This is a genomic window from Stenotrophomonas terrae (genome assembly GCF_001431465.1).
GTDB lineage: Bacteria > Pseudomonadota > Gammaproteobacteria > Xanthomonadales > Xanthomonadaceae > Stenotrophomonas > Stenotrophomonas terrae.
In genome coordinates, this window is sequence record NZ_LDJJ01000023.1 from 1 (window position 1) to 49,388 (window position 49,388).

Sequence of the window (49,388 nt, forward strand, 5' to 3'; positions counted from 1 at the left end):
CCAGAGCAACAGCCAGAGCCTTGGGGTACTGCCGGCGCTACGTGAAAAGCTCCTGCCGAGCGTGGCTCGGCACTACGGGTTCGCGGGGGTCTCTTGGTGAATCGTCACGAAAACAACCGATAACTCAAAGGTCGGCTGTCACCGTCGATGCACAGCGGCCATTGGCATCGGCTTGGTCGAGCCATGCATTCACTGCACCTGATAGACGATCCAAGCGCATCGGCAGGCTTAGATGGTCTTCTGCTGGAACCTCCAGATAGCGTGCGCGTGGCGCTGCAGCAGCTAGTGCTCGGCCCTGTGCTACCGGAATGTGTTCGTCGTCGCGGCCGTGTATCAACAGCACGCAGGCAGGGACTTGTGCCAAGGCCTGACCGACGTCGATCCTGTCCAGATCTATGCCCAGTTTGCGGTCGGTGGTGGCGATGGCTTCATCGAGTCCGCGGCCACCGTATTGCCAGCGCGCCAGCGGCAAGGCGACATAGTCGCTCCAACGTTCCGGTGGTTTGGCCAACATATGCGGCACCATCGTGCGAATCGCCTGGCCGGCATTGTCGAACGATTCCATCGCCACCACGCTGCGCAACTGCGGGCCCAGTTCACGCGCAGCAAATATGGCCGTCGCGGCACCGTAGGAAACACCGAGCAGATGTACTGGCCCGCTGATCTGGCCTTCGGCCTTCAAGGCCTTCAATGCTGCGACTACATCCTCGCCTTCGCGCGTGCCGTAACCGGAAAGGCCATGGCCGGAACGGCCGTGGTTGCGCAGGTCCAGGGCGATTGTGCGATAGCCCTGCTGCGCAAGCTCGAGCGACCACGGCAGCAAGGAGCCGCCATCCATCATCCAGCCATGCAGCAGGATCACCGTGCCGCGTGGCGGCTGTACATCTGCGGCCTTCGGCGCCGAGGCGTCCAGCGAGAACTCCGGGAAGCGCTCGCCCTTGCCCAGGTATCGGTAGTCGAGCCGGTAGTCACCCGGTTCGAAGGCCAGCCAATGCAGGGCGACGCCATCGCTGCCGGCCACACTGCCCTGCTGATGCGGCAGGCGTGTGAGCAGGGCGTCGATACGCTCGGTAGGGACCAGCGGTGATGCGCCGCCAGGTGCGGCCAATCGCTCACTGAGCGACAGCGGCGGAACGGGAGAGGAGAGGGCAAAGCCAGCCAGCATCACGCAGACGCCAGCCAGCGCCAGCGAACGAAGCATGGCGGGAACCGGTTTTGGGGAATCGTCACGTTAGCTGCAAGGGCGCCGCGCATCTACCGCAGAGCGATGACAGTTGAATGACCGTTGTGTGGTGTTTGGGTTGCGGCGCGTGATGCCGCTGGTCATGGCACGGACTGGCCGTGCAGCGCGGCTGCTTGTGGGAGTGGCGTGAGCCGCGAAGCAGACGACTTTGTGGGTGACGGAATGTCGTGCAATTGCAGCGTCTCAAGCTTCCAACAGATCGTTGTTCGCGTCCGATTGCATCATCGCTTCACTGCATAGAAGCGCGAGGAGCCTCCCTCACCCCAACCCCTCTCCCGGGCGGGAGAGGGGCTTCAAGCGCAGCGCTGCGGATCGGGGCTTGTGCCACCGGCATTCGGCGCTGTTGTTGCAACGATCAGACACGCTGCCGTTACTTCATGTACATGAAACGGCAGATGTCGAAGCCAGCGTAGTAGGTGATATTGCTGCTCGACTGACTGTAGATGAGCGGCCTTCATGCTCGAACACGTTGTTGATGCCGAGCGACATGGTGCTGTCCCATGGAAGGACATGGCGCAGCTGCATGTCGCGGAAGGTGTTGGAGCCCCGCTTGTGGCTCGGCCGCATGTAGGTAGACTTTCCGCCAACCCATCTGCACGCCTGCAGATGGGTTGCTGCTGCCCCCGAGCTGATGGCGGATCAGGTTTCGCGCAATGCCGTGGTGATGGGCAGCCGCGCCGCCCGCAGTGCCGGGAACAAGCCACCCACCAGGCCAATACCCAACGCCCATTTCAGGCCGCTCCACAGCAGCGGTGGCGATACCTTGAACTGGAATACCACCTGGCTGAAGTTGTTGCCCAAGGTGGAGACGGTGAAGTTGTTGAACGCCAACCAGGCGACCACGCCGCCCAGCAATCCGCCCAGCAAGGCCAGCAGCATGGTCTCCAGCATCACCGCGGTCACCACCGGCACGCCGCGAAAGCCGATTGCACGCAGTGTGGCGATCTCCCGCGCGCGCGTAGCCACCGCGGCATACATGGTGTTGAGTGCGCCAAACACCGCGCCGACAGCCATGATTGCGCCGATCACCGTGCCCAGCACCTTGAGCAGTTTGTTCAAGCCGCCGCCTTGTTTGCGGTAATAGTCGGCGGTGCTTTCTACGTCCAGCTTCAGTCGCTGGTCGTTGTCCACGGCCGCCTTGAACGCCTCAAAACCCTGCTTGCCATCGGTACGTACGCTGATCGACTGCCACGCACTACGGTTGTATGTGGTTGCCAGAGTCTGCGCATCGGTCCATAACTCCGAATCATGCGCGTCACCGGATTCGAAGATACCGACCACGGTCCACGCCTGGTTGCCCAGCGTCAGCGTCTTGCCGACTTCCAGACCCTGGAACTGTTTCTGCGCGCCACGCCCGGCGACGATCTCGCGCAGGCCCGCACCGAACTTGCGGCCTTCGACCAGACGGACCTTGTCATGCACGGCCCAGGCCTGTTCGCCAACACCGCGGAACTGCGCGTTGACATCGGTGCCGTCGCTACGTGAGGTGAGGTTGACCACCTGCGAGACTTCGGCCGACACCAGCGGACGCCCGTCTGCACCGCGCTTCACGCCCGGCAGGGTTTCCAGCAAGGGCACCTGATCGCGGGTGATCACCGAGTTGGTCTCGGCCTGCGAACCGCCGCGCAGAACAATGGCGGTGCTGTCATCGCCGGTACTTTCCAGCGTTGCCTGGAAGCCCTGGCCCATGGCCAGCATCGCCACCAGTACGCCGACCACACCGGCAATACCAATCACGATCACCGATGAGGAGCCCCAGCGCTGCGGCAGGCTGGCCAGGCCGATGCGGGTGGCAGCCAGTGCCAGCCGCCCACTGCGGGTGAGCAGCAGCCACAGTGCGATTGCCACCACCACCACGAGGACGCCAAACCACGGCAGTGCGATCCACACGCCCAAGCCGATCGCCAGCAACAGGATCACCAACGCATTCGAAAGAAAATTCTTCATGTCGTTCTCCTCAGCGCCCGGCCAATGCGTCGACGATCTTCAGGCGTTTGGCACGCAGTGCCGGCAGCACGCCCACCACCAGGCCGATCACCACGATCAACAGCGCGCCGACGATCCAGGTCTGCGTTGGTACGTGCGGCGGCAGCAGGCCCATGGTCTGTGGCGCCATCACCGGTAGCACCAGCGCGGCCAAGCCAAGGCCGATGGCGCCACCCAGGCCGACCAGCACGATCGATTCCACCATCACCAGCATCAGCATCGTGCCGTCCTTGAAGCCCAGCGTTTTCAGCGTGGCGAGCTCCGGCACGCGCTCACGCACGGCCTGGGCCATGGTGTTGCCGGTGAGCAGCAGCAGGGTGAAGAACACCGCGCCCATGATCGAGGTGACGATCATGCCGATGTCGGCGAATTGCTTGATGAAGGCCTGCTGGAACGCCGATTCGGTCTGGCTCTTGGTCTCGTGGTCGGAGTTGGCCGAGATCGCATCGATGGCCTGGGCCACGCGCGAGGCATGGTCGGGGTTGTCCAGGCGCACGGTGTACCAGCTGACCTGGTTCTTGATGTAGTCGTTGGATTCGTCGAAGTATTTCCAGTTCATCATCAACTGGCGTTCCTCGTTGGCAGCGGTGGCGGTGTTCTTCGACTTGAAGATGCCGACCAGCTGCAATGGCCAATCATTGCTGCCGCCACGCGGGAAGATGGTGGCCTGCAGCGGAATGGTGTCGCCGATCTTCCAGCCGAACTGCTTGGCAAGCGACTCACCGACGACGGCACCGGTGCGCGTGTTGCGGAATGCATCGACCTGTTCTTTGGGGATTTCGAATTCGGTCATCAGGTCGAAGTAGTTCGGCGCTACCGAGAAATTCGGGAAGAAATTCTTCTGGTCCTGGTAGATGCCACCGAACCACATCGCATAGGTGACATCGTCGACGCCTTCCACCTGGCGGATCTGCGATTCCAGGCGGATCGGCAAGGAGTCGGTGATGGACAAGCGTGATGCAACCACCAGGCGGTTGGCGCCGGCCACGCTGTTGCCGCCGCTGGCAAAGGCCACGCGCACCGAGTCGAGCATGCCGAACAGCAGGAAGGCGGTGATGATGGACAGCAGGGTGAATAAAGTACGTGTGCGGCTGCGGAACAGCTGCGCCCAGATCAATGAGAAGTACTTCATGGCCGTGCTCCTCAGTGCACCGGGGCGTCGACCAGCTCGCCCTTGTCCAGATGCACGGTATGGGTGGCGTATTCGGCCGCCTTGGGATCATGGGTGACCATGATGATGGTCTTGCCGTGTTCGCGGTTGAGCAGCTGCAGCAGGCCCAGCACTTCTTCGGCGCTTTGCCGATCCAGATCACCGGTGGGCTCGTCGCAGATCAGGAAGGTGGGGTCGGAGACGATCGCGCGGGCAATGGCCACGCGCTGCTGCTGGCCGCCGGACAGCTCATTGGGGCGGTGGTCGCGGCGATCAGCCAAACCGACCAGGGTCAGGGCGATCTGTGCACGGCGTTTGCGCTCGCTGGCATTGAGGTTGGTGAGCAGCAGCGGCAGTTCCACGTTCTTCTGCGCGGTAAGCATCGGCATCAGGTTGTAGAACTGGAACACGAAGCCGACGTGGTGGCTGCGCCAGGTGGACAGCTGGCCGGCGCTGAGCTGGTCGATGCGCTGGTCTTCGATATTGATCTCACCGCCGCTGGGTGTGTCCAGGCCGCCGATCAGGTTGAGCAGGGTGGTCTTGCCGGAACCGGATGGGCCCATCAGCGCGACGAAGTCACCGCGTTCGATATCCAGGTTGATGCCGTGCAGGACCTGCACTTTTTCCGGGCCACGCTGGTAGGTCTTGGTGATGTTGCGCAGGGAGACGAGGGTACTCATGGATGATCCTCAGCAGTGACGCGGTGATGTTTGGTGTTCGGTGTTGAAAATCTGATGCTGGACGTCGAAATGCTTTTGCTTTGCTTCTCGTTCCCTCCCTTTGCCGAAGGCAAGGGGAGGGCTAGGGAGGGGTGCTTTGGCTTTGGCTTCCGCTTCTGCTCTTTGCTTGTGCAAAGAAGTAACCAAAAGAAACAAACCCTGCCTCCGCACCCACGATGCTCCGCATCGCGGGTCCACTGCGGAAGGGGTCAGGTAAGGCAAGGGCTAAAGCCAAAGCCAAAGCTGCCCTCATCCCAACCCTTCTCCCGCATGCGGGAGAAGGGCTAAAGCAACAGCAACCGCCAAAGCAGCAGCTAAAGCAACAGCTAAAGCAACAGCTAGAGCAACAGCAACAGCGCTACTTCAGTACATCAGGTGATACGCGCCAGAACAACGAAGATCACAATCCAGTGCTTACTTCTTCGCGCCTTCCAGCGTCACCTTGTCACCATCCTTCAATTCAGCTGCAGGGCTCAGCACCACCGTCTGACCGGCGCTCAATCCCGACAGCACCTGCTTGTCCTTGGCCAATACCTGGCCTACTTCCAGTGGCCGTTGCTTCACCTTGTCGTCGGCCTGCAGCACGAAGGCAACCTGCTTGCCGTCGCGTTCGACAATCGCGGCAGCCGGTACGCGGACGCCCTTCGGCGCTTCGGCGCCGGTTGCTGCGGCCTTCTCCAGGAAGCTGACGCGCACGCCCATCTCCGGCACGATGCGTGGGTCTTTCGCTTCCAATGCCACGCGTACCTTCACCGTGGCCTTGCCGCGGTCGGCGGTGGGGATGATGGCGATAACGTGGCCGGGAATCTTCCAGTCCGGATAGGCGTTGAGCACGATCTCAACCGGCATCTGCGGTTGCACGCGACCAATGAAGGCTTCGCCTACTTCCACTTCCACTTCCAGCGATTCCATGTCGACGATGGTGCCGATGCCGGTACGGGTGAAGCCGCCGCCGGCCGACAAGGGCGACACGATTTCACCTGGCTGCGCGGCCTTGGCCGTCACCACGCCAGAGAACGGTGCGCGCACCACATTGTTGTCCACCCCCAGGTCGGCGATGGCCAGTGCGTCCTGCGCGACCTTGGCGTTGTGGCGTGCGGTGGTGAGCTGCGCGCGCAGGCTGTCGCGGGCGGCGACGGCCTGGTCGTACTGCGAGCGCGAGACCAGTTGCTGGCCTACCAGCGACTGCAGACGGCCTGCTTCAGCCTCTGCCTGGCGCAGCTGCGCCTGCAGGCCTACGGTCTGGCTGCGGGCGGCGTCCAACTGGGCGGCGTTGAGGCTGCGCTGGGCGTTGGCGTCGATGGGATCGAGCGTGGCCATCACCTGGCCTTCCTCCACCCGCATGCCTTCTTCGATCATCACCTCGCGGACCTTGCCGGTGATCTTGGCCGATACGGTCGCCATGCGCCGCGCCACCACATAGCCGCTGGCATCCAGCACCGAGCTGCTGTCCGCGCCCGCCTGCGCCATTGCCACCACCGGTGCGGTCTGCACCGTCACCGGCGGTTTGCCGCCGAGCAGGGCGCCAATGCCCAGCGCCAGCAGCAGGGCGAGCACCAGCCCGATCACAATCCACAACCAGCGCCGCGAGGGCGATGGCCCGCCCGGTGCCGGGGCAGTGCGGTCGATGCGGAGTTCCTTCAGCAGTTCAGCAGATGCATTCATGGGGAGCAGGACGGCGTGGGATGGGAAATGTGACCGCAACTTACCGCAATCCGCCGCGGACGGCAGCGGTGGGCCAGGATGGGGGATCATAAGGGGCTGGCTCCCAGCCCGCAGGTGACGGCTGTCATGTGCTTTGGCTGATCGCCGCCACTGCGGAAAACGACAGGGGCCACCTATGGTTCAGCCATTCCCTGAAGAAGGCAGTGGCAATGGACCGGCGTGTTGAGGTGTTGGCGAGCCTGCAAGGCGTGCACAAGCGCTATGGCGCAGTGCTGGCGCTGGACGGTATCGATCTTGAACTGCGGGCCGGGCAAGTGCTGGCGTTGCTTGGCCCCAATGGTGCCGGCAAGACCACCGCCATTGGCCTGTTGATGGGCCTGCTGCGCGCCGATACCGGCCGCGTGCTGCTGTTCGGGCAGGACCCGCAGCAGGTGCGTGCACGTCGCGGCATCGGGGTGATGCTGCAGAGCGCCGCACTGCCGGATACCTTGCGTGTTGCAGAGTTGATCCGGCTGTCGGCCAGCTACTATCCGGCGCCACGCAGCCTGGCTGAAACCGCAGCGTTGGCCGGTGTCGAGGACCTGCTGAAGCGTCGCTATGGCCAGCTGTCGGGAGGCCAGCAGCGGCGCGTGCAGTTCGCCCTGGCGGTGTGTGGGCGGCCGGCACTGCTGTTTCTGGATGAACCCAGCGTCGGCCTGGATCTGGCGGCCCGGCAGCAGCTGTGGGCCACGGTGCGGGCACTGGTCGCCGAAGGGACCTCGGTGGTGTTGACCACGCATTATCTGGAGGAGGCCGAGTGCCTGGCCGACCGCGTCTGCGTGATGCTGCGCGGCCGCATCATCAGTGACGGCAGCGTCGATGCGCTGCGCGCACGCGTTGGCCATCGCAGCATCCGCTGTGTCAGTGCGCTGGATGTGGCGACGGTAGCCGCTTGGCCCGGCGTGGTGCAGGCAAGCCGGGACGGCGCATGGCTGCAACTGCGCAGCGACCGTGTGGAAGCGGTGGTGCGGCAGCTGTTGCAGGCCGACGCGGCGCTGTGTGGGCTGGAGGTGCAGCCACCGGGCCTGGGCGAGGCCTTCACCGATCTCACCGCCGATGCTGCGCACAGCCAACGTGAGGCCGCCTGATGAACACTCCTTACGAGTACACGCCGGTGACGATGTCGCGCCGGCGCGTGGCAGGCGCTTACCTGCAGGAAATCCGTGCCGAATGCCTGCGCTACCTGCGCAGCCCCGGCTTCGTGTTGCCGACGCTGCTGTTTCCGGCCACGTTCTATCTGTTGTTCGCGGTGCTGCTGGGCCACGCGCAACCGGCCGACGCCGCGCGCTTCCTGCTGGGCAGCTATGTCAGCTTCGGGGTGATGGCACCGGGTCTGTTCGGCTTTGGCATGTCCTTGGCGCTGGAGCGCGACAATGGACTGCTCACCCTGAAACGCGCCATGCCGATGCCGCCGTTGGCCTATCTGCTCGGCAAGATGGTGATGGCGATGATGATGGCGTTGGCCATCGTGATGATCCTGCAGCTGTTGGCTACTGCCGTGGCCGGCGTGACGTTGAGCGTGCAGCAGTTGCTGCGGCTGACGTTGGTGGCCAGCTTCGGCACCTTGCCGTTCTGCGCGCTCGGTCTATTGCTGGGTACCTTGAGCAAGGGCAATGGGGCGGCCGCCGTCATCAACCTGATCTACCTGCCGATGGCAGTGCTGTCGGGGTTGTGGTTTCCGCTGAAGGTATTGCCGCCGCTGTTGCAGGATATGGCAGTCATCTGGCCCAGCTACCATCTGAACGCGCTGGCACAGGATGCGCTTGGCTTTGCGGTGGGCAGCGCCTGGCCGCATGTGTTGTGGTTGGCCGCATTCAGCCTGGTCTTCATCACCTGGGCGGGCTGGCGTCTGCGCCGGCATGGCTGATGGCATCATTGCCGCATTGGCGTACTGGCGTACTGGAACGGGACCTTGGTCGATGGCATTGCAGCGCCCTGAATGGTTGAAGCCGGCACCGGATTCGGTGGTGGCCGACAACATCAAGCTCGGCAAATGGCCGTGGATAGATGCCGTGCACCTGTTGTGGACGGTCTGGGTGTTCATCACGCCGATGTTCGGCGGCGGTTACAGCCTGCGTTGGGGCTTGATCACGCTGTGGTCGTTCCCGCTGTTCATCCTGTTCTACGTGTTGGCGCTGACAAGCGCGCGGCGGCATGCGCCGATCTTCGCGCTGGCGATGATCGTGCTGTCGATGGCGCTGCTGCCGATCTATCCCTCGGGCATGAACTACTTCGTGTTTGGCTGCGTGATGCTGCGGACCCACCGCTGCATCAGCATGCGGCGCTATCTGCTGGAGGTGGCGCTGTTGAACATCGGCTTCGTGTCGATGGCATCGTGGATAGGCTATCCGTGGCAGGTGATGGCATGGATACCGGCACTGACGGTGATCATTGGCCTGATCGTCAACGTGGAGCGTTCCAGCAGCGAAAAGGACGCAGCGCTGCGGCTTTCGCACGAGGAAGTAAGGCGGCTGGCCGCTACCGCCGAGCGCGAGCGCATCGGCCGTGATCTGCATGATCTGTTGGGGCATACCTTGTCGTTGATCACCTTGAAGATGGAGTTGTCGCGCAAATTGTTCGAGCGCGATCCGCAGCGTTCGCAGCGCGAGCTGGCCGAAGCCGAACAGATTGCCCGTGATGCGCTGGCCCAGGTACGCAGTGCGGTTACAGGCTTTCGCGCCGCGGACCTGGCGGCTGAACTGGCATCGGCGCATCTATTGCTGGAGTCTTCGCGGGTGCATCTGCGCCATTCGCCGCCACCGGCGATGCCGGCGTGGATCGAGGCGGGTCTGTCGATGGTATTGCGTGAGGCGGCCACCAATATCGCCCGCCATGCGCAGGCCAATGAAGCTTGGATCCGGATCGATAGCGGGCCGGAGGCGGTGGTGATGGAAGTAGTTGATGATGGGCGCGGTGGTGTGGCGGCCAATGGCAACGGTTTGGCGGGCATGCGCGAGCGTGTGCTGGCTATGGGCGGCGAGCTGCAGATCGAGTCACCGAAAGGGCAGGGCACCCGTTTGAAGATCCGCATCCCGGTACAGGCGCAGGCGCTAGCACCGTCACAACCTTCAGCTGCCGAGCGGATGGAAGCTGCAGCCGCCACGCTGCAAGGTGCGCGGCTATGATCCGCATCCTGTTGGCCGAAGACCAGGCAATGGTGCGCGGCGCCTTGTCGGCGCTGCTCAATCTTGAGACCGATATCGAAGTGATCGGCACCGCCGCCGATGGCGAGATCGCCTGGCGTGAGTTGCAGCGGCTTGAACCGGATGTGCTGGTAACCGATATCGAGATGCCGGGGCTTACCGGGCTGGAATTGGCCCAGCGTGTGCAGCGTCATGGGCTGCCGATCAAGGTGGTGATCGTCACCACCTTTGCCCGCGGCGGTTTCCTGCGGCGCGCGCTGGAAGCGGGCGTGCAGGGCTATCTATTGAAGGATTCCCCGGCCGAAAAGCTGGCCGATGCTTTGCGCCAGGTGCATCGCGGCGGCCGCGCCATCGATCCGCTGCTGGCGGTGGAAGCCTGGTCGGAGGCCGATCCTTTGAATGATCGAGAACGCCAGGTATTGCGCCTGGCCGGCGATGGCCGCTCCGCCAACGAAATCGCCGAGCAGCTGGGCTTGTCGCATGGCACTGTGCGTAACTATCTTTCCGAATGCATCGGCAAGCTGGGCGTGGCCAATCGCATCGAGGCCTATCGGGTGGCGCGACAGAAGGGCTGGTTGTAGGTTTTGAGTTCTCTCCCTTTCGCGTAGCGAAGCGGGGAGGTTGTGGTCTGTTGCTATCCTTGGTGAGGCCCTTGCCGAGCATGGCTCGGCACTACCAAGGCCACTGCCGAGCATGGCTCGGCACTACCAAGGCCCTTGCCGAGCATGGCTCGGCACTACCAAGGCCACTGCCGAGCATGGCTCGGCACCACCGGGTCAGTGGCGTTCGCCGCGTGCCATTGCCTGGAACACGCCATCGCGGCGTACCCAGGCATGGAACAGGGCCGCGCCGACATGCATCAACACCGTGGCGAACAGCAGGTAGGCCAGCAGGCTGTGCGCGCCACGCAGCAGCGCGTACAGCGATGGCGTATGCGGCACGATGGCCGGCAGCTGTACACCGCCCCACAACACGATGGGATAGCCACCGGCCGACAACATCGCCCAGCCGATCAGCGGCATCGCCAGCATCAATGCGTACAGCAGCCAATGCGAGGCGGTGGCGGCCCAGGCCTGCCATGCCGGAAGATCGGCAGGCAGCGGCGGTGGCCGGTGTCGCAGGCGGTTGTACAGGCGTAGCAGGGCCAGTACCAAGATCAGGATGCCGAGCGGCCGATGCAGGTTGATCAGGCCCGGGCGCAGATGCACCGAGGCGACCATGGTGACGCCGATGAACAGCATCGCCAGGATCAGCAGCGCCATGCTCCAGTGCAGCACACGTGCCAGCAGATTGAAGTGTCCATTGCTGCTCATGGCTGCTCCTGCGCGTTGTCACGTGCAGCCGCGCCGGTGGCGCGCTCGCGTTCGCGGCGGTTGAAGGACTGTGAGTACACCGCCGAGCGTGCCGCCAGGATCGGGTCGTCACTGCCTGCTATACCCTCGGGCAGGATCAGCGGATCGAAGTTGAGGTCATTGCAGCTGCCTTGTTCCTGCGGCTGCATCTGATCGATGTTGAGCACCCCGGCCGCGATCTGTTCGCGTTCGGCTGGCCACGGCACGGAGGAGTCGTTGATCGCATCCTGAGGCCCGGCCAGGGTCACCAGCAGATTCCAGCGCACGGGGCCCTGCGCCAGGCGCTGCTGCAGGTCCTGGCTGAGGAAGTCCACGCCGGCCTGCTCGCGGCTGGCGGCATCCAGTTCGTGGACGGCCGCTTGTGGCTGCCAACGCCAGCGCACCGCGCGGCGTTGGCCCTGCGCATTGGTGAACCAGAAGCTGTTGACGCTGTTGAACTCGGTGCTGGCCCAGCTGTCGGTCCACGGCGCGGTCTTGGCCCATTGCTGGAAGGCGCGGACGCTGGGATATTTTTCCTGGATCGCGGCGAGTTTGGCGGGATCAGGCTTGCCGGTGGCCGGGTCGGGAATCTGTGCGCGGGTTTGTTCGTAGAAGGCTTCGGGCGTAGCGACGGCGAGGAACGGGAAGCTATTCATCGCCATGCGCCACTGCTGACCGTCATCGCTGCTCAGCTGCAAGGCGATGCTGCGTACGCGCGCGCTGTTGTCGGCGCCATGCGGGTTGCCGCCGCCTATCGACAGCCGTCCCAGCACCGGCACACGCGATTGTGCGAATACGTGCGCCCGTGAGAGCTGCGTTGCCTGCGCGCTGGGCTCGAACCAACCGCTGACGCAGACGCCCTTGCTGTGCGCACGACGGAAGCCGGGGTGGTTTGCGCCGGTGGCCTCGATGGCATCGGTGAAATCCTGTGCGGTGAGTCGGTCACGGCCTATCCAACCTGCCAGCCAGGCAAAGCCGAGTGCAACCGCACCGAGAATCAGGGCGATCAGCGCGATCCAGGGCAGCGGAGAGTGCGGCTGTCCGCCGCGTGCTTGCCCGCCGTGGCGGGTGAATTTGAATAGTGGCATTGCGGTACCAGTCGTGACTGACGGGAGCGTGGTGCCGCTATACGGTGGCAGAAGTGGCAGCGCAGGGCCAGCTTTGTGCTTTTCCCCCTCCCTTGTGCTTAGCACAGGGGTTTTCAGCTCCCTCCCTTGCGCGTAGCGCAGGGGAGGGTTGGGGAGGGGTAGGATTTTGCAGTGTTGCTGATGGTTCTGCTGTTGCCTTGTTTCGCGTGAATTGCAGCGCGCGAGCAAAGCCAAAGCCAAAGCCAAAGCTTCCCCTCATCCCAACCCTTCTCCCGCAGGCGGGAGAAGGGCTAAAGCAACGGCTAGAGCCAGAGCAACAGCCAAAGCCAAAGCCGAAGCCGAAGCCGAAGCCAGAGCCAGAGCCAGAGCCAGAGCCGAAGCCAGAGCCGAAGCCAGAGCCGAAGCCAGAGCCGAAGCCAGAGCCCCCAACCCGTCCGGCCCGAAGGCCTAGCCTTCGGTCGTTCATCAGGTCGCGCGGCAGTGCCGCGCAAGCAGACCTTCTTCACCCCCTGCGCTGCGCGCAAGGGAGGGCTGGATTACGCGCGTGCCAGCTTGCGCAGGCGTTTACGCTCCTTGCTGCGGGCGCGCCAGTTGCGCCAGTGCTGCTGCAGGCAGGAGAAGATCACGTACAACGCCGGGGTGCTGAGCAGGGTCAGGCTCTGCGAGATCAGCAGGCCGCCGATCATTGCGATGCCAAGCGGCCGGCGCAGCTCCGAACCTTCGCCAAGGCCAATCGCCAACGGCAGTGCCGCCAGGATGGCAACCATCGTCGTCATCATGATCGGGCGGAAGCGCACGATGCTGGCTTCGCGCACCGCTTCGGTCGGTGACTTGCCATGCACGCGCTGCGCGACCAGGGCGAAGTCGATCATCATGATCGCGTTCTTCTTGACGATGCCGATCAGCAATACCAAGGCGATCATCGAGATGATCGACAAATCGGTATTGGTGATCCACAAGGCCAGCAGTGCGCCCATGCCTGCAGCGGGCAGGGTGGACAGGATGGTCACCGGATGCACCAGGCTCTCGTAGAGCATGCCCAGCACGATGTAGACCGTGGCAATGGCGGCGATGATCAGCATCAGCATCGCAGTCGGGTCCATCGCCTGGCGGAAACCGCCGGGTGCAGCCTGGCGGATGTCGCCCGGCATGCGCAGGCCGTCGATCACCGATTTGACGATGGCATCACCCTCGCCACTGCTGACGCCCGGTGCGAGGTTGTAGCTCAGGTCCATCACCGTGTACTGGTTCTGGTGGGTCACCTGCGACGGTGCCAGCCCCGGTTCCTGATGGGCCAGCGCGGTCAGCGGAATCATCTGGCCGCTCTTGGATGGCACATACAGGTCTTCGATCGCGGCCGGGCTGCCGGTCTGGCTGGGCAGCGCATTGACCACCACGCCGTACTGATTGAGATCGGCATAGATGGTGGAAATCTGGCGTTGGCCGAAGGCACCGTACAGCGCGCCGTCGATGGCGCCGATGGTCACGCCCAGACGCGAGGCCTTCTCGCGGTCGATGACGATCTTCTGCATCAGCCCGCCCTTGTCCACGTCCGAGCCGACATCGCGCAGCTGCGGATGCTGCTTCAGCGCGGCAACCACCTTGGGCAGCCATTCGGCCAGCTGCTCGGCATCATTGCCCTGCAGGGTCACGCGGTTCTGTGCGCCCTGCGAGCCGCCACCACCGCCGTCGGACGGCAGGTCCTGGATGGCCCGCAGGCGAACGTCCAGGTCCGGGAACTGCGCCGCTTTGGCGCTGAGCCGGGTCACCACCACGTTGGTGGGTTCGCGGCGGCCTTCCTTCTCGGTCAGCAGTTCGATGTTGAACTGGGCACTGCTGCCCTGGCGGCTGGAACCCAGTCGCGAGCCCACCATCTTCACTGCTGGGTCGGCCAGGAACATGTCGCTGAGCCGGCGTTGGCGTTCGCTCATTTCCTGGAACGAGACCGTCGCGCTGGAACTGGCGCGGCCCCAGATCAGGCCGGTGTCCTGCTCGGGGAACTGGCCCTTGCTGACCGAACCGGCCAGGTAGAAGGTGGCCACGATCAACAGCAATGGCGTCAACGACAACAGCAGGGCGTGGCGCAGCGAGAAATCCAGTGCGACGGTGTAGATCTTGAGCATGCCCTCATGCATGCGGTCGAGCATGCGGTTGAGGCGGGTGTCGCGTGCACCTTCGGCATGCGGATGCAGGAAGCGCGCGCACAGCGCCGGGGTCAGGGTCAGCGAGACCACGGCCGAGACCAGGATCGCCGCCACCAGGGTGAGGGTGAACTCACGGAAGAACGCGCCGATCATGCCCTGCGCGAAGATGATCGGCAGGAATACTGCAATCAGCGAGGCGGTGATCGAGATGATGGTGAAGCCGATCTCGCGTGCGCCGGCCATTGCCGCTTCACGCCGTGGCATGCCCTCATCGAGATGGCGCATGACGTTCTCGATCACCACGATGGCATCGTCGACGACGAAACCAATGGCGATCACCAGTGCGAGCAGGGTCAGGTTGTTGAGGGTGAAGCCCAACGTGTACATGACCAGCGCGGCACCGGCCAGCGACAGCGGTACCGTCACTGCGGCAATCAAGGTTGGCGCCAACCGGCGCAGGAACAGCGCCATGGTCAGGACCACCATCAGCAGGCTGATCATCAAGGTGATCTGCACTTCGGCCAGCGAGGCGCGGATGGTCGGGGTGCGGTCGAAGTACGGGGTCAGCGTGGTGCCGGCATCCAGGTAGCCGGTGAGTGAGGGGATGGCGGCCTTGACCCGGTCGACGGTGGCGACCAGGTTGTCGCCGCTGCGCAGGTAGACATACATCAGCACGCCGCGCTTGCCGTTGAACCAGGCCGCCTGGTAGGCGTCCTGCTGGCCGTCGTAGACGGTGGCCACATCCTTGAGCCGCACCACCGCACCGTCGTGGGTGGAAATGGCGACGTTGGCGAAGTCCGAGGCCTTGCGGATCTGGTCGTTGAGGATGATCGCGGTCTGGCTGGTGCCATCGCTCAGGAAGCCCAGCGGCGAGGCCACGTTGGCCGCGCGCATGGCGTTGCGCAGGTCATCCGGGCTCAGGCCCAGCGCTGTCATCGCACGCAGGTTGAGGTCCACCCGCACGGCCGGGGTGGAGGCACCGGCGATATCCACCTGCGAGACGCCGGGCAACTGCCGCAGCCGCTGCGCCAGCAGCGAGTCGGCGGTGTTGTAGAGCTCGGCCACCGACTGCGTGTCCGAGGTCAGCGCCAACGCGATCACCGGATCATCGTTGGGGTTGGCCTTCTGGTAGGTGGGCGTGTTGATGCCCGCCGGCAGGTCGGCCATGGCCGCATTGATCGCGGCCTGCACGTCCTGCGCGGCCGAGTCGATGTTGCGGCTGGTGTTGAACATCAGGAACACCATGCTGCGGCCGTCGCTGCTGCTCGAACGCATGGTGTCGATGCCCGGCACCTGGCCCAGGTGACGCTCCAATGGTGCGGTTACCGTAGCCGCCATGGTGTTGGCGTCGGCACCGGTATTGGAGGCCTGTACGAAGATCACCGGGATGGCGAGGTTGGGCAGGGCCGCAACGCCCAGTCGCAGGTAGCAGACCATGCCGGCGAAGAACAGGCCGATGGCCAGCAGGGTGATGCCGATCGGGCGGCTGATGAAAGGCGCGGAGATATTCATCCGCGCTTACCGTGCCGCCTGCAGGCGCGCCGCGGCGCGTTGCTCACGACGCTTGGCGGCCCACTCGGACAGGCGTTCGAAGTACAGATAGATCACCGGCGTGGTGTACAGCGTGACCAGCTGCGACAGCAGCAGGCCGCCGACGATGGCCACACCCAGCGGACGCCGCAGTTCCGAGCCGATGCCGGTGCCCAAGGCCAGCGGCAGCGCGCCGAGCATGGCCGCGGCGGTGGTCATCATGATCGGCCGGAAACGCAGCAGGCAGGCACGGCGGATGGCGTCATGCGCATTGGCACCGGCGCGCTGCGCGTCCAGCGCGAAGTCGATCATCATGATCGCGTTCTTCTTGACGATGCCGATCAGCAGCACGATGCCGACGATGCCGTCCACCGACAGGCTCATGCCGCACAGGTACAGCGCCAGCAGCGCACCCACGCCGGCCGGCGGCAGGGTGGAGATGATGGTCAGCGGATGGATCCAGCTTTCGTACAGCACGCCGAGCACGATGTAGATCACCGCGATGGCCGCCAACAGCAGCAGGATCACATCGGTCTGGCTGCTGGAGAACTCGGCAGCGGTGCCGACGAACTGCGCCTGCATCTGCTGTGGCAGTTCCAGCTCGGCCACCGCCTTGTTGATCGCATCCACGCCTTCGGACAGGGAATAACCCGGTGCCAGGTTGAACGAGATGGTCGCCGATGGCAGCTGTTGCTGATGGCTGACGATCAGCGGCGCGGTGCCGGGCGTGGCGCTGGCAATGGCCGACAGCGGAATGCTGCCGCCCGCGCCCAGGGCGATGCCGGTGTTGGCGCTGCCGATGCCGGTAGCGGTGGACGAGTTGCTCGATGTCACCTGGCCCAGGGTGGTCGCATTGCTGCCACTGAGCGTGCCGCTGCCATTGCTGCCGATCGCCAGCTGGTTCATCAGCGCATCGCTGTTGCGGAACTCCGGCGCCACTTCCAGCACCACGCGGTACTGGTTGAGCTGGGTGAAGATGGTCGAGATCTGGCGCTGGCCGTAGGCGTCGTAGATCGTGTCGTCGATGGTCTGCATCGGCACGCCGTAGCGGCTGGCCTTGTCGCGGTCCACTTCCACATGCAATGCGCGGCCGTGGTTGGCCAGGTTGTTGTCGACGTCGGCCAGCTCCGGCAGGCGCCGCAGTGCATCGGTGACGCGCTCGGTCTGCGTGGCCAGCTCGGTGCTGTCCATGTCCGACAGCGAGAACTGGTAGGCAGTGGCGGCCACGCGCGTATCCAGGGTCACGTCCTGCACCGGCTTCAGGTACAGGGCGACACCGGGCACATGCGCGGCGGCGGCCTGCAGCCGCGGCAGGATCACATCCAGCCCGTCACGATCGCCGCGGTCCTTGAGCACGATGCTCAGCTGGCCCTGGTTGAGCGTGGGGTTCATGCTGCCGGCGCCGATATAGGCGGCCACGCCGGTGACCGCTTCATCGCTCTGCAATGCGGCGGCAACGGCCTGGGTGCGCTGCTGCATCTGCTCGAAGGCGACGTTCTGGTCGGCGATCACCACGCCGGTGATCATGCCGGTGTCCTGGTCGGGCAGCAGGCCCTTGGGGATCACCATGTACAGCAGCACGGTCAGCGCAACCGAGGCCAGGGCAATGGTCAGGGTCAGCGGCTGGTGGCGCAGCACCCAGTCCAGGGTGCGCTCGTAGACACCGACCAGGCGCGACCATGCGGTGACCTTGCCGTGTGCGGCTGCCCGCTCATGCGCGTCGTCGCCTTCGGGCAGCGCGTCCGGCTTGAGCAGGTAGGCGCACATCATCGGCGTCAGCGTCAGCGAGATCAGCATCGAGATCGACACGGCGATGGTCAGCACCCAGGCGAACTCGTGGAACAGGCGGCCGGTGACGCCGGGCATCAGGATCAGCGGCAGGAATACCGCGATCAACGACACCGTCAGCGACAGCACGGTGAAGCCGATTTCGCGCGAACCGATCTCGGCCGCCTCCGGGCCATCCTTGCCCTTCTCGATATAGCGCACGATGTTCTCGATCATCACGATCGCATCGTCGACCACGAAGCCGGTGGCCACGGTCAGCGCCATCAGCGACAGGTTGTCCAGCGACATGCCGGCAAAGGCCATCACCCCGAACGTACCCAGCAGTGACAGCGGTACCGCCACCGACGGGATCACCGTCGCCCACAGCCGGCGCAGGAACACGAAGATCACCGCCACCACCAGGCAGATGGTGAGGATCAGGGTGAACTGCACGTCGTGCACCGAGGCGCGGATGGTGACGGTGCGGTCGGAGAACACATCCAGCGTCACGTCGGCCGGCAGCATGCCCTGCAGGTTGGGCAGGATCTGGCGGATGTTCTCCACCGTCTTGACGATGTTGGCACCGGGCTGGCGGCGCACTTCCAGCAGCACCGCCGGCTTGCCATCGGCCCAGGCGGCGAGCTGGTCGTTCTCGACCCCGTCGACCACCTTGGCGACGTCGCGCAGCCGCACCGGCGCACCGTTCTGGTAGCGGACGATGATGTCGTTGTAGTCGGCCGCGTCGCTGAGCTGGTCGTTGGTGGACAGCGTATAGCTCTGGGTCTTGCCGTTGAGCGAACCCTTGGGCGCATTGACGTTGGCCTGGGTCAGCGCGCTGCGCAGGTCTTCCAGGGTCATGCCCATGTTGGCCAGCTGCGCCGGATTGACCTGGATGCGCACCGCCGGCCGCACGTTGCCGGCAATCGACACCAGGCCGACACCATCGGTCTGCGACAGGCGCTGGGCCAGGATCGAATCGGCCAGATCGTTGACCTCACGCAGCGGGCGCGTGTCCGAGGCCAGTTTCAGGGTCAGGATCGGCGCATCGGCCGGGTTCACCCGGTTGTAGACCGGCTGGTAGGGCAGCGAGCTGGGCAGGGTGGCCTGGCGGATCGCCGCCTGCACGTCCTGCGCGGCGGTATCCAGATCGCGTTCCATCGAGAACTGCAGCACGATGCTGGACAGACCGGCCGAGGAATCGGAGGTCATCATGTCCAGCCCGGAAATCTGCCCCAGCTGCCGCTCCAGCGGCGTGGTCACCAGCGAGGCCATGGTCTGCGCGCTGGCACCCGGGTACTGGGTGGTCACCACCAGGCTGGGCGCTTCGATCTCGGGCAGGGCCGCAACCGGCAGGCGCTGGTAACCGAGGATGCCCAGCAGCATCAGCCCGATCATCAGCAGGGAGGTGGCGATCGGGCGCCGGATGAAAATAGTCGAAAAGCCCACGGTCGATTCCTGGTGCGGGGGAGGGGAGGCGGGTGCCGGCCAGCGCCTCAGCGCGGCGGGCCACCCCGTCCACCACGGCTGCCCTTCTGGCTGGCCGCCTTGAGCTGTTCTTCAGTCGGTGCCGGCGGTGCCTGGCCCGGTGCCAGTGCATTGACCTTGCTGCCTTCCTTCAAACGGAACTGACCTTCGGTGACCACCTTGTCGCCGGCCTGCAGGCCCTTGCTGATCACCACGTGGCTGTCGTCGACCTGGCCGCCCTGCACCACATCACGCAGGGTGACGGTGTTGTCGGGCTTGATCAGATAGACGAAATCGCTGGTGCTGCTGCGCTGCACGGCTTCGGCCGGCACCACCACTGCGCCGGGCAGCTCGTTGAGCTTCATCTGCACGTTGACGAACTGGCCCGGCCACAACGCATCGTCGGCATTGGGGAACTGTGCACGCAGGCGGAAGGTGCCGCTGCTGCTGCTGATCTGGTTGTCCACCACCTGCAGCACACCGTCGGCATTGACCACACTGCCGCCGCTGCGGTCCAGGGTGGCGGTCTGCAGGGGCGCCACCGCCTGTGCAGCGCGCACCGCGTCGAGCTGCTGCTCGGGCAGGTTGAACAGCACGTAGATCGGCTGCAGCTGGGTGATGGTGACGATCGCGCTGCCGGCGCTGACCACATTGCCCGGGTCGACCGCGCGGATGCCGGCGATGCCGTTGATCGGCGAGGTGATGCGGGTGTAGTCCAGCTGCACCTTGGCCTGCGCGGCCGAGGCCTGCGAGGCGGCCACGGCGGCCTGGTACTGGGTCACCTGGTTGCGCAGCGTGGTCAGGTCGGTCTGGGCGACGAACTGGCGGTACTCCGGCGAGTTGGAGCGCGCGTAATTGGACTGGGCGGTAGCCAGCAGTGCCTCGTTCTGGCGCTTGCTGGCGATGGCCTGGTCGTACTGGGCCTGGAAGGTGCGCGGGTCGATCTGCGCCAGCAGCTCACCCTTCTTGACCGCCTGGCCTTCGCGGAAGTTGACGCTCAGCAGCTCTCCGCCGACCTGCGGGCTGACGGTGACGGTATTGAACGCGCTCACCGTACCCTGTGCGGTCAGGTAGACCGGTACGTCCTTTTTCTCGGCAGTCACAGCGGTGACCGGTACGGGATCCTTGTCCTGCCCGCCCTTGCCGCCCTGACCGGTACCGGCTGCGCTACCACCGGCGTTCTGCTTGCCGCCCCCCATCACCCGGTAGCCGATACCGGCCACCAGCAGCACTGCAATGACCAGCAGTACGATCTTCCAGAAACGCGACATGCGGAAACTCCTGAGGAACCGGTAAGGGGAGGCAATCAAGGCGCAGAGGATACCCCCGCACATGTACGCATGGAGGCATGACCGATGGGCCACGCATACAGACCCGTGCAGGTGATGAACGTTCCATCGCCGCATCGGTTGACCTGATCACGCAACGCGCCATGTAGTGCCGAGCCATGCTCGGCAGGGGCCTTACCGGCATCGCATCAACCTGCGCGAACGCTGTAGGAGCGGCATCAGCCGCGAAGCCGGCACAATCAGAACCGTAGTTGGCCTGTGATCTGGCGGACCTTGAGCTTCGCGGCTTACGCCGCTCCTACATGCCGATGGGTTGTGGGGAATGCCCCCTGCCGAGCATGGCTCGGCACTACGGTGGATCGCCTACAGCGTGTCGGTTTCCTGCCTGCAGCTCTTTGGCCCATGATGGGCCTGCATTCACCCTGTCCCCATCTGGAAGGAGAGCTGTCGATGGCCCGCAAGACCGTGTTGCTGTCTGCTTTGCTATGCGCCCTGGCCCCGCTGGCGCAGGCCCAGGATGCCGCGCAGCGGCCGGAGGTGGCCGCCGCGGCCAATCGCCTGCAGCAGCAGGTGGTGGATTGGCGGCGCGATTTCCACACCCATCCGGAACTCTCCAACCGCGAGGAACGCACCGCTGCCAAGGTCGCCGAACGGTTGCGTGCGATGGGCCTGAGCCCGAAGACCGGGGTGGCCGTGCACGGCGTGGTCGCCATCATCAAGGGCGGCCTGCCGGGCCCGAAGATCGCCCTGCGCGCCGATATGGACGCGCTGCCGGTCACCGAGCAGACCGGCTTGCCGTTCGCCTCCAAGGCCACCGCCGAGTACCGCGGCGAGCAGGTCGGGGTGATGCATGCCTGCGGCCATGACGCCCACACCGCCACCCTGCTCGGTGTTGCCGATGCGCTGGTGGCCATGCGCGACAAGCTGCCGGGCGAAGTGATGCTGATCTTCCAGCCGGCCGAGGAGGGTGCGCCGCCGCCGGAACGGGGCGGCGCCGAGCTGATGTTGAAGGAAGGCCTGTTCAAGGACTTCAAGCCGGAAGCGGTATTCGGCCTGCATGTGTTTTCCAGTGTGCAGGCTGGCCAGATCGCGGTGCGCGGCGGCCCGCTGATGGCGGCCTCCGACCGCTTCGGCATTACCGTCAACGGCCGCCAGACCCATGGCTCGGCCCCCTGGAACGGCGTTGACCCCATCGTCGCCGCGTCGGATCTGATCGGCACCGCGCAGACCATCGTCAGCCGCCGCGTCAATCTGTCCAAGCAGCCGGCGGTGGTCACCTTCGGCGCGATCAAGGGTGGCATCCGCTACAACATCATTCCCGATTCGGTGGAAATGGTTGGCACCATCCGCACCTTCGATCCGGACATGCGCAAGCAGATCTTCGCCGACCTGCGCAATGTCGCCGAACACACCGCCGCCGCGCACGGCGCCACCGCCGTCACCGACATCTATGAGAAAGACGGCAACCCGGCCACGGTCAACGACCCGGCATTGACCGCGCGCATGCTGCCCAGCCTGCAGGCGGTGGTGGGCAAGGACAATGTCTACGAGCCGCCGCTGCAGATGGGCTCGGAGGATTTCTCCTTGTATGCCCAGCAGGTGCCGTCGATGTTCTTCTTTGTCGGTTCGACCGGCGCCGGCATCGACCCGGCCACCGCACCCAGCAACCACTCACCCAGGTTCCTGTTGGATGAGAAGGCACTGGACGTGGGCTTGCGCGCGCTGTTGCAGGTTTCGCTGGACTATCTGCACGGTGGCAAGGCGGGTTGAGTCCGGGTAGTGTCGGGGTTTACCTACAAGGAAGAAGGCGCCCCATGACAGCCAGTCTGGCCATGCTGCTGCAGTCGCAGCTCGACCCCAAGCTCACCGCCGAAGGCCTGCTTGCGCAGATGCGCAGCGATTGGCCAGAGTTGGACCAATCGCTGCTGCGGCTGGGCGAAGTACCGTCCGAGGGCGACGGCACCGAGGATGCCGGGGCTGACGATTCACCGATGCAATGCCTGGAGTATGGCGACCATCTGATCGCGCTGATGCCCATCCCGGTGCAGATCGGCGATGACATCGCACAGATCTGCGCGCACAGCCGGCTGTGGCCAGACGCCACACCGGCGCCAGTGGATTACGCCGCGCACACCATCGTTACCGTGATGCGGTTCAGCGATGACGGGCAGGAGCCCAACCTGGTTGCACAGGCCGCGCTGCTCAGCCAGGTAGTGGCCTCGGCCATTGCCGTGTCCGACAGCAACGTGGCGGTGTACTTCGGTAGCGCCAACCACGTGGTGCTGCCGGGCCTGTTCCGCGAACTGACCCAGGCCAGCTTGCCCGAGCCGATGCCGATTGCCTGGGTGGCGATCAATGTCGGCCAGAACCCGCAGGGCGTGATGACCGGCCATACCCGCGGCATGGATATGCTGGGGCTGATGGACATCGAGATCCCGGCAACCGCGGACACCGCCGAGGGCGTGTTCAGCCGGCTTACCGGCATCGTTGATTACCTGATCGAAAACGGCATGGTCATCAGCGATGGCGACACCCTGGGTGCGACCGACGAGGAGCGCATCCGCGTGGTCTATGGCCCCTCGGCGCTGGACCCGGAACGGCAGGTGATGCGGCTGCAGAGCGAGGAGATAGCGCCGACCAAACCAGCCAAGTCGTGGTGGGCGCGGCTGCTGAACTGAATTCGCGGGCGGCGCAGGCTGGCCATCGGAAAACGCGTCGGTATATCCGACGCTCAAGATGGCGCAATTACACTACGCCAATGAACACTCCCGAAAACTCCAGTCTCGGCCGCGAGGTCGACTATCCCCGCCACTATGACGCCAGTCTGCTGTTCCCGATCCCGCGCGCGGCCGCCCGCGCCGAGATCGGCCTGGGCGGCGAACTCCCGTTCGTCGGCGAGGACCGCTGGCATATCTATGAGCTGGGCTGGCTGGACGCGCGCGGCAAGCCCTGCGTGGACACCGCCACCCTGTACGTGCCGGCGACTTCGCCGAACCTGATCGAATCCAAGTCGCTCAAGCTGTACCTGAATTCGCTCAACGGGGCGCGTTTCAACCGCGCCGAGGCCGTGCGTGAGCGCATCGCCACCGATCTGTCGGCCTGTGCCGGCGCCGATGTGCGGGTCGAGTTCGGCCTGCCACCGGTCGCCCAGGCGGCTGGCGAGAATATTGACCACCTGGATGTCGCCATCGACAGCTATGGGCCGCCCAACGCTGCCCTGCTGCTGGCCGACAGCCGCGCCGTGGTCAGCGAAACCCTGGTCTCGGCCCTGCTCAAGTCCAATTGCCCTGTCACCGGCCAGCCGGACTGGGCCAGCGTCAGCATCCGCTACCAGGGCCCGCGCATCGACCGCGAAGGCCTGCTGCGCTATCTGGTCAGCTACCGCGACCATGCCGAGTTCCACGAGCAATGCGTGGAGCGGATCTTCCTGGAGCTGAGCCAGCGCTGCCAGCCCACCGCACTGGAAGTGGAAGCCCGCTACACCCGTCGCGGTGGTCTGGACATCAATCCGCGTCGGGCCAGCCCGGGTCTGGCCGCCAGCGCCCCGATCCGCGACCTGCGTCAATAAACATTCAGCTGCGTACGCCGGTTTTTACGTTGGCGCGATGAAACCTTAACAGGCGTCGTGCAATCGTTGCTTCCAGTCAGTCACGGAGGAGCAGCCTGGATGAGCAGTACCGATAAGAAAGCCGATTTTTCCGGCGTCACCGGCACCGTCACCAGCACCGAACAGGTGGTGGAGAAGGCGGATTTCTCCGGCGTCACGTCGACGGTGACCAGCACCGAAGAGATTGTCGGCGAGCAGCAGTACACGGTGCAGAGTGGTGACAACCTCTCCAAGATCGCCAAGAACCTGCTCGGCGATGGCAATGCGTGGAAGCGCATCTTCGATGCCAACCGTGATGTCCTCGATGACCCGGACAAGATCCGTCCCGGTCAGACGCTGAAAATTCCGGCGCGCCAGGGTTGATCCCTGCGCCGCCCGTTGCAAACCTTCAAACCAGATTCGGAGCAATCCATGAAGAAGACTTCGCTTAGCAGTGCCCTGATGATCGCTGTGGTCGGTGCCGTAGCACTGGTTGGCTGCAAGAAGAAAGAAGAAGCCGCGCCGACCCCGCCGCCGGCTGCAAGCGCCCCGGCGCCGATGGTTGAGTCGGCTCCTGCCGCGCCGGTGCTTTCGGTCACCGCAGTGACGGTTGGCAATGCGGCAGCGGCTGACATGACGGTGGCGCCGGTTGCCGTACTGGCCGCCAAGGACAAGATCATTGTTTCGGTCAAGACGAGCGGTACCGCCAGCAATGTGCCGGTGGCAGCCAAGTTGACCTATCAGGATGGCCAGGTGGCCGGTGAGCAGAGCGCCACCCTCAATGCCACCGATACCGGCACCACCAACATCGAATTCGCCAACAGCAAGCCGTGGCCGGCTGGCAAGTACACCGCCGACGTCACCGTCGATGGCAAGGCTGCCGGTATGCCGCAGCAGTTCGAGGTGAAGTGAGCAAGGCGTTAGCCGGCGCAACTCTCTCCCGTCGGTGATACGCATGGGCGCAGCCATCAAGCTGCGCCCTTTTTTATGCAGGTTTTTCAACCGGGCATTCGCGTCACCAGGATTCCGCTGCCAGACCCAAAGCAGCAGATTTTTCTTGTTGTGGGAGCGGCGTGAGCCGCGAAGCAGGTACACCAGCAGATGATCGGGTTTGAGAACGCCAGCTTCGCGGCTTACGCCGCTCCCACAGCCGCCGCTCCCACAGACAATCAGCCGCCGCCGTAGCCGGGTAAGCGCAGCGCACCCGGGGCTGTTGGCACGCAATCAGCGATTGCATCGTTTACCTGGTTCCCGGGTGCGCTGCGCTTACCCGGGCTACCTTGGGTCTGAGATGAGACGTCACTCTTCATCCCATCCAAAGGGCAGCTCCTGCTTGGCGGGCGCCGGATAGCGTCGCGATATTGTTTACGCTGAGCACCCCCGTTCTGCGCACTGTCCAACGCGGTTTGGTGACAGCGGCAACGGTTGCAGCTGAGACCAGCGCGCCCTGTCAGGGCGCGATCCAAGACAGCACAAGGGCTGCGCGCAATTGCCATGGCGGGATGCCGGCTTGACCCTACTTCCGCGTATGGTTTTTTTTGCCCGTACCGGCTGAAAACGCGACAATGTGGGGGTTTCCCACTCGGCAGCCGGGTAGGGACGTGTGCGCTGGCCCACTGGATGGCCGTCTGCCTGCTTCAACGCCGCTGCCATCCTGCTCCGCATCCGTCAGCAAGAGAGTTTTTGCCCCCATGTCGAATACGCCGAAGATCATCTACACGCTCACCGACGAAGCTCCGTTCCTGGCCACGCAGTCGCTGCTGCCGATCGTCGATGCCTTTACCGCGACCGCCGGCATTGCCGTCGAAACCCGCGATATCTCACTGTCGGGCCGCATCCTGTCGCAGTTCCCTGATTTCCTGAAGGACGACCAGAAGGTCAGCGACGACCTGGCCGAACTGGGCGCGTTGGCCACCACGCCGGAAGCCAACATCATCAAGCTGCCGAACGTCTCGGCCTCGGTGCCGCAGCTCAAGGCCGCGATCAAGGAACTGCAGGACCAGGGTTTCATCCTGCCGAACTACCCGGACGCACCGACCGACGACGTGTCGCGCGACATCCAGGCGCGCTACGACAAGATCAAGGGCAGCGCGGTCAACCCGGTGCTGCGCGAAGGCAATTCCGATCGCCGCGCACCGCTGTCGGTCAAGAACTACGCACGCAAACACCCGCACCGCATGGGTGCCTGGTCGGCCGACTCCAAGTCGCACGTCGCGCACATGGACGGCGGTGATTTCTACGGCAGCGAAAAGTCGACCACGTTGGCCAATGCCGGCAATCTGAAGATCGAGCTGGTGCAGAACGATGGCAACACCGTCGTGCTGAAGGCTAAGACCGCGGTCAAGGCCGGCGAGATCGTCGACGCCTCGGTGATGAACCGCAAGGCGCTGGCCGCCTTCGTTGATGCGCAGATTGCCGATGCCAAGAGCCAGGGCGTGCTGTTCTCGCTGCACCTGAAGGCGACCATGATGAAGGTCTCCGATCCGATCATGTTCGGTGTCGTCGTCGATGAGTTCTACAAGGACGTGCTGGCCAAGCACGCCGCCAGCCTCAAGCAGATCGGCTTTGATGCCAACAACGGCATCGGCGACCTGTACGCGCGCCTGCCGCAGCTGCCCGAAGCCGAGCAGGCAGCGATCAAGGCCGACATCGCCGCCGAGTACGCCAAGCGCCCGGCCGTGGCGATGGTCAACTCGGACAAGGGCATCACCAACCTGCACGTGCCGTCGGACGTGATCGTCGATGCTTCAATGCCGGCGATGATCCGCGACTCCGGCAAGATGTGGAACGCCGAAGGCAAGCTGCAGGACACCAAGGCCGTCATTCCGGACCGCTGCTACGCCGGCGTGTACCAGGCGGTGATCGAGGACTGCAAGGCACACGGTGCGTTCGATCCGTCCACCATGGGCTCGGTGCCGAACGTCGGCCTGATGGCGCAGAAGGCCGAGGAATACGGCTCGCACGACAAGACCTTCCAGATCGCCGCCGATGGCGTGGTCAAGGTCAGCGATGACGCCGGCAACGTGGTGTTCGAGCACGCGGTGGAAGCCGGTGATATCTGGCGCATGTGCCAGACCAAGGACGCGCCGATCCAGGATTGGGTGAAGCTGGCGGTCAGCCGTGCGCGCCTGAGCAACACCCCGGCGCTGTTCTGGCTGGACGCCAAGCGTGCCCACGATGCGCAGGTGATCGCCAAGGTCGAAAAGTACCTGAAGGACCACGACACCAACGGCCTGGACATCCGTATCCTGTCGCCGGAAGAAGCCACCGCCGTATCGCTGGAGCGCATCCGCAAGGGCCAGGACACCATTTCGGTGACCGGCAACGTGCTGCGTGATTACCTCACCGACCTTTTCCCGATCCTGGAGCTGGGCACCAGCGCCAAGATGCTGTCGATTGTGCCGCTGATGGCCGGCGGTGGCCTGTTCGAGACCGGCGCCGGTGGTTCGGCACCCAAGCACGTGCAGCAGTTTGTCGAAGAAGACTACCTGCGCTGGGATTCGCTGGGCGAGTTCCTGGCCCTGGCCGCGTCGCTGGAGCACCTGGGCCAGCGTTACGACAACAAGGGTGCGGCCGTGCTGGCCAATGCCCTTGATGCCGCCAACGGCAAGTTCCTCGACAACGACAAGTCGCCTTCGCGCAAGCTCGGCGGCATCGACAACCGCGGCAGCCACTTCTACCTGGCCATGTACTGGGCGCAGGCGATGGCCGAGCAGAACGACGATGCCGGCCTGAAGGCCAGGTTCGCACCGCTGGCCGAAGCACTGACCAGCAACGAGCAGAAGATCGTCGACGAACTGGCGGCGGTGCAGGGCAAGCCGGTGGACATCGGCGGCTACTACCGCCCGGACCTGGCCAAGGCCGGCCCGGCGATGCGCCCGAGCGCCACGCTCAACGCCGCCATCGCCAGCCTCAAGGCCTGAGTGATGTGAAGAACGACGGCTGCCTGCGGCAGTCGTCGTTACACTTTGAAAGCCTGTCTCCGTGATGGAGGCAGGCTTTTTTGTTTTCGTGTGATGACGGTGTGTAAACACGACCAATGTAGGGTGCTGAAAGGACCACCGAGAAATCGAATTGTGGGTCCAATCACCCTTTCACATGCGGCATCTGGCATAGCCTGATTCGACACGTTGGGAATCGCATGATGCGGGCGCGTCAAAAAGGGGAAGAGGGCATGACCAGGGTGCTGGTAGTGGGCTCGGACACCCGAGAGGAGCAGACGCTCCTTGGGCGATTAAGGGAAATAGCAGGATTGCCGCCGGAAGCCTTGCAACGTTGTGTTGATCTGGACCAGTGCGACTTGTTGTTGGTACGCGATACACCGGCGCTGCGCAGCGCCGCCAGGCATATGGCCAGCAAACGGCCGACGATGCGACTGTGGCTGCATGATGATGCCGGCGCCGTGCACGATGGCCGCGGCAGCGATGTGCTGCACCTGGACCAGGCGCAGATTCAACGCGCGCTGGCACCGTTTGATGCGCCGGCCGAGTCGGTCGAGTCGCCCACCGATGGCCTGTATCTTGCCAGCGGGGCCAAGCAGGTGACCCGTCTGCTACGTCGTCGGCTGCAGGAAAAACAGGGGCGCGCGATGCTGTCCCTGCAAGGGCAGCCGCAACTGCTGATTGATTTCGAGCACGACCAGATGGTGCCGCTCTACCAGCACCCTGCGGAGGGGCCAACGCTGGCCCAGCAGCTGGGCGATGTATTCGAGCTGCTCGCCTTGCAGGAGCTCTCGCAGGCGCGCTTTGATGTGCTGGCCGACAAGCTGTCGCGGCAACCGCTGCGGCCGTTGCTCTGGCAGATGGCGCAGTTCGGCGACAACTGGACCGATTTTGACCGGCGCCTGCAGCAACAGGCCCAGGTAAGCCTGCTGCGTTGGCCGGATTTCCGCGTGCTCGCACATCAGCACGATGGTTTCCGGCTGTGCTCGTTGCTGCTCAAGAAGCCTTGCAGCCTGCTGGAATGCACGCAGCTGCTGGATGTCGACATCAACGCAACCCGCGCCTTCATGCGCTCGGCATACCTATGCGGTTATGCGCAGGTACGGGTGCCGGAAATTGCCGCAACACCGCCCACTGCGCCCGTCAAAAACAGCGCCAGCACCTTGCTGGCGCGGATGTGGCGCAGTGTCCGTCAACGTACGGGTACACACGCATGATCGAGCACAAGGTAGTGATTCTGGGCGCCATGGGGGCAGGCAAGTCAACCTTGGTACGCGCGGTGGCCGGCGGCACCGTCATCGATACGGATGTAATCAACACCGACACCAGCTCAGCCAAGCTGTCGACCACGGTGGCGATGGACTACGCCGATGTGAACCTCCCCAACGGCGACCGTCTGCGCCTGTATGGCACGCCCGGGCAGGAGCGCTTCTCCTTCATCTGGCCGGTGCTGCTGCAGGGCGCGCGCGGCGTGGTGATCCTGGCCGATGCGTCCAGCCCGGATGTGGCGCAGGAAATGGAGCGCTACCTGCTGGCGCTGCGCGAGCATGCCGCAAAAGTGCCGGCGGTGATCGGTATTTCAAAATTCGACCTGGTGCCGGACGTGGACCTGGATGCCTGCGTGCTGCAGGCACAGAAGACCGCAGGCCGGCCGCTGCCCTTGGTGCCGTTCGATGCGCGCTCGGAAGACGCGGTGATGATGTTGATGGACGTGTTGATGGGCGAAGTCGAGGCGGCCGCGTTGGTGGAAGACCATGTCTGAGGTGAAGGGAATGGCATTGCTGGAAGACTGGGAAGTCAAAGCGATCGACATCAAGCTGCAGGAATTCGCCGATTCGGTGGATGGGGTGCGTGCGGCGGTGGTGGCCAGCGTCGACGGCTTCGTGCTGGCACAGGCGGCAACCCAGTCATCCAGTGGCGAACGGCTGGCGGCGATGACCAGTGCAATGCTGGCACTGGCATCGGCGGTAGGCCGCGAACTGGCGCTGGGCACGATGGACGTGCTGATGCTGGAAGCCAGCGAGGGCAAGGTGCTGATGCAGTCGATTCCGCTGCCGCGGGGCTCGCTGTTGCTGATGGCGGCCTGTGGCCAGCGCAGCGTGATCGGCCATGTGCTGTGGAGCGCGCGCGAATGCGGCCGCAAGATCCAGGCGGAATTGTCGGCGGAGTGAGGCTGGGGTGTTGGTTGTGGGTGGAGTTGCTGCGGCTGCAGCTGCGAAGGTAAAAGCGGAAGCATCCCTCCGAAACTCGTCCGGCCCGAATGCTTGGCGTTCGATCATTCATCAGATCGCGCGGCAGTACCGCGCAAGCAGACCTTCTTCACCCCCTGCGCTGCGCGCAGGGGAGGGAGCTGTTTGCTGCAGTCGCTCGGATCGCAGCAGCAGCCGCTTCTACCCCCTCCCTTGCGCGCAGCGCAGGGGAGGGTTGGGGAGGGGTGCCTTTGGCGCGGAACCAAAAGCCAACACCGTGCCGAACAGCCCTCAGTGGCGTATGGTCAGCGCACATCCCCGGTGTCCTTTCGCATGCGCTTGCCCTGTATCCGCATTGAGCCAACACCCCGACAACTGCAGGTGTTGCCGCAATGAACGCCGCCAGCACCGGCAGCGCCCTGGCCGCCCGCATCGCACAGGGCTTCGAGGACTATCACCGCGACTTCGCGCTGATCAGCCGCCGCGCACGTGAGCGCTTCCAACGCCGTGACTGGGCAGCTGCCAGGACCGATGCAGTGGAGCGCATCGAGCTCTATGACAGCTGCGTAGCGCGCTGTCGTACACAGCTCGATCAACTGCTGCCCGCCAACACCGATGCAAGGCCGCTATGGCAACAGGTCAAGCGGGACTTTGCCGCGTTGATTGAAGGCTGCATCGATGGCGAGTTGTACAAGACCTTCTACAACACGCTGACCCGCCGCCTGTTTGCCACCCATGGCGTGGACGACAGCATCGAGTTCATGGCGCTGGATATCGAGCCGTCCGATGCCATCACCCACCCCGTGGCACGGCATGTCTATGCCGTCTCCGAAGCCCGTCCGGTCGAAGCCTTCACGCGCCTGTTAGCGGACTATGCGTTCGAGCTGCCGTACCAGCACCAGCTGCGCTGCGCGGCGGCCATCGCCGTGCGGCTGCAGGATGATCTGGCGCATTGGGGCCCGTACCCGGTGCGGGCGATCGAACTGCTGCAGACCGTCTTTTACCGTGAGCGTCGCGCCTACCTGGTCGGGCGCGTGTTTGGAGAGCATCGTTTCTCGCCCTGTGTGATCGCCCTGGTCAACGACGGCGATGGCATACGTGTGGAAGCCGTGCTCAGTCGTCGCCGCGATGTGGCGCATCTGTTCGGCGTGTCGCGCAGCTACTTCCAGGCCGATCTGCCGACCGTGGCCGATGCGGTGGTGTTCCTGCGCAGCATCCTGCCGGGCAAACCGGTGGATGAGATCTACACCGTGCTGGGGCGCGCAAAGCAGGGCAAGACCGAGCGCTATCGCACCTTCTTCAGCCACTTCCAGCAGCACGACAACGAACAGCTAGTGCATGCCGATGGCACCCCCGGCATGGTGATGACGGTATTCACCCTGCCCAGCTATCCGCTGGTGTTCAAATTGATACGCGACCGTTTCGCCTGGCCCAAGACGATGAGCCGGCAGGATGTGGAGGGCAAGTACGCGCTGGTGTTCAACCTCGATCGCATTGGTCGCCTGCTGGATGCGCAGCCGTACCGCTATCTGCGCTTCCCGCAGCAGCGCTTCGCGCCGGCCTTGCTGCAGGAATTGCTCAGCCAGTGCAGCCAGAGCGTGCGCATCGATGGCGACGAGGTGGAGATTGCGTTGTGCTATGTGCAGCGGCGGTTCCGGCCCTTGAATCTCTACCTGCGCGAGCAGGGCGCCGAGGCCGCACGCGCAGCGGCGCTGGATTACGCGCAGGCGATCCGCGACATGGCCTGCAACAACATTTTCCCCGGCGACATGCTGCTGAAGAACTTCGGTGTGTCACGGCATGGTCGCGCGGTGTTCTACGACTACGACGAACTATGCCTGGTCAGCGAGTGCAACTTTCGCCATTGGCCGCAGCCGCGCAGCGAGGAAGAGGCGATGGCCGCCGAGCCGTGGTTCCATGTTGCACGCAACGATGTGTTTCCCGAGCGCTTCGGCTTGTTCATGGGCTTGCCGCGGTCATCGCTGGAAGTAGTGCAGGAGAAGTTCGCCGAACTGTTCGACCCGGCCTGGTGGCAAGGGCTGCAGGTTGGATTCCAGCAAGCGCTGTACCCGGATACACCGCCGTACCCGCGGTCGCTGCGACTGGCGTGAGGATGAGCGACCATGGCTGGCGTCCATTGGCCGACCGCAACAACGGCCCACGCCCGCTGACCCCGCTGCAAGACAGCTGAGGCCCGACGCATGGGTAGTGCCGAGCCATGCTCGGCAGGGGCGTCAGCGGTAAAGCCTCAGCCGAGCATGGCTCGGCTCACAGGTGGGGCGGCGTTGTAGGAGCGGCGTCAGCCGCGAAGCCGGTGCTGCAACAGGCGGCGAAGAGCCAACCCCTCCCAACCCTCCCCTTGGCCTTCGGCCAAAGGGAGGGGGCGTAGTGCCGAGCCATGCTCGGCAGGAGCGTCACCAGTAAAGCCAAATGTAGTGCCGAGCCATGCTCGGCAGAGGCGTCACCGGTAAGACCCCAGCCGAGCATGGCTCGGCTCTACAGGTGGGGTGGGGCCCGCATCGCCTGCCCAACCAACACAAAACAAAAACCCCGCTTTCGCGGGGTTTTTGTCTGCAGCCAACTCCAACCGGAATCAGCGCTTCATCGAGCCGAAGAACTCGTCGTTGGACTTGGTGTTCTTCATCTTGTCCAACAGGAATTCCATCGCAGCGATTTCGTCCATCGGGTGCAGCAGCTTGCGCAGGATCCAGATCTTCTGCAGCAGCTCCGGTTCGATCAACAGGTCTTCGCGGCGGGTGCCCGAACGGTTGATGTCGATGGCCGGGTAGACGCGCTTCTCGGTGATGCGACGGTTCAAATGCACTTCGCTGTTGCCGGTGCCCTTGAATTCTTCGTAGATCACTTCGTCCATCTTCGAGCCGGTTTCAACCAGCGCGGTGGCGATGATGGTCAGCGAGCCGCCTTCTTCAACGTTACGCGCCGCACCGAAGAAACGCTTCGGGCGGTGCAGGGCGTTGGCGTCCACACCACCGGTCAGGACCTTGCCGGAGCTCGGTACGACGTTGTTGTAGGCGCGGGCCAGGCGGGTGATCGAGTCGAGCAGAATCACCACGTCCTTCTTGTGCTCGACCAGGCGCTTGGCACGCTCGATCACCATTTCGGCAACCTGCACGTGGCGTGCGGCCGGCTCGTCGAAGGTCGAGGAGACCACTTCGCCGCGCACCGTGCGCTGCATTTCGGTCACTTCTTCCGGGCGCTCATCCACCAGCAGCACGATCATGTGCACTTCCGGATGGTTGGTGGTGATGGCCGTGGCGATCTGCTGCATCATCATCGTCTTACCGGCCTTCGGCGGCGAGACGATCAGTGCGCGCTGGCCCTTGCCCTGCGGTGCCATCAGATCGAGGATACGACCGGTGATGTCTTCCGAGGAGCCGTTGCCGCGCTCAAGCGTGAAGCGCTTGCGCGGGAACAGCGGGGTCAGGTTTTCGAACAGCACCTTGTTTTTCGAGGCTTCGATCGGCTCACCGTTGATGGTGTCCACGATCGACAGCGCGAAGTAACGCTCGCCATCCTTCGGGAAGCGGATGCGGCCGGACAGGTGGTCGCCGGTACGCAGGTTGAAGCGGCGGATCTGGCTGGGCGAGATGTAGGTGTCGTCCGGGCCGGCCAGGTAGCTGGCTTCGGCCGCGCGCAGGAAACCGAAGCCGTCGGGCAGGATTTCCAGCACGCCGTCGGCGGCGACGCCGTCACCGTGACGGGTCAGCACCTTGAGCAGGGCGAAGATCACATCCTGCTTGCGGGCACGGGCCACGCCTTCGGAGATCTGCAGCTGCTCGGCGATTTCCAGCAGCTTCTGTGCCGGCATCCGCTTCAGGTCGCTCAGCGAGTAGACCGGGAAGCCTTCCGGCACGCCCGGCATCGAACGCGGCACGAACGGCTCGTTGCCGCCGTCGTTGCTCATGCCGTTGTCGTCACGCGGACGGTTGCGGTCACGGTCGCGACGGTTGCGGAAACGGTCGCGGCGGTTGCCCTGACCCTGACCTTGGCCTTGACCCTGCTGATTCTGCTGGCCGTAGCGCTGCTGGTTGCCGTCACCGCCGTCCTGGCCACCACCTTGCGGGGCGTTGTCGCCCGAGCTTGCGGGTGCCTGGGCCTGGCCGTCATTGCTGGGCGCTGCCGCGGCGGGCGCGGGCGGCGGAGCAGTGGGGGCGGGTGCTGGCGCGGGTGCTGCGGCTACCGGTGCCGGAGCGGCCGGGGCGGATGGCAACGGCAGGGCCGGCTGGGCGGGAGCAGAGCCACCGGTGTCGGCGCTTTCAGCTGTTTTGGCAACACGCGGCTTGCGCACGCGCTTCTCGACAGGAGCGTCGGTGCTCCCGGTTTCGGAAGGAGTGTTCTCGGACAAGTGCTTGATTCCTCTCGCTTAGACGTGCGAGCGCCCTGCGGGGCTGCGAATTGGTTGGGATGGTCCGGACGAGAACCCGTCCAGAGGGTGCGGCACGCGAATGCTGCCGGATGTAGCGACACTAACACCGCCAAGCGCGGCGGTGCAAGAGCCTGCAGAACCCTGTTGGGCCGCGGTATGGCAGGCCCGGTGGCCGGCGGCACGGAGCCGCCGGACCTGGCTGGATCAGACCAGCGCCTTGTCGATCATCTGGCTCAACTGGCCCTTGCCGACAGCGCCGATCTGGGTGGCCTGGATCTGGCCATCCTTGAACAGCAGCAGCATCGGGATAGAGCGCACGTGGTACTTGATCGCGGTGGCGCGATTTTCGTCCACATTGACCTTGGCGATCTTCAGCTTGCCGTCATAGGCGTCGGCCAATTCGTCCAAAACCGGGGAGATCATCTTGCACGGGCCGCACCATTCAGCCCAGAAATCCACCAGGACCGGTTCGCTCGATTGCAGGACGGCGCTGTCGAAGTCGGCATCGCCGACGTGTAAAACCTTATCGCTCACTTGGAGTCTCCTGGTGCAATGCGACTGCCCATGCCGGGTTGGCCGTCGCATTGCGGTAAACTGGGGCATTGCGCGGACAGTGGGCAGGGCCCAGGTGTCGCGCGACCCGGCGCAGGGGCCGCAGTGTGCGACGGTGCCCGAATCGATGCAAGCTGCCCGGCCACACTGACCGGCTGGCACTACAAAGACGAAATCAATGAGCGACAAACCGCTAACCGACGTAACGTTTTCCTCCTTCGACCTGCAGCCTTCGCTGTTGGCAGGCCTGGAGGGCGCGGGTTTCACCCGCTGCACCCCCATTCAGGCGCTGACCTTGCCGGTGGCTCTGCCAGGCGGCGATGTCGCCGGCCAGGCGCAGACCGGCACCGGCAAGACGCTGGCCTTCCTGGTCGCCGTCGCCAACCGCCTGCTGACCCGCCCGGCGCTGGCTGACCGCAAGCCGGAGGATCCGCGCGCGCTGATCCTGGCCCCGACCCGCGAGCTGGCCATCCAGATCCACAAGGACGCGATGAAGTTCGCCTCCGACACCGGCCTGCGCTTCGCGCTGGTCTACGGTGGCGTGGACTACGACAAGCAGCGCGAACTGCTGCAGCAGGGCGTGGACGTGATCATCGCCACCCCTGGCCGCCTGATCGACTACGTCAAACAGCACAAGGTGGTTTCGCTGCATGCCTGCGAGATCTGCGTGCTGGACGAAGCCGACCGCATGTTCGACCTGGGCTTCATCAAGGACATCCGCTTCCTGCTGCGGCGCATGCCTGAGCGCACCACGCGCCAGACCTTGCTGTTCAGCGCCACCCTCAGCCACCGCGTGCTGGAGCTGGCCTATGAGCACATGAACGAGCCGCAGAAGCTGGTGGTGGAGACCGAAAGCATCACCGCCGACCGCGTCCGCCAGCGCATCTATTTCCCCGCCGACGAAGAAAAGCTGCCGCTGCTGATCGGCCTGCTGTCGCGCAGTGAAGGTGCCCGCACCATGGTGTTCGTCAACACCAAGGTATTTGTCGAGCGCGTTGCGCGCGCGCTGGAACGTGCCGGCTACCGCGTCGGCGTGCTGTCCGGCGACGTGCCACAGAAGAAGCGCGAGAGCCTGCTCAACCGCTTCCAGAAGGGCCAGCTGGAAGTTCTGGTGGCCACCGATGTGGCCGCCCGCGGCCTGCACATCGACGGCATCAAGTACGTCTACAACTACGATCTGCCGTTCGACGCCGAAGACTATGTGCACCGCATCGGTCGTACCGCGCGTCTGGGCGAAGAAGGCGATGCGATCAGCTTTGCCTGCGAGCGCTATGCGATGAGCCTGCCGGACATCGAGGCCTACATCGAGCAGAAGATCCCGGTCGAAGCGGTCACCGCCGAACTGCTGACTGCGTTGCCGCGCCCGGAGCGCGCACCGCTGGAAGCCGGTGAAGAGGAAGAAAGCGTTGGCAGCATCTTCCGCGAAGCCCGCGAGCAGAAGGCTGCCGATGAAGCCCGTCGTGGTGGTGGTCGCAGTGGCGGCAAGCCCGGTGAACGCCGTGGCGAGCGCAGTGCCGATGGCAAGCCGCGTCCGCCGCGCAAGCCGCGCGTCGAAGGCGCCCCGGCCAGTGCCGAAGGCACGCCCAAGCCGCCGCGCCCGGCCGCAGAAGCAGCGCCGGATGCAGCCAACAGCCCGGCAGTGGAAGGCGAGCGCGCACCGCGCAAGCGTCGCCGTCGTCGTCACGGTCGCCCGCTTGAGGGGGCCGAGGGTGCAGCACCGGCAGTGGCCAACAACAACGGCCCGGTGCAGGTACCGGCCAAGCCGATGCGCGCAGGCAACGACAATGATTCGTTCCTGACCCGCCTCGGCCGCAAGATCCGCCGGATGCTGTCAGGCAGCTGATCGCCAGGCAAGCCGTAGTGCCGAGCCACGCTCGGCAGAGGCTTTCCCAGCAAAGCCAAGGTAGTGCCGAGCCATGCTCGGCAGAGGCTTTCCCAGAGAAGCCAAGGTAGTGCCGAGCCATGCTCGGCAGAAGCTTTACCGCTAAGGCCCCAGCCGAGCATGGCTCGGCACTACACCCCCTCCATTTGGCTGAAGGCCAAGGGGAGGGCTGGGAGGGGTGAGCCCTTTGCACCGAGCTGATGCAGCCCCAGCTTCGCGGCTGACGCCGTTCCTGCAGCATGGCGGGCAAGGCCCTTGTATTTCCGGTAAGGCCCCTTGCCGAGCATGGCTCGGCACTACCGGCATTGCTGGGAAGGCTTCTGCCGAGCATGGCTCGGCACTACGGCTGCCTGTTGCCCTGCATTACGCGTGACCTGCATCTCCGCAGCCTGCCTGCGCTCCTGCATAATCGGCAGGATGAGCGTTCTGCGTTTTGACAATGTCAGCAAACAATACGCCGGCGGCCACCAGGCGCTGGTGGATGTCAGCTTTGAAGTAGCAGCCGGTGAAATGTTGTTCGTCACCGGGCATTCCGGTGCCGGCAAGAGCACCCTGCTCAAGTTGATCCACCTCAGCGAACGGCCCAGCCGTGGCGCGGTGCTGTTCGCCGAGCGCAACCTGCTCAAGGTGCGTGGCGGCAAGGTTGCCCTGCACCGGCGCGAAGTGGGTGCGGTCTATCAGGACCACCGGCTGCTGGTGGACCGCAGCATCGGCGAGAACGTGGCTCTGCCACTGATCCTGCGCGGCGACCGCCGGGCCGATACCGGCAAGCGGGTGCGTTCGGTGCTGGAACGGATGGGTCTGGGCCATCGCGAAAAGGCCCTGCCCAGCGAACTGTCGGCCGGTGAGCAGCAGCGCGTGGGCATTGCCCGCGCCATCATTGCCGAACCCCGCCTGCTGGTGGCCGACGAACCCACCGGCAACCTCGACCCGACCCTGGCCGCGGAAATCATGACCCTGTTTGCCGAACTGCCGGCGCGCGGCACCAGCGTGCTGGTGGTCAGTCATGACCTGGCCCTGCTCAAGCAGATGCGCAAGCGCGTGCTGATCCTTGACCACGGCCGTCTGGTCGATGACATCTCGCCGCAGGACCTGGCCGAATGAGCAGCAGCAAACCCGAAAACACCGGCAGCGCCGCGCCGTCGCGCTTGTTCACCTGGCTCAACCATCATCTGCACAGCGTGGTTTTCAGCCTTGGCCGTGCCGCGCGCAAGCCGTGGGCGACCGCATTGACCGTGGCGGTGATGGCGCTGGCGCTGGTGTTGCCGCTGGGGCTGTCGATTGCCTTGGACAACCTCAAGCATTTCGCCGGCAGCGTGCAGCAGTCGCGCGATATCAATCTGTTCCTGAAGACCGATGTCGATGCGGCGGCGGCTCAGCAACTGGTCACCAGCCTGCGTGCACGCGCCGATGTTGGCGAGGTACTGCTGCGCACACCCGACGAGGGACTGGCCGAGCTGCGGCAGAACGCCGGGCTGGGTGAAGCCATCGATGCGCTGGGTGAGAACCCCTTGCCGACCCTGCTGATAGTGACCCCGGCCAATGGCGATGACGCGGCCCTGGCCAAATCATTGGAGACGCTGCCGCAGGCCGATCTGGTCCAGCACGATGCGCTGTGGCGGCAGCGGCTGGATGGCTGGCTGAACTTCGGTGCGCGGCTGGTGCAGGTGTTGTCGGCCTTGCTGGGCTTGGGCGCGGCGCTGGTGGTAGGCAATACCGTGCGCCTGGATATCCAGGCGCGGCGCGAGGAAATCGGCGTACTGCAGCTGCTCGGCGCCAGTGATGGCTTCATCCGCCGCCCGTTTGTCTACCTGGGCGCGTGGTACGGGCTGGCTGCCGGTGCCTTGGCGCTGGGCTTGATCGCCTTGTGCGGGCTGGCATTGCGGCCGCCGTTGGCAAACCTGTCGCAAAGCTACGGCAGTCCTTTCACCTTGCATGGCCTGGATTTGCTGCATTCGGGCATGGTGCTGGTAGGCACCACGATTCTGGGTTGGTTGGGGGCATGGCTGGTGACTGGCCACTTCCTCAGGCAGACTCGCCCGACTGAAACCTGAGGCCCGCATGTCCACGCACGAGCTCAAGCACCTGATCAGCGATGCACCACGGGTAATGGTGGTCGATGGATCCAAACTGGTACGGCGTTTGATCAGCGACGTGCTCAAGCGCGAACTGCCCGATGTCGAAGTAGTGGGCTGCGCCAGCATTGCCGAGGCGCGCGAAGCGCTCGCCGCCGGCCCGGTGCACCTGGTCACCACCTCGCTGGCCTTGCCCGATGGCGATGGCCTGGCGCTGGCACGCGGCGTCCGCGAGACCGCCGGGCAGGCCTATGTGCCGGTGATCGTGGTCTCCGGTGATGCCCAGCAGCACCTGGAGCAGCGCCGCTTCACCGAGTACGTCACCGATTATTTCGACAAGGCGCTGGGCCACGAAGCCCTGGCCACCTTCATCCGCGGCTATGTGCAGCCCGAGCCGGTGGCCAATGCCACCGTGCTTTATGTCGAGGACAGCCGCGTGGTGGCCGAGGCCACCAAGCGCATGCTCGAGCGGCATGACCTGCATGTGGTGCACGTGCTTACCGCCGAGGATGCGTTCTCGCTGCTCACCGCCGAGTCGCTGGGCCGCACCACGCGGCAGGTGGACCTGGTGCTGACCGACGTCACCCTCAAGGGTGAGTTGAGCGGCCGTGATGTGGTTGAACGCATCCGTGTAGATTTCGCCTATGGCAAGCGGCGCCTGCCGGTGCTGGTGATGACCGGTGACGGCAACCCGCACAACCAGTCGGCGTTGCTGCAGTCCGGCGCCAATGACCTGGTGCAGAAACCCATTGAAGAACGTCTGCTGGTGACCAAGGTGCTGTTCCAGCTGCGGCTGGCGCGCATGGCACAGCCGGCGGTGGTGCTGTGAACGAAGACGGCGCGCAGATCCAGCTTGAAGCCAGTTGGAAAGCGCGCATCGGTGATTGGCTGCTGCGTCCGGAGATGCGTGAGCTGTCGGCCTTCCTGCGCAAGCGCAAGGCGGCCGGTGCGCATGTATTCCCGCCGGGCCCGCAGATTTTCGCCGCCTTCGATGCCACCCCGTTCGAACAGGTGAAGGTGGTGGTGCTGGGGCAGGACCCGTACCACGGCTACGGCCAGGCCCACGGCCTGAGCTTTTCGGTGATGCCGGATGTGCCGGTGCCGCCATCGCTGCTCAATATCTATAAAGAGCTTGAGGCCGACCTCGCCATTCCGCGCCCGGACCATGGCTGCCTGCTGCCGTGGGCGCAGCAGGGCGTGCTGCTGCTCAATGCCGTGCTGACGGTGGAAGAGGGCAAGGCCGGTGCGCATCAACGCCGTGGCTGGGAGGGTTTCACCGACCATGTGGTCGATGTGCTCAACCGCGAGCGCGAAGGCCTGGTGTTCCTGTTGTGGGGCGCCTATGCCCAGCAGAAGGGCAAGGTCATCGATACCGGCCGCCATCGCGTGCTGAAGGCCCCGCATCCGTCGCCATTGTCGGCGCACCGGGGCTTTCTGGGCTGCCGGCATTTCTCGCAGACCAACGACTACCTGGCCCGCCGTGGGCAGGCGCGGATTGACTGGCGGTTGCCGGCCCGGGCAGACCTGCAGCTGGCCCCTGCTGGCAGCTGAATTTCCTTGATCCCTGTCATATCGCGGTGACCTTGGCTTTGCTACCTTGGCCGTCCTTGGAATGCCTACGTTGCTGTCGCCTATTCAGGTTTGACCCCGGGTTTGCTGACAAAAACAGAACGCTGGAACTTTTTCTGTACCGAGCAGTCCAATAGTTCGACTGCTAAGATGAGGTCCTATGAACCTGAACACCTCTACTGCCCTTGTGGCAAACAATCTCCCGATTCCCAGTGCGCTCGGTTCGCTGGACGCCTACATCGGTGCCGTGCACCAGATCCCGGTGCTGTCGGTCGATGAGGAGCAGGAACTGTCGCGTCGTTTCCGTGACGAGCAGGATCTGCACGCCGCACGTGAGCTGGTGCATTCGCACCTGCGCTTCGTGGTGCACGTGGCCCGCGGTTACAACGGCTACGGCCTGCAGCTGGGCGACCTGATCCAGGAAGGCAACATCGGCCTGATGAAGGCGGTCAAGCGCTTCGACCCGGATATGGGCGTGCGCCTGGTGTCCTTCGCGGTGCATTGGATCCGTGCCGAGATGCACGAGTTCATCCTCAAGAACTGGCGCATCGTCAAGGTCGCCACGACCAAGGCGCAGCGCAAGTTGTTCTTCAACCTGCGCAAGTCCAAGACCCGCCTGGGCTGGATGAACGCCGCCGAGGTCAGCGCGGTTGCCAAGGATCTGAACGTCTCCGAGCGTGAAGTGATGGAGATGGAATCGCGTCTGTCCGGCCGTGACATCGGTTTCGATGCGCCGTCCGATGACGACGACGATCATGCGCCGCCGTCGCCGGCTGCGTACCTGGTCGCACGCGATGAAGATCCGTCGCAGGCCTATGAGCGAGAGGACAGCGAAGACAACCAGCTGAGCCTGCTGCGCGAAGGCCTGGCCAAGCTCGACCAGCGTTCGCGCGACATCATCGCCCGCCGTTGGTTGGATGCCGACAGTAAGGTGACGCTGCAGGAGCTGGCAGATGAGTACGGCGTATCGGCCGAGCGCATCCGCCAGATCGAAGCCAACGCGCTGAAGAAGATGAAGGCATTGTTCGCCGCCTGAGCAAGGCCGCAACGATGAAAGCCAAAGGCCCGGGGAAACCCGGGCCTTTGTTGTGTAGTGCCGAGCCATGCTCGGCAGGGGCCTTATCCAAGGCGCATAGTTGCCGGTAAAGCCCAGCCGAGCATGGCTCGGCTCTACAAGGGCTGCGCCGATATCATTCCGAAGGGCCGGCAATCGGTAGTGCCGAGCCATGCTCGGCAGGAGCGTCATGCACGAACCTGCCGCTGCCGGTAAAGCCCAGCCGAGCATGGCTCGGCTCTACAGGGGATGCGCCGATATCATTCCGAAGGGCCAGTAATCGGTAGTGCCGAGCCATGCTCGGCAGGGGTTTTATGCAGGGCTCATCGTTGCCGGTAACGCCCCTGCCGAGCATGGCTCGGCACTACGGGTGATCGCGCGTGGCTTTCCCGTGTAAATTCGGCATTCCTCTTTCCGCCGGAGCTGACCATGAAAGGAAACTGCCTGTGTGGTGCTGTCGAAGTGATCGCCAATGACAGTTCCGAGATTGGCCTTTGCCACTGCAGCATGTGCCGGCGTTGGTCGGGCGGTCCGTTGTTCGCGGTGCATTGCGATACGCAGGTGCAGGTGCTCGGCGACACCGTCAAAACCTATCGCTCCTCGGACTGGGCTGAGCGCGGCTTCTGCGGGCAATGCGGTACGCACCTGTATTACCGGCTGGTGCCGGATGGCGAATACTTCGTGCCGGCCGGCGTGTTCCAGGATCACAGCTTCGCGCTTGCCAGCCAGATCTTCATCGACGAGAAACCGCCGTACTACGACCTGGCCAACCAGACGCCGATGCTGACCGGACGCGAAGTATTCGAACAGTTCGCCAACGGCAGCAGCTGACCGTTGGCGAGCTGACGCGGATCAGCCAGCGGGCTCCTTGCCATCGCCCTCGTCGGCATCGCCGAGGATGATGCGCGCGCTGCGCTGGTAGCTCCAATACGCCACTGCCCAGTTCAGCAGCACCACCAGCCGGTTGCGGAAACCGATCAGGAAGAACACGTGCGCGGCCAGCCAGAACCACCACGCCAGCAGGCCTGACAGCTGCAGTTTGCCGACGTGGACGATGGCCGCCATGCGGCCGATGGTGGCCAGGTTGCCCTGGTCGTTGTAACGGAACGCGGCCGGCGCCGGCTTGCCGGCAAGACGGGCGCTGATCACCTGCGCCACGTACTTGCCCATCTGCTTGGCCGCCGGCGCCACCCCGGGCACCGGCCGGCCATTGGCCTGGGTCAGTGCGACCAGGTCGCCACCGACGAAGATCTCCGGATGGCCAGGGACGCTGAGATCCGGCTCGACCAGCACGCGGCCGGCGCGGTCCAGCGGCACGTCCAGGGTGCGCGCCAGCGGTGAGGCGGCCACACCGGCGGCCCACACCACCGTGCGTGCCGGCACATGCGTGTCGCCGAGCTGGAAGCCCTGTCCGTCGATATGGCTGACGGGGGTGCCGGTGAGCACTTCCACGCCCAGCTTTTCCAGCTGGCGGCGTGCCTTCAAGGACAGCGCTTCCGGGAACGAGGACAGCACGCGCGGCCCGGCTTCCACCAGCCGCACCTTGGCATCGGCCGGGTTGATGTGGCGGAACTCGTTCTTCAGCGTGTGGCGGGCGATTTCGGCCAGGGTACCGGCCAGCTCCACCCCGGTGGGGCCACCGCCGACGATGGCGAAGCTCAGCCATGCCGCGCGCTTGGCCGGGTCGGATTCGGCCTCGGCGCGTTCGAACGCCAGCAGCAGCTTGCGGCGCAAGTAGAGCGCGTCATCCAGGGTCTTCAGACCGGGCGCATCGCCGGCCCATTCGTCGTGGCCGAAATAGGCGTGGGTGGCGCCGCTGGCGAGCAGCAGCATGTCGTAGCCGAGCTGGCTGCCGTCGCCGAGCTGCAGCTGCCTGGTGTTTTTGTCGATGACGGTCACCTCGCCCAGGCGGACCTCGACGTTGCGCTGCTTGCCAAGGATATGGCGCAGCGGCGCGGCGATATCCGGCGCCGACAAGCCGGCCGTGGCCACCTGGTAGAGCAGGGGCTGGAACAGATGGTGATTGCGGCGGTCGACCAGGGTGATGCGCAATGGCGCATCGGCCAGCGCACGGCTGGCCCAGAGCCCGGCGAAACCACCGCCGACGACGACAAGATGCGGGTGTTGCGGCATGACGTACTCCGGTGGGGCCGGTGAACCGGCCATGGGGGCGGGTTGTCAGCTGGCATCATCGCATTGATGTGCTTTGAAACAGCGATGACCGATACTGGCACTCAGCTTGTCGCCATGGAGTTGCCCCGTGTCTGAGCCTGAGAAGCGCATCGCGCTGTTGATCGATGCCGATAACGCGCCGTCGTCGAAGATTGACGACATCCTTGTGGAAGTGGCTGCCTTTGGCGTTGCCAACGTGCGCCGCGCTTATGGTGACTGGAAGAACCCGCGGCTGAAGGGCTGGGAAAGCGTGCTGCACGAGTTCGCGATCCGGCCGATCCAGCAGTTCGCCTATTCCAAGGGCAAGAACGCCTCGGACATGGCGATGGTGGTCGATGCGATGGACCTGCTGTACGCGCGCAACCTCGACGGTTTTGCGATTGTCTCCAGCGATGCCGACTTCACCCCGCTGGTGATGCGCATCCTTACTGACGGTTTGAAGGTGTACGGCTTTGGCCAGCAGAAGACACCACTGGCCTTCGTCAATGCCTGCTCGAAGTTCATCTATCTGGAGGCGCTGGGCAATGCGCCTGCGGAGGCGGCCGAGCCTGCCGCCAGCGCCGCGCCGGCAAGCAGTGAACCGGTAAGCAGCGAGCCGGCAAGTAGCGAGCCGACAGGCAGTGAATCGGCGGAGTCACCTGCAGCACCGATCACTCCGCGCACTGCCAATGAGCTGCGCGGCGATACCCGCCTGCTCAACCTGCTGCGCGGTGCGGTGGATGCGGTGGCCGACGAGCAGGGTTGGGCGCTGCTGAGCGCGGTAGGCAACCAGATTGCCAACCGTGCCTCGTTTGATTCGCGCAACTATGGTTATCGCAAGCTGAGCGACCTCATCGCCGCGACTGGTCTGTTCGAGGTCAAGCGCGCCGGCAAGGCATCGGCGGTACGCGCGCTGCCCCGCAAGGGCGCGCGTGATGAAACCTGATGGAAGGAGTGACCGAATGTTGAAGATCTGGGGCCGGCGCAATTCCAGCAATGTGCGCAAGGTGCTGTGGTGTGCCGAGGAGATCGGCTTGCCGTATGAATCCATTGAAGTGGGCGGCGCGTTTGGTGGCACGCAGAGCGCCGAATACCGCGCGATGAATCCCAATGGCCTGGTGCCGGTGATCGAGGATCATGGCCTGCCGGTTTGGGAATCCAACGCCATCGTCCGCTACCTGAGTGCGCGCTATGCCTTGGACGTGCTGTATCCGGCCGACCCGGTCGAGCGTGCACGCAGCGAGCAATGGATGGATTGGACCACGTCGAGTTTTGCGGTGGCGTTCCGCGATCTGTTCTGGGGCGTGCTGCGCACCGCACCGGCGGACCGTGACGAGGCGCGCATCGCAGCGGCCCTGCTGCGCTGTGGTGAGTTGCTGACGCTCGCTGACGCGGCACTGGCCGAGCAACCGTGGCTGTCTGGCGAACGTTTCGCGATGGGTGATATTCCGTTGGGGTCGTTTATTTACGCCTGGTTTGAAATGCCGATCCAACGCCCGGAGCTGCCGCATCTGGCGGCGTGGTATGCGCGGCTGCAGCAGCGGCCTGCGTACCGGAAGGGAGTCATGACGGCGTTGACGTGAGTTGATGCGAAGATTTTTGAATGCGGGAATACGGGAATACGGGAATACGGGAATGCGGGAATGCGGGAATGCGGGAATGCGGGAATTGCGGGAGCACAGGAATGCTAGCCCCTCTCCCGCTTGCGGGAGAGGGGTTGGGGTGAGGGGAGCTTTTGACTTTTGCCTTGTGGTTTCTTCGCCGGGAAATGCCCTAGAAGCACAAACAACAGCAACAGCAACAGCAACAGCAACAGCGCCCCCCATCCGCCCTTCGGGCACCTTCCCCCGCAAGCGGGAGAAGGGAAAGCGGCTCCGTTGGTCTTTGTGGTAGCTGCAAAGACCACAGCAACAGCAACAGCAACAGCACAAGCAACAGCACAAGCGACAGCACAAGCGACAGCACAAACAACAGCGCCTCCATTCGCGCTTCGGGCACCTTCCCCCGCAAGCGGGAGAAGGGAAGGCGGTTTCCGTCGGTTCTTGCGGTTGCTGCAAAGAAAAAGCCGCGCTGTTGCCAGCGCGGCTTTTCATTGGCTCCGTGCACTGGGCACGGGTACAGCAGTCTTAGAACTTCCAGTTCACGCCGAAATAGACCACACGGCCCGCGTAACCGTTGGAGTAGAAACGGGCCTTGGTGTCGTTGCCCAGATGGGTGCGCGTCTCTTCCTTGGTCAGGTTCAACACCGAGGCACTCAGGCTCAACGCCGGGGTGATGTTGTAGGCGGCGTTCAGATCGATCTGCTGGTAGGGCTCCTGGTAGAGGTTCAGACCGCTGACCAGGCCCTGCACCACTTCGCCGCGGCGGTTCCACGAGGCACGCAGCAGCAACTTTTCAACTTCATAGAACACGGTGAAGTTGGCCTGGTTCTCGGCGCTGCCAACCAGCGGTGACTTGCCGATCGCGGTGCCGTCTTCCAGGGTGATCGCCGCTTCGTTGGTGTCGTTCCAGGTGTAGTTCGCCTGGAAGCCCAGGCCGAAATCCAGCGTGTGCTGGGCGTAGAACTCCAGGCCCTGCGACACCGCATCACGACCACCGGCGGTGGTGGAGTAGTTCTGCACCACCACGCTCTGACCGCCAACGTTCTGGGTGACGTCCTGCACCACCGGTACCGAGAAGTTGCTGACGTCCTTGCGGAACAGGCCCAGGCCCAGCACCGAGCCGGGCTGGAAGTACCACTCCACGCCGATGTCGTACTGGGTGGCCTTGTAGGCTTCCAGGTTCTTGTTGCTGCCCGAGCCGTACCAGCCCTGCTCACTGGCGCCGCCGGTGAGGCGGCGGTCGTTGACGTATTCGGGGCTGAAGTACTCCAGGCTGCCCGGTGCGGCGATGTTGTTGTAACTCGGGCGCGCGATCACCTTGGAGGCCGCCGCACGCAGCAGCAGGTTGTCGGTCAGGTCATAGGCCAGGTTGAAGCTGGGCAGCACGTCGGTGTAGCTGCGGTCCAGGCCGGTGACCGCGAACGACTCCACGCGCGCTTCGCTGTCGGAGAGGCGCCAATAGCCTTCGGTGCCGCAGTAGGTGCGTGCCGGTGCGCCGCCGGGTACCGCCGCGCCGGCCTGGCAGGCCAGCGGGTTGCCGTTGGCGTCGTCGTAGAAGTAGTCGTTGTACGAGGTGACTTTGTCGGTGGAATCAGCGTGTTGGCGGGTGCTGACCACACGCACGCCGACGTTGCCGCGCAGGCGCTCGGTGCGGAAATTGGCCTGCAGGTAGGTCGAGTAGATCTTTTCGTCCACGTTGTAGACGAAGTTGTCCTCGTTGCGGGTCTGCATGCCGCCGTAGGTCTTGTTGAGATACGAGATGTAGGCCGGGTAGTTGATGGCCGGGAACGCGCTTGAATTGATACCGCCAGCCAGGTTGCCCATGCCGTAGATGAAGTCGGGCGAGAACTGCAGGGCGGTGTCGTTGCAGCCGCCGTTCCAGTAGCGGTTCTCGTAGTCGCTGGCATCGGTGCCGGGGCAGGCCCAGTAGCTGTTGCCGGTGCTGCGGTGGATGCCGCCGTCACGGTACTTGACGCCAAACTGCAGCGATTCCAGGAAGCCGGAGTCGTTGTGCCAGGTGGTATCGATCTGGGCGTACTTCTGCTCGTTGGTGTTGCGGGTCCATGACGAGCCGGTGGAGCCGAGGTCAACCTGCAGGATGCCGTTCTTCAGGTTCTGCATCAGTTCCGGCGAGAACGCCATCGACGGCGTGCCGGTCAGGTTCCAGGAGCTGGCCAGGTTGCCCAGGTTCCAGCTGCCGTCCGCATTCTGGCTGCGCGGCTTGAGCGGTACCGAGAACTGCAGCGACGGGCCGCCCTTGGCCCAGGTGCGCCCGCCCTTGAAGGCGATGTCGACCGACTCGCCGCGCCATTCGGCGGAGAAATCGGCGGTCTGCGACAGTGCCTTTTCCAGGTTGTAGCTGCCGGTGATCTGCGGGGTGGGGATGGTGCAGTCGTCCGAGCCCCAGCCACCCGGCGCCATGCCGCCGGCGGCAGCGTCGTCTTCGCTGCAATAGTAGGTCTTGCCGGGGTGCTTGCTGTAGTCGGCGCCGGTGACGATGGTGCCACTCGGGTCCATGGTCAGCCCGTCGAGCAGGCGCCCGCCGGCCCAGTTGCCGTCGCCCCAATAGCGGGCGATATTCCATTCCGGCACCTTGATGGTGTGGGTCTGGGAGTCCTGCGACAGGTCGAAGCGGAAGTAGTTCGCGGTCAGGGTGAGGTTGTCCAGCGGCTTGAACTGGAGGGTTATCTGGCCGCCCTTGCGCTCGCGTTCCTCCTCCGTGACATCGAGGTTCACCGAGGTCGGCATCATGAAGCCGGTGTAGTACTTGCCGTTCTGGTCGTAGAAGCCGGTACCGCCCCACCAGTTGGAATTGAAGTCGGAGGGGTTGCCGTGGACGTCAACCGCGGTGCCGCCTTCGTCACGGCCATACCAGGACCAGCCTTCGGTGCTGGCGCCCATGGTGCGGGTGGTGCGCTTCTGGTCGGTATAACCGACGAACACGCCGAAGCGCTCGTCCTTGTCATGCCACGAGTACGAGGCGGAAAGCTGGCCGTCGGTCTTCTTGCTGGTGTCGGCCCAGGTGCCTTCAACGGAGACGAAGCCGGTATTGGCTTCCATGTCCAGCGGGCGGCGCGTGTGCAGGATCACCGTGCCGCCGATGCCGCCTTCGTCGATGCGTGCTTCCGGCGACTTGAACAGCTCGGCGCTGCCCAGCATGTTCGACGGCAGCAGGGTGTAGTTGAACGAACGGGTGGGGTCGCCGTTGGATTCGGCGGTGGCCACGTAGTTGCCGTTCAACTCGGTAAGGGTCAGCTCCGAGGACAGGCCGCGCACGCTGACATTTTTACCTTCGCCGCCGTCGCGGGTGATGATCACGCCGGGCACGCGCTGCAGCGCGTCGGCCACGTTCTTGTCGGGGAATTTGCCGACGTCTTCGGCGGTGATCACCTCGACCACGGCATTGGCGTCGCGCTTCTGCTCAAGGCTTTTTTCGATGGCGTAGCGGTAGCCGGTGACGTTGACGCTGTCGAGCGTGGTGGCATCGGTGCTGCTGGTAGTTGCCTGCTGCGCGAACGCAACGCCGGGTACGGCGGCGACGGCAAACAAGGCCACGGCAATGGCGGCGGACAAAGCGTCGCGGCCCTGCTTGGGTTTGATCTGTTTCATTCCACTCTCTCCCTCTCCTGGATTGAATTGTCTGCTGAAACGTTGACTTGTATCGATCTAAAAAACCTGTGAAACCGGGGCCTTGTGGTGCGTCCGCTCAAGATCTGCTTGGCGTCTGCCCGGGCTGCCGTTGCCGGGGATCGTGGGGGTGTCGATTTGGATCGATCTAAACGATTGGCGCGCATTTTTTAGCACAGGCTCGGGGCGGACGCATGTTGCTACGCAATATGGCGG

The 49,388-nt window shown here is 64.4% G+C and carries 37 protein-coding genes; 23 read left to right on the top strand and 14 right to left on the bottom strand.

Features of this window, described 5'->3' with window-relative positions:
* Positions 1–124: 124 nt before the first annotated feature.
* The 5 genes from ABB27_RS07630 to ABB27_RS07650 all read right to left on the bottom strand — a co-directional run bounded on the left by ABB27_RS07630 (position 125) and on the right by ABB27_RS07650 (position 6,763).
* Positions 125–1,201, bottom strand: coding sequence for an alpha/beta fold hydrolase (locus tag ABB27_RS07630; RefSeq protein WP_057627992.1), 1,077 nt, complete (start codon positions 1,199–1,201; stop codon positions 125–127).
* A gap of 681 nt (positions 1,202–1,882) precedes the next feature.
* Entirely contained in the window at positions 1,883–3,190 is a 1,308-nt protein-coding gene (locus tag ABB27_RS07635) for an ABC transporter permease (protein ID WP_057627994.1), read from the bottom strand.
* A 10-nt stretch (positions 3,191–3,200) separates the two neighbouring features.
* Positions 3,201–4,361 (bottom strand): ABC transporter permease, encoded by a 1,161-nt coding sequence (locus tag ABB27_RS07640; RefSeq protein ID WP_057627995.1) that lies wholly within the window; start codon positions 4,359–4,361, stop codon positions 3,201–3,203.
* 11 nt (positions 4,362–4,372) lie between these two features.
* Positions 4,373–5,059 (bottom strand): ABC transporter ATP-binding protein, encoded by a 687-nt coding sequence (locus ABB27_RS07645; protein WP_057627997.1) that lies wholly within the window; start codon positions 5,057–5,059, stop codon positions 4,373–4,375.
* Positions 5,060–5,512: 453 nt separating this feature from the next.
* On the bottom strand, positions 5,513–6,763 hold the full coding sequence (locus ABB27_RS07650) for an efflux RND transporter periplasmic adaptor subunit (protein WP_057627999.1): 1,251 nt from the start codon (positions 6,761–6,763) through the stop codon (positions 5,513–5,515).
* Between the two features lie 209 nt (positions 6,764–6,972).
* Between ABB27_RS07650 and ABB27_RS07655 the strand changes: the two genes are divergently transcribed.
* The 4 genes from ABB27_RS07655 to ABB27_RS07670 are packed head-to-tail and all read left to right on the top strand — an operon-like array spanning position 6,973 to position 10,526.
* On the top strand, positions 6,973–7,890 hold the full coding sequence (locus tag ABB27_RS07655; protein WP_057628001.1) for an ABC transporter ATP-binding protein: 918 nt from the start codon (positions 6,973–6,975) through the stop codon (positions 7,888–7,890).
* A complete protein-coding gene (locus ABB27_RS07660) occupies positions 7,890–8,669 on the top strand; it encodes an ABC transporter permease (RefSeq protein ID WP_057628003.1) in 780 nt (259 codons plus the stop codon). Before ABB27_RS07655 ends, ABB27_RS07660 begins: the two co-directional genes overlap by 1 nt.
* A complete protein-coding gene (locus ABB27_RS07665) occupies positions 8,662–9,927 on the top strand; it encodes a sensor histidine kinase (RefSeq protein WP_244479182.1) in 1,266 nt (421 codons plus the stop codon). Before ABB27_RS07660 ends, ABB27_RS07665 begins: the two co-directional genes overlap by 8 nt.
* The gene (locus ABB27_RS07670) at positions 9,924–10,526 is read left to right on the top strand and encodes a response regulator transcription factor (protein WP_057628005.1); all 603 of its coding nucleotides are present in this window, start codon (positions 9,924–9,926) and stop codon (positions 10,524–10,526) included. The genes ABB27_RS07665 and ABB27_RS07670 overlap by 4 nt, the downstream gene beginning before the upstream one ends.
* Positions 10,527–10,721: 195 nt before the next feature.
* Here ABB27_RS07670 and ABB27_RS07675 read toward each other — a convergent pair whose 3' ends face one another.
* The 5 genes from ABB27_RS07675 to ABB27_RS07695 all read right to left on the bottom strand — a co-directional run bounded on the left by ABB27_RS07675 (position 10,722) and on the right by ABB27_RS07695 (position 20,540).
* Positions 10,722–11,258: a cytochrome b gene (locus ABB27_RS07675; protein WP_057628007.1), complete on the bottom strand. Its 537-nt coding sequence runs from the start codon at positions 11,256–11,258 to the stop codon at positions 10,722–10,724.
* On the bottom strand, positions 11,255–12,364 hold the full coding sequence (locus ABB27_RS07680; protein ID WP_057628009.1) for a catalase family peroxidase: 1,110 nt from the start codon (positions 12,362–12,364) through the stop codon (positions 11,255–11,257). Before ABB27_RS07680 ends, ABB27_RS07675 begins: the two co-directional genes overlap by 4 nt.
* Positions 12,365–12,900: 536 nt before the next feature.
* Positions 12,901–16,020, bottom strand: a complete 3,120-nt coding sequence (locus tag ABB27_RS07685) for an efflux RND transporter permease subunit (RefSeq protein WP_057628011.1) — start codon at positions 16,018–16,020, stop codon at positions 12,901–12,903.
* Between the two features lie 6 nt (positions 16,021–16,026).
* Positions 16,027–19,251 (bottom strand): efflux RND transporter permease subunit, encoded by a 3,225-nt coding sequence (locus ABB27_RS07690; protein ID WP_057628013.1) that lies wholly within the window; start codon positions 19,249–19,251, stop codon positions 16,027–16,029.
* A 47-nt stretch (positions 19,252–19,298) separates the two neighbouring features.
* The gene (locus ABB27_RS07695) at positions 19,299–20,540 is read right to left on the bottom strand and encodes an efflux RND transporter periplasmic adaptor subunit (RefSeq protein WP_057628015.1); all 1,242 of its coding nucleotides are present in this window, start codon (positions 20,538–20,540) and stop codon (positions 19,299–19,301) included.
* Between the two features lie 468 nt (positions 20,541–21,008).
* Here ABB27_RS07695 and ABB27_RS07700 point away from each other — a divergent pair, with 468 nt between their 5' ends.
* The 10 genes from ABB27_RS07700 to aceK all read left to right on the top strand — a co-directional run bounded on the left by ABB27_RS07700 (position 21,009) and on the right by aceK (position 32,385).
* A complete protein-coding gene (locus tag ABB27_RS07700; RefSeq protein WP_057628017.1) occupies positions 21,009–22,328 on the top strand; it encodes an amidohydrolase in 1,320 nt (439 codons plus the stop codon).
* Positions 22,329–22,372: 44 nt separating this feature from the next.
* Positions 22,373–23,236: a DUF4261 domain-containing protein gene (locus tag ABB27_RS07705; RefSeq protein WP_057628019.1), complete on the top strand. Its 864-nt coding sequence runs from the start codon at positions 22,373–22,375 to the stop codon at positions 23,234–23,236.
* An 80-nt stretch (positions 23,237–23,316) separates the two neighbouring features.
* Positions 23,317–24,126 carry an NADPH-dependent 7-cyano-7-deazaguanine reductase QueF gene (gene queF, locus ABB27_RS07710; RefSeq protein WP_057628022.1) on the top strand — a complete coding sequence of 270 codons (810 nt, stop codon included), beginning with the start codon at positions 23,317–23,319 and terminating at the stop codon, positions 24,124–24,126.
* Between the two features lie 99 nt (positions 24,127–24,225).
* Entirely contained in the window at positions 24,226–24,528 is a 303-nt protein-coding gene (locus ABB27_RS07715; RefSeq protein WP_057628025.1) for a LysM peptidoglycan-binding domain-containing protein, read from the top strand.
* A gap of 48 nt (positions 24,529–24,576) precedes the next feature.
* A complete protein-coding gene (locus tag ABB27_RS07720) occupies positions 24,577–25,056 on the top strand; it encodes a hypothetical protein (protein WP_057628027.1) in 480 nt (159 codons plus the stop codon).
* Between the two features lie 779 nt (positions 25,057–25,835).
* The gene (locus ABB27_RS07725) at positions 25,836–28,067 is read left to right on the top strand and encodes an NADP-dependent isocitrate dehydrogenase (protein ID WP_057628029.1); all 2,232 of its coding nucleotides are present in this window, start codon (positions 25,836–25,838) and stop codon (positions 28,065–28,067) included.
* A 251-nt stretch (positions 28,068–28,318) separates the two neighbouring features.
* Entirely contained in the window at positions 28,319–29,302 is a 984-nt protein-coding gene (locus ABB27_RS07730) for a hypothetical protein (protein WP_057628031.1), read from the top strand.
* Positions 29,299–29,847 (top strand): GTP-binding protein, encoded by a 549-nt coding sequence (locus ABB27_RS07735; RefSeq protein ID WP_057628032.1) that lies wholly within the window; start codon positions 29,299–29,301, stop codon positions 29,845–29,847. Before ABB27_RS07730 ends, ABB27_RS07735 begins: the two co-directional genes overlap by 4 nt.
* Positions 29,840–30,256, top strand: coding sequence for a roadblock/LC7 domain-containing protein (locus tag ABB27_RS07740; RefSeq protein ID WP_057628034.1), 417 nt, complete (start codon positions 29,840–29,842; stop codon positions 30,254–30,256). Before ABB27_RS07735 ends, ABB27_RS07740 begins: the two co-directional genes overlap by 8 nt.
* 410 nt (positions 30,257–30,666) lie before the next feature.
* Positions 30,667–32,385: a bifunctional isocitrate dehydrogenase kinase/phosphatase gene (gene aceK, locus ABB27_RS07745; protein ID WP_057628036.1), complete on the top strand. Its 1,719-nt coding sequence runs from the start codon at positions 30,667–30,669 to the stop codon at positions 32,383–32,385.
* A 482-nt stretch (positions 32,386–32,867) separates the two neighbouring features.
* Here aceK and rho read toward each other — a convergent pair whose 3' ends face one another.
* Both rho and trxA read right to left on the bottom strand, forming a co-directional pair.
* Entirely contained in the window at positions 32,868–34,640 is a 1,773-nt protein-coding gene (gene rho / locus ABB27_RS07750; RefSeq protein ID WP_057628038.1) for a transcription termination factor Rho, read from the bottom strand.
* Between the two features lie 225 nt (positions 34,641–34,865).
* A complete protein-coding gene (trxA, locus tag ABB27_RS07755) occupies positions 34,866–35,195 on the bottom strand; it encodes a thioredoxin TrxA (protein WP_057628040.1) in 330 nt (109 codons plus the stop codon).
* 196 nt (positions 35,196–35,391) lie between these two features.
* On the opposite strand from trxA, the gene rhlB reads away from it, so the two are divergent.
* From rhlB to ABB27_RS07790, 7 genes are all read left to right on the top strand, one after another.
* Positions 35,392–37,056 carry an ATP-dependent RNA helicase RhlB gene (rhlB, locus tag ABB27_RS07760; protein ID WP_057628041.1) on the top strand — a complete coding sequence of 555 codons (1,665 nt, stop codon included), beginning with the start codon at positions 35,392–35,394 and terminating at the stop codon, positions 37,054–37,056.
* A gap of 456 nt (positions 37,057–37,512) precedes the next feature.
* Complete coding sequence (ftsE, locus tag ABB27_RS07765; RefSeq protein WP_057628043.1) at positions 37,513–38,199, top strand: cell division ATP-binding protein FtsE; 687 nt, start codon at positions 37,513–37,515, stop codon at positions 38,197–38,199.
* Complete coding sequence (gene ftsX / locus ABB27_RS07770) at positions 38,196–39,149, top strand: permease-like cell division protein FtsX (protein ID WP_057628044.1); 954 nt, start codon at positions 38,196–38,198, stop codon at positions 39,147–39,149. Before ftsE ends, ftsX begins: the two co-directional genes overlap by 4 nt.
* A gap of 7 nt (positions 39,150–39,156) precedes the next feature.
* Complete coding sequence (locus tag ABB27_RS07775) at positions 39,157–39,999, top strand: response regulator (RefSeq protein ID WP_057628046.1); 843 nt, start codon at positions 39,157–39,159, stop codon at positions 39,997–39,999.
* Positions 39,996–40,721, top strand: a complete 726-nt coding sequence (ung, locus tag ABB27_RS07780) for a uracil-DNA glycosylase (protein WP_057628048.1) — start codon at positions 39,996–39,998, stop codon at positions 40,719–40,721. Before ABB27_RS07775 ends, ung begins: the two co-directional genes overlap by 4 nt.
* Positions 40,722–40,899: 178 nt before the next feature.
* Positions 40,900–41,775 (top strand): RNA polymerase sigma factor RpoH, encoded by an 876-nt coding sequence (gene rpoH, locus ABB27_RS07785; protein ID WP_057628050.1) that lies wholly within the window; start codon positions 40,900–40,902, stop codon positions 41,773–41,775.
* 447 nt (positions 41,776–42,222) lie between these two features.
* Positions 42,223–42,624 carry a GFA family protein gene (locus ABB27_RS07790; protein WP_057628052.1) on the top strand — a complete coding sequence of 134 codons (402 nt, stop codon included), beginning with the start codon at positions 42,223–42,225 and terminating at the stop codon, positions 42,622–42,624.
* A 21-nt stretch (positions 42,625–42,645) separates the two neighbouring features.
* On the opposite strand, the gene ABB27_RS07795 is transcribed toward ABB27_RS07790, so the two are convergent.
* Entirely contained in the window at positions 42,646–43,926 is a 1,281-nt protein-coding gene (locus ABB27_RS07795) for an NAD(P)/FAD-dependent oxidoreductase (RefSeq protein ID WP_057628061.1), read from the bottom strand.
* Between the two features lie 127 nt (positions 43,927–44,053).
* Here ABB27_RS07795 and ABB27_RS07800 point away from each other — a divergent pair, with 127 nt between their 5' ends.
* Together ABB27_RS07800 and ABB27_RS07805 are read left to right on the top strand one after the other, a co-directional pair.
* Positions 44,054–44,890: an NYN domain-containing protein gene (locus ABB27_RS07800; RefSeq protein ID WP_057628053.1), complete on the top strand. Its 837-nt coding sequence runs from the start codon at positions 44,054–44,056 to the stop codon at positions 44,888–44,890.
* Between the two features lie 16 nt (positions 44,891–44,906).
* Positions 44,907–45,527 (top strand): glutathione S-transferase family protein, encoded by a 621-nt coding sequence (locus ABB27_RS07805; protein ID WP_057628056.1) that lies wholly within the window; start codon positions 44,907–44,909, stop codon positions 45,525–45,527.
* A gap of 543 nt (positions 45,528–46,070) precedes the next feature.
* On the opposite strand, the gene ABB27_RS07810 is transcribed toward ABB27_RS07805, so the two are convergent.
* Positions 46,071–49,154, bottom strand: a complete 3,084-nt coding sequence (locus ABB27_RS07810; RefSeq protein WP_057628058.1) for a TonB-dependent receptor — start codon at positions 49,152–49,154, stop codon at positions 46,071–46,073.
* Positions 49,155–49,388: the final 234 nt, after the last annotated feature.

Coding starts and splice junctions, on each gene's coding strand:
- rpoH (WP_057628050.1), top strand. CDS start 40,900: ATGAACCTGAACACCTCTACTGCCCTTGTGGCAAACAATCTCCCGATT.
- ABB27_RS07705 (WP_057628019.1), top strand. CDS start 22,373: ATGACAGCCAGTCTGGCCATGCTGCTGCAGTCGCAGCTCGACCCCAAG.
- ABB27_RS07630 (WP_057627992.1), bottom strand. CDS start 1,201: ATGCTTCGTTCGCTGGCGCTGGCTGGCGTCTGCGTGATGCTGGCTGGC.
- ABB27_RS07715 (WP_057628025.1), top strand. CDS start 24,226: ATGAGCAGTACCGATAAGAAAGCCGATTTTTCCGGCGTCACCGGCACC.
- ABB27_RS07665 (WP_244479182.1), top strand. CDS start 8,662: ATGGCTGATGGCATCATTGCCGCATTGGCGTACTGGCGTACTGGAACG.
- ABB27_RS07805 (WP_057628056.1), top strand. CDS start 44,907: ATGTTGAAGATCTGGGGCCGGCGCAATTCCAGCAATGTGCGCAAGGTG.
- rhlB (WP_057628041.1), top strand. CDS start 35,392: ATGAGCGACAAACCGCTAACCGACGTAACGTTTTCCTCCTTCGACCTG.
- ftsE (WP_057628043.1), top strand. CDS start 37,513: ATGAGCGTTCTGCGTTTTGACAATGTCAGCAAACAATACGCCGGCGGC.
- ABB27_RS07655 (WP_057628001.1), top strand. CDS start 6,973: ATGGACCGGCGTGTTGAGGTGTTGGCGAGCCTGCAAGGCGTGCACAAG.
- ABB27_RS07700 (WP_057628017.1), top strand. CDS start 21,009: ATGGCCCGCAAGACCGTGTTGCTGTCTGCTTTGCTATGCGCCCTGGCC.
- ABB27_RS07685 (WP_057628011.1), bottom strand. CDS start 16,020: ATGAATATCTCCGCGCCTTTCATCAGCCGCCCGATCGGCATCACCCTG.
- ABB27_RS07740 (WP_057628034.1), top strand. CDS start 29,840: ATGTCTGAGGTGAAGGGAATGGCATTGCTGGAAGACTGGGAAGTCAAA.
- ABB27_RS07650 (WP_057627999.1), bottom strand. CDS start 6,763: ATGAATGCATCTGCTGAACTGCTGAAGGAACTCCGCATCGACCGCACT.
- ABB27_RS07795 (WP_057628061.1), bottom strand. CDS start 43,926: ATGCCGCAACACCCGCATCTTGTCGTCGTCGGCGGTGGTTTCGCCGGG.
- ABB27_RS07790 (WP_057628052.1), top strand. CDS start 42,223: ATGAAAGGAAACTGCCTGTGTGGTGCTGTCGAAGTGATCGCCAATGAC.
- ABB27_RS07680 (WP_057628009.1), bottom strand. CDS start 12,364: ATGCCACTATTCAAATTCACCCGCCACGGCGGGCAAGCACGCGGCGGA.
- ABB27_RS07675 (WP_057628007.1), bottom strand. CDS start 11,258: ATGAGCAGCAATGGACACTTCAATCTGCTGGCACGTGTGCTGCACTGG.
- ABB27_RS07635 (WP_057627994.1), bottom strand. CDS start 3,190: ATGAAGAATTTTCTTTCGAATGCGTTGGTGATCCTGTTGCTGGCGATC.
- ABB27_RS07640 (WP_057627995.1), bottom strand. CDS start 4,361: ATGAAGTACTTCTCATTGATCTGGGCGCAGCTGTTCCGCAGCCGCACA.
- aceK (WP_057628036.1), top strand. CDS start 30,667: ATGAACGCCGCCAGCACCGGCAGCGCCCTGGCCGCCCGCATCGCACAG.
- ABB27_RS07660 (WP_057628003.1), top strand. CDS start 7,890: ATGAACACTCCTTACGAGTACACGCCGGTGACGATGTCGCGCCGGCGC.
- ABB27_RS07695 (WP_057628015.1), bottom strand. CDS start 20,540: ATGTCGCGTTTCTGGAAGATCGTACTGCTGGTCATTGCAGTGCTGCTG.
- ABB27_RS07670 (WP_057628005.1), top strand. CDS start 9,924: ATGATCCGCATCCTGTTGGCCGAAGACCAGGCAATGGTGCGCGGCGCC.
- ABB27_RS07725 (WP_057628029.1), top strand. CDS start 25,836: ATGTCGAATACGCCGAAGATCATCTACACGCTCACCGACGAAGCTCCG.
- ABB27_RS07730 (WP_057628031.1), top strand. CDS start 28,319: ATGACCAGGGTGCTGGTAGTGGGCTCGGACACCCGAGAGGAGCAGACG.
- ABB27_RS07645 (WP_057627997.1), bottom strand. CDS start 5,059: ATGAGTACCCTCGTCTCCCTGCGCAACATCACCAAGACCTACCAGCGT.
- ABB27_RS07720 (WP_057628027.1), top strand. CDS start 24,577: ATGAAGAAGACTTCGCTTAGCAGTGCCCTGATGATCGCTGTGGTCGGT.
- ftsX (WP_057628044.1), top strand. CDS start 38,196: ATGAGCAGCAGCAAACCCGAAAACACCGGCAGCGCCGCGCCGTCGCGC.
- ABB27_RS07775 (WP_057628046.1), top strand. CDS start 39,157: ATGTCCACGCACGAGCTCAAGCACCTGATCAGCGATGCACCACGGGTA.
- ABB27_RS07810 (WP_057628058.1), bottom strand. CDS start 49,154: ATGAAACAGATCAAACCCAAGCAGGGCCGCGACGCTTTGTCCGCCGCC.
- ABB27_RS07735 (WP_057628032.1), top strand. CDS start 29,299: ATGATCGAGCACAAGGTAGTGATTCTGGGCGCCATGGGGGCAGGCAAG.
- queF (WP_057628022.1), top strand. CDS start 23,317: ATGAACACTCCCGAAAACTCCAGTCTCGGCCGCGAGGTCGACTATCCC.